52 protein-coding genes and 2 pseudogenes (1 of these 54 running past the window's edge) are annotated in these 56585 nt (G+C 60.7%); 34 read left to right on the top strand and 20 right to left on the bottom strand.

The annotated features are described in order from the left end of the window. Together lpdA and BLL38_RS11005 are read left to right on the top strand one after the other, a co-directional pair. On the top strand, positions 1 to 575 hold the final stretch of the coding sequence (gene lpdA, locus BLL38_RS11010) for a dihydrolipoyl dehydrogenase (RefSeq protein WP_076962602.1). 805 nt of this gene lie to the left of the window's left edge; 575 of the gene's 1380 nt are visible here — the last part of the coding sequence; its start codon lies off the left edge, out of view; it ends in the stop codon at positions 573 to 575. Between the two features lie 105 nt (positions 576 to 680). Next, a complete protein-coding gene (locus BLL38_RS11005) occupies positions 681 to 1700 on the top strand; it encodes a branched-chain amino acid aminotransferase (RefSeq protein ID WP_076962601.1) in 1020 nt (339 codons plus the stop codon). A gap of 134 nt (positions 1701 to 1834) precedes the next feature. Here BLL38_RS11005 and BLL38_RS31875 read toward each other — a convergent pair whose 3' ends face one another. Both BLL38_RS31875 and BLL38_RS11000 read right to left on the bottom strand, forming a co-directional pair. Then, entirely contained in the window at positions 1835 to 2002 is a 168-nt protein-coding gene (locus tag BLL38_RS31875; RefSeq protein WP_428839104.1) for a GNAT family N-acetyltransferase, read from the bottom strand. 14 nt (positions 2003 to 2016) lie between these two features. Further along, positions 2017 to 2481 (bottom strand): annotated as a pseudogene (locus BLL38_RS11000) (GNAT family N-acetyltransferase); the annotation flags it as partial. A gap of 314 nt (positions 2482 to 2795) precedes the next feature. Between BLL38_RS11000 and ctlX the strand changes: the two are divergent. The 7 genes from ctlX to BLL38_RS10960 all read left to right on the top strand — a co-directional run bounded on the left by ctlX (position 2796) and on the right by BLL38_RS10960 (position 8689). Beyond that, positions 2796 to 3722 carry a citrulline utilization hydrolase CtlX gene (gene ctlX / locus BLL38_RS10990; RefSeq protein ID WP_076962599.1) on the top strand — a complete coding sequence of 309 codons (927 nt, stop codon included), beginning with the start codon at positions 2796 to 2798 and terminating at the stop codon, positions 3720 to 3722. A gap of 11 nt (positions 3723 to 3733) precedes the next feature. Next, entirely contained in the window at positions 3734 to 4780 is a 1047-nt protein-coding gene (locus BLL38_RS10985; protein WP_076962598.1) for an ornithine cyclodeaminase, read from the top strand. Positions 4781 to 5037: 257 nt separating this feature from the next. Beyond that, positions 5038 to 5817 carry an ABC transporter substrate-binding protein gene (locus BLL38_RS10980; protein ID WP_057439422.1) on the top strand — a complete coding sequence of 260 codons (780 nt, stop codon included), beginning with the start codon at positions 5038 to 5040 and terminating at the stop codon, positions 5815 to 5817. A gap of 102 nt (positions 5818 to 5919) precedes the next feature. Then, positions 5920 to 6621 carry an ABC transporter permease gene (locus tag BLL38_RS10975; protein WP_076962597.1) on the top strand — a complete coding sequence of 234 codons (702 nt, stop codon included), beginning with the start codon at positions 5920 to 5922 and terminating at the stop codon, positions 6619 to 6621. After that, a complete protein-coding gene (locus BLL38_RS10970) occupies positions 6618 to 7331 on the top strand; it encodes an ABC transporter permease (RefSeq protein ID WP_076962596.1) in 714 nt (237 codons plus the stop codon). Before BLL38_RS10975 ends, BLL38_RS10970 begins: the two co-directional genes overlap by 4 nt. Before the next feature lie 3 nt (positions 7332 to 7334). After that, complete coding sequence (locus BLL38_RS10965) at positions 7335 to 8177, top strand: ABC transporter ATP-binding protein (protein ID WP_232243979.1); 843 nt, start codon at positions 7335 to 7337, stop codon at positions 8175 to 8177. Positions 8178 to 8191: 14 nt separating this feature from the next. Beyond that, on the top strand, positions 8192 to 8689 hold the full coding sequence (locus tag BLL38_RS10960; protein WP_029296543.1) for an Lrp/AsnC family transcriptional regulator: 498 nt from the start codon (positions 8192 to 8194) through the stop codon (positions 8687 to 8689). 120 nt (positions 8690 to 8809) lie between these two features. On the opposite strand, the gene BLL38_RS10955 is transcribed toward BLL38_RS10960, so the two are convergent. From BLL38_RS10955 to BLL38_RS10945, 3 genes are all read right to left on the bottom strand, one after another. Next, complete coding sequence (locus BLL38_RS10955; RefSeq protein ID WP_076962595.1) at positions 8810 to 9643, bottom strand: TIGR03915 family putative DNA repair protein; 834 nt, start codon at positions 9641 to 9643, stop codon at positions 8810 to 8812. Then, on the bottom strand, positions 9640 to 10860 hold the full coding sequence (locus BLL38_RS10950; RefSeq protein ID WP_076962594.1) for a putative DNA modification/repair radical SAM protein: 1221 nt from the start codon (positions 10858 to 10860) through the stop codon (positions 9640 to 9642). The genes BLL38_RS10955 and BLL38_RS10950 overlap by 4 nt, the downstream gene beginning before the upstream one ends. Before the next feature lie 195 nt (positions 10861 to 11055). Further along, positions 11056 to 11400 (bottom strand): FKBP-type peptidyl-prolyl cis-trans isomerase, encoded by a 345-nt coding sequence (locus BLL38_RS10945; protein ID WP_076962593.1) that lies wholly within the window; start codon positions 11398 to 11400, stop codon positions 11056 to 11058. A 239-nt stretch (positions 11401 to 11639) separates the two neighbouring features. Between BLL38_RS10945 and BLL38_RS10940 the strand changes: the two genes are divergently transcribed. The 3 genes from BLL38_RS10940 (at position 11640) to BLL38_RS10930 (ending at position 15803) form a co-directional block, all read left to right on the top strand. Further along, positions 11640 to 13589: a flavin monoamine oxidase family protein gene (locus tag BLL38_RS10940; protein ID WP_076962592.1), complete on the top strand. Its 1950-nt coding sequence runs from the start codon at positions 11640 to 11642 to the stop codon at positions 13587 to 13589. Positions 13590 to 13731: 142 nt separating this feature from the next. After that, on the top strand, positions 13732 to 14619 hold the full coding sequence (locus BLL38_RS10935; protein WP_076962591.1) for a nitrilase family protein: 888 nt from the start codon (positions 13732 to 13734) through the stop codon (positions 14617 to 14619). A 14-nt stretch (positions 14620 to 14633) separates the two neighbouring features. After that, positions 14634 to 15803 carry a hypothetical protein gene (locus BLL38_RS10930; RefSeq protein WP_090413012.1) on the top strand — a complete coding sequence of 390 codons (1170 nt, stop codon included), beginning with the start codon at positions 14634 to 14636 and terminating at the stop codon, positions 15801 to 15803. Between the two features lie 36 nt (positions 15804 to 15839). Here the strand turns inward: BLL38_RS10930 and BLL38_RS10925 are convergent, their stop codons facing one another. After that, on the bottom strand, positions 15840 to 16466 hold the full coding sequence (locus BLL38_RS10925) for a transglycosylase SLT domain-containing protein (RefSeq protein WP_076962590.1): 627 nt from the start codon (positions 16464 to 16466) through the stop codon (positions 15840 to 15842). An 80-nt stretch (positions 16467 to 16546) separates the two neighbouring features. Next, complete coding sequence (locus tag BLL38_RS10920; RefSeq protein WP_076962589.1) at positions 16547 to 17515, bottom strand: hypothetical protein; 969 nt, start codon at positions 17513 to 17515, stop codon at positions 16547 to 16549. A 221-nt stretch (positions 17516 to 17736) separates the two neighbouring features. Here BLL38_RS10920 and BLL38_RS10915 point away from each other — a divergent pair, with 221 nt between their 5' ends. The 3 genes from BLL38_RS10915 (at position 17737) to BLL38_RS10905 (ending at position 19876) form a co-directional block, all read left to right on the top strand. Continuing rightward, entirely contained in the window at positions 17737 to 19233 is a 1497-nt protein-coding gene (locus BLL38_RS10915; RefSeq protein ID WP_076962588.1) for a PAS domain S-box protein, read from the top strand. Positions 19234 to 19364: 131 nt separating this feature from the next. Then, complete coding sequence (locus BLL38_RS10910; RefSeq protein WP_076962587.1) at positions 19365 to 19616, top strand: CsbD family protein; 252 nt, start codon at positions 19365 to 19367, stop codon at positions 19614 to 19616. An 11-nt stretch (positions 19617 to 19627) separates the two neighbouring features. After that, positions 19628 to 19876 carry a DUF1652 domain-containing protein gene (locus BLL38_RS10905; protein WP_076962586.1) on the top strand — a complete coding sequence of 83 codons (249 nt, stop codon included), beginning with the start codon at positions 19628 to 19630 and terminating at the stop codon, positions 19874 to 19876. A 71-nt stretch (positions 19877 to 19947) separates the two neighbouring features. Here the strand turns inward: BLL38_RS10905 and BLL38_RS10900 are convergent, their stop codons facing one another. Then, positions 19948 to 21138 (bottom strand): MFS transporter, encoded by a 1191-nt coding sequence (locus tag BLL38_RS10900; RefSeq protein ID WP_076962585.1) that lies wholly within the window; start codon positions 21136 to 21138, stop codon positions 19948 to 19950. A gap of 177 nt (positions 21139 to 21315) precedes the next feature. Between BLL38_RS10900 and BLL38_RS10895 the strand changes: the two genes are divergently transcribed. The 5 genes from BLL38_RS10895 (at position 21316) to BLL38_RS10875 (ending at position 28801) form a co-directional block, all read left to right on the top strand. After that, the gene (locus BLL38_RS10895) at positions 21316 to 23481 is read left to right on the top strand and encodes a WG repeat-containing protein (RefSeq protein ID WP_076962584.1); all 2166 of its coding nucleotides are present in this window, start codon (positions 21316 to 21318) and stop codon (positions 23479 to 23481) included. Between the two features lie 163 nt (positions 23482 to 23644). Next, entirely contained in the window at positions 23645 to 24202 is a 558-nt protein-coding gene (locus BLL38_RS10890; protein ID WP_076962583.1) for a helix-turn-helix domain-containing protein, read from the top strand. A 22-nt stretch (positions 24203 to 24224) separates the two neighbouring features. Further along, positions 24225 to 25571, top strand: coding sequence for a glutamine synthetase family protein (locus BLL38_RS10885; RefSeq protein ID WP_076962582.1), 1347 nt, complete (start codon positions 24225 to 24227; stop codon positions 25569 to 25571). Between the two features lie 122 nt (positions 25572 to 25693). After that, positions 25694 to 26791, top strand: a complete 1098-nt coding sequence (locus BLL38_RS10880) for a DNA alkylation repair protein (protein WP_076962581.1) — start codon at positions 25694 to 25696, stop codon at positions 26789 to 26791. A 150-nt stretch (positions 26792 to 26941) separates the two neighbouring features. Next, a complete protein-coding gene (locus BLL38_RS10875) occupies positions 26942 to 28801 on the top strand; it encodes a DUF3857 domain-containing transglutaminase family protein (RefSeq protein WP_076962580.1) in 1860 nt (619 codons plus the stop codon). A gap of 131 nt (positions 28802 to 28932) precedes the next feature. On the opposite strand, the gene BLL38_RS10870 is transcribed toward BLL38_RS10875, so the two are convergent. Further along, complete coding sequence (locus tag BLL38_RS10870; RefSeq protein ID WP_076962579.1) at positions 28933 to 29820, bottom strand: LysR family transcriptional regulator; 888 nt, start codon at positions 29818 to 29820, stop codon at positions 28933 to 28935. A gap of 130 nt (positions 29821 to 29950) precedes the next feature. Between BLL38_RS10870 and BLL38_RS10865 the strand changes: the two genes are divergently transcribed. The 5 genes from BLL38_RS10865 (at position 29951) to BLL38_RS10845 (ending at position 37015) form a co-directional block, all read left to right on the top strand. Then, a complete protein-coding gene (locus BLL38_RS10865; RefSeq protein WP_076962578.1) occupies positions 29951 to 31597 on the top strand; it encodes a GMC family oxidoreductase in 1647 nt (548 codons plus the stop codon). A gap of 100 nt (positions 31598 to 31697) precedes the next feature. Further along, positions 31698 to 33323, top strand: a complete 1626-nt coding sequence (locus BLL38_RS10860) for an MFS transporter (RefSeq protein ID WP_076962577.1) — start codon at positions 31698 to 31700, stop codon at positions 33321 to 33323. A 229-nt stretch (positions 33324 to 33552) separates the two neighbouring features. Then, positions 33553 to 35502: a DNA topoisomerase III gene (locus tag BLL38_RS10855; protein WP_076962576.1), complete on the top strand. Its 1950-nt coding sequence runs from the start codon at positions 33553 to 33555 to the stop codon at positions 35500 to 35502. Between the two features lie 124 nt (positions 35503 to 35626). Continuing rightward, positions 35627 to 36067, top strand: coding sequence for a CBS domain-containing protein (locus BLL38_RS10850; RefSeq protein ID WP_076962658.1), 441 nt, complete (start codon positions 35627 to 35629; stop codon positions 36065 to 36067). 618 nt (positions 36068 to 36685) lie between these two features. Next, positions 36686 to 37015, top strand: a complete 330-nt coding sequence (locus BLL38_RS10845; RefSeq protein ID WP_029296579.1) for a hypothetical protein — start codon at positions 36686 to 36688, stop codon at positions 37013 to 37015. A gap of 120 nt (positions 37016 to 37135) precedes the next feature. Here BLL38_RS10845 and BLL38_RS10840 read toward each other — a convergent pair whose 3' ends face one another. Next, positions 37136 to 38038, bottom strand: a complete 903-nt coding sequence (locus BLL38_RS10840; RefSeq protein WP_076962575.1) for a LysR family transcriptional regulator — start codon at positions 38036 to 38038, stop codon at positions 37136 to 37138. Between the two features lie 132 nt (positions 38039 to 38170). On the opposite strand from BLL38_RS10840, the gene BLL38_RS10835 reads away from it, so the two are divergent. Genes BLL38_RS10835 through BLL38_RS10825 form a run of 3 tightly spaced genes read left to right on the top strand, consistent with a single transcriptional unit; the run spans position 38171 to position 40756 of the window. Further along, a complete protein-coding gene (locus tag BLL38_RS10835; RefSeq protein WP_010211319.1) occupies positions 38171 to 38869 on the top strand; it encodes a CoA transferase subunit A in 699 nt (232 codons plus the stop codon). 34 nt (positions 38870 to 38903) lie between these two features. Then, a complete protein-coding gene (locus BLL38_RS10830; RefSeq protein ID WP_027603173.1) occupies positions 38904 to 39563 on the top strand; it encodes a CoA transferase subunit B in 660 nt (219 codons plus the stop codon). An 11-nt stretch (positions 39564 to 39574) separates the two neighbouring features. Then, on the top strand, positions 39575 to 40756 hold the full coding sequence (locus BLL38_RS10825) for an acetyl-CoA C-acetyltransferase (RefSeq protein ID WP_076962574.1): 1182 nt from the start codon (positions 39575 to 39577) through the stop codon (positions 40754 to 40756). A gap of 186 nt (positions 40757 to 40942) precedes the next feature. Here BLL38_RS10825 and BLL38_RS10820 read toward each other — a convergent pair whose 3' ends face one another. After that, positions 40943 to 41353 (bottom strand): PaaI family thioesterase, encoded by a 411-nt coding sequence (locus BLL38_RS10820; protein ID WP_076962573.1) that lies wholly within the window; start codon positions 41351 to 41353, stop codon positions 40943 to 40945. Positions 41354 to 41522: 169 nt separating this feature from the next. On the opposite strand from BLL38_RS10820, the pseudogene BLL38_RS10815 reads away from it, so the two are divergent. Continuing rightward, positions 41523 to 42301 (top strand): annotated as a pseudogene (locus BLL38_RS10815) (DUF4349 domain-containing protein). Between the two features lie 2 nt (positions 42302 to 42303). Here BLL38_RS10815 and BLL38_RS10810 read toward each other — a convergent pair. The 3 genes from BLL38_RS10810 to BLL38_RS10800 all read right to left on the bottom strand — a co-directional run bounded on the left by BLL38_RS10810 (position 42304) and on the right by BLL38_RS10800 (position 45871). After that, the gene (locus BLL38_RS10810) at positions 42304 to 43389 is read right to left on the bottom strand and encodes a DUF1615 domain-containing protein (RefSeq protein WP_076962572.1); all 1086 of its coding nucleotides are present in this window, start codon (positions 43387 to 43389) and stop codon (positions 42304 to 42306) included. A 125-nt stretch (positions 43390 to 43514) separates the two neighbouring features. After that, positions 43515 to 44489 (bottom strand): porphobilinogen synthase, encoded by a 975-nt coding sequence (hemB, locus tag BLL38_RS10805; RefSeq protein WP_076962571.1) that lies wholly within the window; start codon positions 44487 to 44489, stop codon positions 43515 to 43517. A gap of 683 nt (positions 44490 to 45172) precedes the next feature. Further along, positions 45173 to 45871: a glutathione S-transferase N-terminal domain-containing protein gene (locus BLL38_RS10800; RefSeq protein ID WP_076962570.1), complete on the bottom strand. Its 699-nt coding sequence runs from the start codon at positions 45869 to 45871 to the stop codon at positions 45173 to 45175. A 251-nt stretch (positions 45872 to 46122) separates the two neighbouring features. On the opposite strand from BLL38_RS10800, the gene BLL38_RS10795 reads away from it, so the two are divergent. Both BLL38_RS10795 and BLL38_RS10790 read left to right on the top strand, forming a co-directional pair. Continuing rightward, positions 46123 to 46824: a histidine phosphatase family protein gene (locus BLL38_RS10795; RefSeq protein WP_076962569.1), complete on the top strand. Its 702-nt coding sequence runs from the start codon at positions 46123 to 46125 to the stop codon at positions 46822 to 46824. A gap of 52 nt (positions 46825 to 46876) precedes the next feature. Next, complete coding sequence (locus tag BLL38_RS10790; RefSeq protein WP_076962568.1) at positions 46877 to 47932, top strand: permease; 1056 nt, start codon at positions 46877 to 46879, stop codon at positions 47930 to 47932. A 117-nt stretch (positions 47933 to 48049) separates the two neighbouring features. Here the strand turns inward: BLL38_RS10790 and mnmH are convergent, their stop codons facing one another. The 4 genes from mnmH to BLL38_RS10770 all read right to left on the bottom strand — a co-directional run bounded on the left by mnmH (position 48050) and on the right by BLL38_RS10770 (position 51308). After that, the gene (mnmH, locus tag BLL38_RS10785) at positions 48050 to 49150 is read right to left on the bottom strand and encodes a tRNA 2-selenouridine(34) synthase MnmH (protein ID WP_076962567.1); all 1101 of its coding nucleotides are present in this window, start codon (positions 49148 to 49150) and stop codon (positions 48050 to 48052) included. Then, the gene (gene selD, locus BLL38_RS10780; RefSeq protein ID WP_076962566.1) at positions 49150 to 50184 is read right to left on the bottom strand and encodes a selenide, water dikinase SelD; all 1035 of its coding nucleotides are present in this window, start codon (positions 50182 to 50184) and stop codon (positions 49150 to 49152) included. Before selD ends, mnmH begins: the two co-directional genes overlap by 1 nt. Before the next feature lie 94 nt (positions 50185 to 50278). Next, complete coding sequence (locus BLL38_RS10775) at positions 50279 to 51028, bottom strand: TerC family protein (RefSeq protein ID WP_057726241.1); 750 nt, start codon at positions 51026 to 51028, stop codon at positions 50279 to 50281. A 28-nt stretch (positions 51029 to 51056) separates the two neighbouring features. Further along, entirely contained in the window at positions 51057 to 51308 is a 252-nt protein-coding gene (locus BLL38_RS10770) for a hypothetical protein (protein ID WP_032857417.1), read from the bottom strand. Between the two features lie 134 nt (positions 51309 to 51442). Between BLL38_RS10770 and nhaR the strand changes: the two genes are divergently transcribed. Continuing rightward, on the top strand, positions 51443 to 52348 hold the full coding sequence (nhaR, locus tag BLL38_RS10765) for a transcriptional activator NhaR (RefSeq protein ID WP_076962565.1): 906 nt from the start codon (positions 51443 to 51445) through the stop codon (positions 52346 to 52348). On the opposite strand, the gene BLL38_RS10760 is transcribed toward nhaR, so the two are convergent. Continuing rightward, the gene (locus BLL38_RS10760; protein WP_076962564.1) at positions 52345 to 53499 is read right to left on the bottom strand and encodes an MFS transporter; all 1155 of its coding nucleotides are present in this window, start codon (positions 53497 to 53499) and stop codon (positions 52345 to 52347) included. The genes nhaR and BLL38_RS10760 overlap by 4 nt on opposite strands. 192 nt (positions 53500 to 53691) lie before the next feature. Here BLL38_RS10760 and sstT point away from each other — a divergent pair, with 192 nt between their 5' ends. Beyond that, positions 53692 to 54915 (top strand): serine/threonine transporter SstT, encoded by a 1224-nt coding sequence (sstT, locus tag BLL38_RS10755; protein WP_076962563.1) that lies wholly within the window; start codon positions 53692 to 53694, stop codon positions 54913 to 54915. A gap of 64 nt (positions 54916 to 54979) precedes the next feature. Here the strand turns inward: sstT and BLL38_RS10750 are convergent, their stop codons facing one another. After that, positions 54980 to 55489, bottom strand: a complete 510-nt coding sequence (locus BLL38_RS10750) for a DUF1993 domain-containing protein (RefSeq protein WP_076962562.1) — start codon at positions 55487 to 55489, stop codon at positions 54980 to 54982. A gap of 115 nt (positions 55490 to 55604) precedes the next feature. On the opposite strand from BLL38_RS10750, the gene BLL38_RS10745 reads away from it, so the two are divergent. Next, entirely contained in the window at positions 55605 to 56255 is a 651-nt protein-coding gene (locus BLL38_RS10745; RefSeq protein WP_076962561.1) for a YceH family protein, read from the top strand. The last annotated feature ends 330 nt before the right edge of the window (positions 56256 to 56585 follow it).

Below are 56585 nucleotides of genomic sequence, written 5' to 3'. Positions count from 1 at the left end.
CCAACACCCAGGGCTGGAACCTGGAAGCCTTGAACCTGACGATGAACGGCGCGGCGATCCAGATCGACAACCGCTGCCAGACCAGCATGCGCAATGTCTGGGCGATCGGCGACCTGAGCGGCGAGCCGATGCTGGCGCACCGGGCCATGGCCCAGGGCGAGATGGTGGCGGAGCTGATCAGCGGCAAATCCCGGGAATTCAACCCGGCGGCGATCCCGGCGGTGTGCTTTACCGACCCGGAACTGGTGGTGGTCGGCAAGACCCCGGACGAAGCCAAGGCCGCGGGCCTGGACTGCATCGTTTCAAGCTTCCCGTTTGCCGCCAATGGTCGGGCCATGACCCTGGAGTCCAAGACCGGCTTCGTACGGGTGGTGGCACGCCGCGACAATCACCTGATTGTCGGCTGGCAGGCGGTGGGGGTTGGCGTGTCCGAGCTGTCCACGGCCTTTGGCCTGAGCCTGGAAATGGGCGCGCGGCTGGAAGATGTGGCGGGCACCATTCATGCCCACCCGACCCTCGGTGAAGCGGTGCAGGAAGCCGCGCTGCGGGCGTTGGGGCATGCCCTGCACCTCTGAGTCAATGCTCCCACACAGGCCAAGAATGAAGTATTGTTGCGCCCATCCAGAAATAAACCGAAAGCCTGCCTTCGACCAGGCGGTTGCGAAGAGATAGAGGGTGTCATGGGTAACGAAAGCATCAATTGGGACAAATTGGGTTTTGACTACATCAAGACCGACAAGCGTTTCCTCCAGACCTGGAAAGACGGCGCCTGGCAAGAAGGCACCCTGACCGAAGACAACGTGCTGCACATCAGCGAGGGCTCCACCGCCCTGCACTATGGCCAGCAGTGTTTTGAAGGCCTCAAGGCCTATCGCTGCAAGGACGGTTCGATCAACCTGTTCCGCCCGGACCAGAACGCCGCTCGCATGCAGCGCAGTTGCGGCCGCTTGCTGATGCCACAAGTGCCGACCGAAGCGTTTATCGAAGCCTGTAAGGCCGTGGTCCGCGCCAACGAGCGTTTCATCCCGCCGTACGGCACCGGCGGCGCGCTGTACCTGCGCCCGTTCGTGATCGGCACCGGTGACAACATCGGCGTGCGTACCGCGCCCGAGTTCATCTTCTCGATCTTCTGCATCCCGGTCGGCGCCTACTTCAAGGGCGGCCTGACCCCGCACAACTTCCTGATCTCTGGTTACGACCGCGCCGCGCCGAACGGCACCGGCGCGGCCAAGGTCGGTGGCAACTACGCCGCCAGCCTGATGCCCGGCTCCCTGGCGAAAAAAGCCAACTTCGCCGACTGCATCTACCTGGATCCGGCCACCCACTCGAAAATCGAAGAAGTCGGTTCGGCCAACTTCTTCGGGATCACCCACGACAACAAGTTCGTCACCCCGAACTCGCCGTCGGTGCTGCCAGGCATCACCCGCCTGTCGCTGATCGAACTGGCCAAGACCCGCCTGGGCCTGGAAGTGGTCGAAGGCGACGTGCTGATCGACAAACTGGCAGACTTCAAGGAAGCCGGCGCCTGCGGGACGGCGGCAGTGATCACGCCGATCGGCGGGATTGAGTACAAAGACAAGCTGCATGTGTTCTACAGCGAAAAAGACGTCGGCCCGGTGACCCAGAAGCTCTACAAAGAGCTGACCGGTGTGCAGTCCGGCGACGTTGAAGCGCCGGCGGGCTGGATCGTCAAGGTCTAAGCCGACCCTGATTGTAGGCGCTGGCTTGTGTGGGAGCTGGCTTGCCTGCGATAGCGATATGTCAGTCACCAATGCGTTGACTGACCGTCCGCTATCGCAGGCAAGCCAGCTCCCACATTTGTTTTGCGGTGGCCTCAGGATTTTGGCAGGTTCTGTGCAATCCTCTTGCCCATGCTGATCCTCGGCTCCACGCCATATCCCAGCGCCTCGTAGAACCCCACCACGTTCTCGTTGCCCAGATTGATCTGCAGGTTGATCTTCACACAGCCCAGGCCAATCAACACCTGTTCCCCATGGCGCACCAACGACACACTCAGATGGGGTGGCGAGACGACAATGCCTTCTCCATCACCAGGGTGCGCTCGTTGCCGTGGTACACATCCCGCACGGTGTGGAACCCCAGCTTGGTATAAAACGGCTCGGCGGTGAGGGACGACGGTACGCTCAATACCGTGACCCCAGCCTCACGGGCCCGCTGTTCGATATCGACCATCAGTTGGCGGCCGATGCCCTGCCCTTGCAGCGCCGGGTTGACGAACACCGAACGCACGACATTGGCGTCCAAGGCCGCCGTGGCGACGATCAGTTGCTCGCGGATTGCCACCAGCACCGTGCGCCGGGTGAGCAAGTGCAGCACCGCCTGCGGCGTGAAGTTGCTCGCCACCCGGGCAATCACGTCCGCCGGGTAGTCGCCGGCGTTGCTGCTGTGCAGGGCCGCCAGGATGACTTGGCTGATGCCTTCGGCATCGGTGGGTTGGGCGAGGCGGACGGCGGTAAACATGACTCCTCCTGACGGACGACGTTACGACAGCCACCACAATACCCATGTGTGGGCTTGTGTGGGAGCCGGGCTTGCCCGCGATGCAGGCACCTCGGTGTGTCCGCCACACCGCGGTGATGCTATCGCAGGCAAGCCAGCTCCCACACAAGCCGGCTCCTACAGATTTGAGCGCACTCCACCCCTGACAGCCGATTCGGCTGCCATACCCCTCTTTTCAGCTTTCCCGGCTGGGCCGCCCCCCTGTTTCAGCCGGGATTCTGCGGCCAGAGCGCACAAAATAGCCGCAATGCCCAACCCCATGGACCCGTGCCCCCATGCAAACCACCAATACCGTCCTGATGATCCGCCCGGCGCACTTTGCCTTTAACCCGGACACCGCGATCAACAACCGCTTCCAGCGCGCCCCCGTGGACCCGGTGGCCGCACAGCATAAAGCGCTGCAAGAGTTCGACGGTTACGTCGACACCCTGCGCCAGCATGGCGTGGAAGTGTTGGTGGTGCAGGACACGCCCGCGCCCCATACCCCGGATTCGATCTTCCCCAACAACTGGTGGAGCAGCCATGCCGACGGCAGCCTGGTGCTGTACCCGATGGAAGGCCAGAACCGCCGCCTGGAGCGCAACAAAGGTGTGCTGCAAGTGCTGGAGCAACGCTTCGCAATCAAAGACACCATCGACTTCAGCCACCTGGAACAACAGAACATGTTCCTCGAAGGCACCGGCAGCATGGTCCTCGACCGCCAGCACCGCATCAGCTACGCCTGCCACTCCGGGCGCACCCACCACGATGCCCTGCGCCAGTTTGCCGAACGCCTGGACTATCAGGTCTGTGCCTTCCACGCCGTCGACCGCCATCACGCCCCGATCTACCACAGCAACGTGATGATGAGCGTCGGCCGCGACCTGTCGGTGGTGTGCCTCGACGCGCTGCCCCAAGCCCACGAGCGCCAGGGCCTGGAACGCTCCCTGCGCGACACCGGCAAAGACATCCTGGCCCTGGACTTCGACCAGCTGGAAGCCTTCGCCGGCAACATGCTCGAACTTCACGACCGCGATGGCCAGCCGTTGCTGGTGATGTCTGCCAGCGCCTGGCACTCGCTCAAGCCGGCGCAGCGCCAGCATGTGGAACGCCACACCCACCCAGTGGTGGTGAATATCGACAACATCGAACGCATCGGCGGCGGCAGTGCCCGCTGCATGTTGGCCGAAGTGCATCTTCCGGCCCGCGCCTCATTCCAATAAGGAGTTATTCCATGACCCGTTATATCGACGTCAACGACCTCAGCTACCTGGTCTCGCAAAAAGGCCTGCAAACCTGCATCACCGAGATGGCCGAGTACATCCGCGCCGACTACCTGCGCTGGAATGACTTCGAGAAATGCGCGCGCCTGGCCAACCACTCGCCCGAGGGCGTGATCGAGCTGATGCCGGTCTCGGATGCCTCGTTGTATGCCTTCAAATACGTCAACGGCCACCCGAAAAATACCCAGAGCGGCATGCTCACGGTCATGGCGTTCGGCGCCCTGGGGGATGTGGACACCGGCAAGCCGGTGCTGCTCAGCGAAATGACCCTGACCACCGCGATCCGCACCGCCGCCACCTCGGCCCTGGTCGCACGCTACCTGGCGCGGGACAACAGCCGCAGCATGGCGCTGATCGGCAACGGTTCGCAAAGTGAGTTCCAGGCCCTGGCGTTCCATGCCTTGCTGGGCATCAATGAGATCCGCCTGTTCGATATCGATTCCAAGGCCATGCACAAGCTGGCGAACAACCTCAAGGCTTTCCCGGCGATCAAAGTGACCCTGGCCGCAAGCGTTGCCGAGGCGGTGAAAGGCGCCGATATCGTCACCACCGTCACTGCCGACAAGGCCTACGCCACCATCCTTACCGACGACATGATCGAGCCCGGCATGCACCTCAATGCCGTCGGCGGCGACTGCCCCGGCAAGACCGAGCTGGACCGGCGCATTGTCGAGCGCGCGCGGGTGATCGTCGAGTACGAACCACAAAGCCGTATCGAAGGCGAAATCCAGCATATGCCCGAGGACTCGCCGGTCACCGAGCTGTGGCAAGTGATCAACGGCCAGAAGCCGGGCCGGGAAAACGCGCGCCAGGTCACCCTGTTCGACTCGGTGGGTTTTGCCCTCGAAGACTACTCGGCCCTGCGTTATGTGCTGGATGTGGCCAAGGCCCTGGACGTGGGCAGCGAGCTGGAACTGGTGCCGGACCTGGCCGACCCCAAGGACCTGTTCGCACGCCTGGCCCAGCAACCGGTCGCACAGCACAAAAAGCGCGCCTGAAACCGCTCTGGCCTGCCGCTTTGCGCAAGCGGCAGGCCGTAAACGCCGGTTTGAAAAGCCGATATACAGGGTGTTGCAGCCGATTCCGCTGCCACCTGCGTTTTAACAGCGCATTCCGCGTGCCAAGGCCTAGGTAAACGACACAAAAAACGCACCACCATGAAGCATTCTGAGCGCGACCAAAGAGTCAGCACATGAATGTATGCCGCACCCTTTCTACTGCCCTGACATCAATTACAAAATATAGGGAAAACACCATGACTCCGCTCCGATCACTCGTCGCCGCGCTGCTCCTGCCTTTGTGCGCCACCGCCGTCCAGGCCCAGGAATGGAAAGAAATCCGTTTCGGCGTGTTCCCCGAGTACCCCCCCTTTGAATCCGTGGCCGCCGACGGCAGCCTGCAAGGTTTCGACATTGAGCTGGGCAACGCCATCTGCGCCAAGCTTGAAGTCAAGTGCACCTGGGTCCACAACGAATTCGACGGCATGATCCCGGCGCTGCGTGCGCGCAAGTTCGACGCCATCATGTCCTCCATGGCCGTGACCCCGGCCCGGCAAAAACAGATCGATTTCAGCGATCGCCTGTTCCTCAGCCCCACCTCGGTAATCACCCGCAAGGGCGCAGGTTTCGGCGACACCCCGGAATCCCTCAAGGGCAAACAGGTCGGCGTGCTCCAGGGCTCGCTGCAGGAAGCCTACGCCCGCGCCCACCTGGCCAAGCTCGGTGCCCAGGTCAAGGCGTACCAGTCCCAGGACCAGAACTACGCCGACCTGCAAAACGGCCGCCTCGACGCAACGCTGACCGACAAGCTCGAAGCCCAGCTCAACTTCCTGTCCAAGCCTGAAGGCGCCGACTACCAGTCCGGCCCGGCCTTCAAGGACCCGACCTTGCCGCTGGACATTGCCATGGGCCTGCGCAAGAACGACCAGGAACTGCTGGCGCTGATCAACAAGGGCATCGCGGCCATCCAGGCCGATGGCACTTACGCGCTGATCCAGAAGAAATACTTCGGTGACGAAGATATCTATCACGAGTAATCCCCCGCCCTATCCCCTGTAGGAGCCGGCTTGCCAGCGCTGGCGGTGCGATAAACACCGCCATTTGCGGCAGGTTCCTACCGGTTCTATCGAGACTTTCCCGTGAATGAACTCCTCAACCTGCAAGGCTTCGGCCCGCTGTTGGCCCAGGGTGCCTGGATGACCATCAAGCTGGCGTTCCTCGCGCTGGTTCTGAGCCTGAGCCTGGGCCTGATCGCCGCCGGTGCCAAGCTGTCCAGCCATAAACTGTTGCGCATCCCCGCCACTCTCTACACCACCTTGATCCGCAGCGTGCCGGACCTGGTGCTGATCCTGCTGATCTTCTACAGCCTGCAACTGTGGCTCAACGACCTGACCGAGATGCTCGGCTGGAATTACTTTGAAATCGATCCCTTCACCGCCGGGGTCGTCACCCTGGGGTTTATCTACGGTGCGTATTTCACCGAGAATTTTCGCGGTGCGATGCTCAGTGTGCCGGTGGGCCAACTGGAAGCGGCAACTGCCTACGGCTTGAGCCGCTGGCAGCGCTTTCGGCTGGTGATGTTCCCGCAGTTGATGCGCTTTGCCTTGCCGGGGCTGGGCAATAACTGGTTGGTGCTGCTCAAGTCCACCGCGCTGGTGTCGATCATTGGCCTGGCCGACTTGGTCAAGGCCGCGCAGAACGCCGGCAAGACCACCAATGATCCGCTGTACTTCCTGATCCTGGCGGGCCTGGTGTACCTGGTGATCACCACCCTCTCCAACCGCATCTTCAAACGCCTGGAACGGCGCTACAACGTCGGCATCAAAGGGGTGGCGCGATGATTGAACTGATCCAGCAATATGGCCTGGCGTATCTGTGGACCGATGGCTCGGGCTTTTCCGGGGTGGCCATGACCTTGTGGCTGTTTATCGTGTCGGTGATCCTCGGGTTTTTCCTGTCGATCCCGTTGGCAATTGCCCGCGTCAGCGAGCACTTCTGGCTACGCTGGCCGGTGGAGGTGTACACCTACCTGTTTCGCGGTACGCCGCTGTATATCCAGTTGCTGATTTGCTACACCGGCCTCTACAGCCTGGAAGTGGTGCAGGACAATACCCTGCTCAATCAGTTTTTCCGCAATGCGTTGAACTGCACCCTGCTGGCCTTTGTGCTCAACACCTGTGCCTACACCGTGGAAATCTTCGCCGGGGCCATTCGCAATATTCCCCACGGCGAAATTGAAGCAGCGCGGGCCTATGGTTTGCACGGCTGGCGGATGAACCTGTTCGTGGTGATCCCCGCCGCGCTGCGCCGCGCGTTGCCGGCCTACAGCAACGAAATGATCCTGATGCTGCACGCCACATCCCTGGCATTTACCGCCACCATCGCCGACATCCTCAAGGTGGCCCGCGACGCCAACGCCGAAACGTTCCTCACGTTCCAGGCCTTCGGTATTGCCGCACTGCTGTACATGCTGCTGTCCTTTGCATTGGTGGGCCTGTTCCGACTGGCCGAACGACGCTGGATGCGCTTTCTTGTCCCGACCCGAGGCTAACCCATGAATCAGTCCGCACAGGCCCTGGCCGCCCATCCCACCCACATTGCCGCGCCCCGCCCGAGCGTGGTGGCGGCCGGCGCCAACGTCAAACTCAAGGTCGAAGACCTGCATAAAAGCTACGGCGACCATGAGGTGCTCAAGGGTGTTTCGCTCAACGCCAGCAAGGGCGATGTGATCAGCCTGATCGGCGCCAGCGGCTCTGGCAAGAGCACCATGCTGCGCTGCATCAACTTCCTCGAACAACCCGACGCCGGGGTGATCACCCTGGACGGCATCAGCATTGAAATGCGCCAGGGCCGCGCAGGCGTGCAAGCGCCACACCAGGCGCAACTGCAGAACCTGCGCACGCGCCTGGCCATGGTGTTTCAGCACTTCAACCTGTGGAGCCACATGACCGTGCTGGAGAACATCTGCATGGCGCCACGCCGGGTGCTGGGTGTGAGTGGCGCCGAGGCAGAAAAACGCGCGCGCATGTACCTGGATAAAGTCGGCCTGCCGGGCCGGGTCGCCGATCAATACCCGGCGTTTCTCTCCGGTGGCCAGCAACAGCGCGTGGCCATCGCCCGGGCCCTGGCCATGGAGCCGGAGATTATCCTGTTCGACGAACCGACCTCGGCGCTGGATCCAGAGCTTGTAGGGGAAGTCCTAAAAGTCATACAGACGTTGGCCGAGGAAGGTCGTACCATGCTCATGGTCACCCACGAAATGGGCTTTGCCCGGCAAGTGTCCAGCCAGGTGCTGTTCCTGCACCAGGGCCGCGTCGAAGAACAAGGCAGCGCCGAGATCCTCGACCACCCCACCAGCGAACGCTTGCAGCAATTTCTCTCCAACCGCTTGAAGTGAACACAGAACCGACCATGGATACCAAGGCCAACGGACCCCATTCCTCCCCTGCGCTGGATCGCATTGATGAAGCCATCATCGATGTGCTGCGCCATCAGGGGCGCATCACCTACGAGAAGCTGTCTTCGCTGGTGCACCTGACGCCCAGGCCCTGCCTGGAGCGGGTGCGCAAGCTGGAGCGGCGCGGGGTGATCCGCGGTTATGGCGCAATCATCGATGTGCAGATGGTCTCGCCGGGGTTGTCCTTGCTGGTGCTGGTGGCCTTGTCTAACCAGAGCGGGCGCTCGGCACAAAAAGCTTTTGAAGCCTGCGTCAAAGCCTGCCCGCAGGTATTCGAGTGCCAACTGATCAGCGGGCCCTTCGACTACAGCCTGCGCATGCGCTGCCGGGACATGGAGCACTACCGCGTACTGACGGAAACCTGGTTGAACAATGATGAGCTGCACATCGACAAACTGGTGGCCCACCCGGAGTTGGCGGTGGTGAAAAATACGGCGACTGAGTTGGCCTGAAACGCTCTGCCAGAAACACAGAAAATCAAATGTGGGAGCGGGCTTGCTCGCGATGGCGGAGTGTCAGTTGATAATTGTTTGACTGATACACCGCCATCGCGAGCAAGCCCGCTCCCACATTTAACTGTGCCCGCTTGATATTTTCTTACCTCGCCGAGCCGCCACGAGGCTCGCCTGCCCATCCCGCTGCTTCCCCGTCCGCGCCTCACTGATCAACCCCGGTATCAACTTACCCTCCGGCAGATTCTTCCAGAATCGACTCGGCAAGTGCCCTTCCATGACCTTGGGATTCAACCGCGCCGGGTTGAAGATATGGCTGTAATAGGTCAGCCACATGGCACTGTGTGGGTCCTCGACATTCTGTGCCAACTGCTGCCATTGCTCCGGGCACTGGCGTTGGTGGATCAACTGCGCACCGTCGTAATACACCCCGTCCAGGGGCGTGGCGATCATCCAGCGATGACGGCCCATGCGCCCGACAAAGTGCTGGCTGGCGCTATGCAAAATATCGTGGGCCGGCTCGTGCCAGGCCACGTACTCCGGCAGCTCCGGGCCCGCCGCCGCCGGCAGGGCGATAAAACGCACAAACGCATGCAGGTGATGGGCCTCGCGCCGCACCTGCTTGATCCGCCGCTGCAACTCGCTGCCCAGTTGATCCCCCGCCATCATCGCCGTGCGGTCGCCATGGCTGACGCGCCACAGCACTTCATACAACAGGCTCCAGCGCTGCTCGCCGTGGTAGCAGGCTGCACTTTCCAGCAGCTCCAGCAGGGCCTTGGGAATGCGCGCCTGGAACGGGCCGTTGTGCGCCGGGTAGTGCTCGTCGGTGGCGAACAGGTCCGCTACTTCCACTTCGCCCCAACTGACATGGCTGGGGTCGACCTGATGGCTGAGCAGCCAGCGCGCCTGCTCGCGCCAGGTGCTGAACAGGTTGTCGCATTCCAGGCTGATCATCCCCACAACCCCATCTGTTGCGGTGGCGGGCGGTCGCGCAGTTGCTCGCGCAGCAACACACTGGTGCTTTCCGCTTGCTGGGGGTGGTAGTCGCTGGTGATGAAAAACGGCTTGGCCTTGCTCAGCACGCAGCGCATGCGCGCCAGGTCTTCAAAACGGATCTTGCGTTGCAGGCGCAGCGCCACCAGGCGTTCGGTGGTGCGCAGGCCAATCCCCGGGATACGTGCGATCAACGTTGCCTCGGCACGGTTCAGGTCCAGCGGGAACACCTCGCGATGCTCCAGGGCCCAGGCCAGCTTGGGGTCGATATCCAGCGCCAGATCCCCCGGCCCGGCGAACAGTTCATTGGCGCGGAAACCATAACTGCGCAGCAGGAAATCCGCCTGGTACAACCGGTGCTCGCGCATCAATGGCGGCGCCGCCAGGGGTACGCTTTTCGGGCTATTGGGAATCGGGCTGAAGGCCGAGTAATACACCCGGCGCAACTTGAAATTGCCATACAGCGCCTCGGCCCCGTGCAGGATAGTGCTGTCGTCCGTGTCATCGGCGCCGACAATCATCTGCGTACTTTGCCCGGCCGGGGCGAAACGCGGTGCCCGGGGCTCGTTGAGCACGGTTTGCTCGCCGGTAAAAATCGTCTGCATCGCCTGCTTGATCGAACCGATCTGCTTCTCGGGCGCGAGGAGCTGCAGGCTTTTATCGGTGGGCAATTCAATGTTCACGCTCAAGCGATCGGCATACCGCCCGGCCTCGGCAATCAACGCAGGATCGGCTTCGGGAATGGTCTTGAGGTGGATATAACCGCGAAAGTCATGCGCCTCGCGCAACAACTTGGCGACCCGCACCAGTTGCTCCATGGTGTAGTCCGCCGAGCGGATGATCCCCGAACTGAGAAACAGCCCGCTGACGCAATTGCGCCGGTAGAAGTCCAGGGTCAGGCTCACCACCTCCTCCGGGTTGAACCGGGCACGGGGCACATCGCTGGAACGGCGGTTGACGCAGTATTGGCAGTCGTAGAGGCAGAAATTGGTCAGCAGCACCTTGAGCAACGACACACAGCGCCCATCGGGGGTATAGCTGTGGCAGATGCCCATGCCATCGCTCGACCCCAGCCCGGCCTTGCCCTCGGAGCTGCGCCTGGGCGCCCCGCTGCTGGCGCAGGACGCGTCGTACTTGGCCGCATCGGCGAGGATGCTGAGTTTTTCGATCAACTGCATGGGGGGCTACCGAATACTGTATTTTTGTACAGTATCAGCAGCAATACCCGGCATTCAAGGAGAGATCGGCGAATGGTAGAACAAATAACTGTGGGAGCTGTCGAGCCCACAAGGGTTGCGCTTGCCAGTCAGGCCTTCATCCGCCTGCCGACGTTTTTTCAAACATATCGAGAACAGTTGACCGGCCCTGAGCCTTCAATCATCACGGGTCAACACTTCCAGCAACTCGATCTCGAAACACAGATTGCTGTTGGGCTGGATATGCGCCCCCATCGCCCGCTCGCCATACGCCAGATGCGCCGGCACAAACAGCTTGCGCACCCCACCGACCTTCATCCCCATCAGGCCCTGGTCCCAGCCTTTAATAACCCGACCGCTACCGATCACACACTGGAACGGCTTGCCCCGCGCCCAGGACGAATCAAACACCGTACCGTCTTCCAGGGTGCCGGTGTATTGAGTGGTGATCAGCGCCCCCTTGACCACGGTCTTGCCGTCGCCTGGGCGGATGTCGGTGATTTGCAGTTCTTCGTTGTTCATTCGCTACTCTCATTATTTCTGTATGGGATCGCCCAGATAGGTCTTTTCTCAGAACAAGGAGGGATTGGCAAGCACAATTCCAGTCTCAACTAATAGTTACTCATAAGGCCACACGAGACAATCTTACAAGTATCCACGAATATCCTCTTTAAAAAATTCCGCAACACTTATATTAAAACCTCAATAAAAAAAGGACGATGAAACCACAGAAACCTAACCAGCTTTTATGGAGAGTCAACGTGACCATCGGATCGAATTTTAACTACCCTGCCGACATTGCCGCGCAGCGGCAACGCTCGAAAAGATCTCCAAAAAGCAAATGGCGTGGGCGCTTCCCCAACCCTCCTGACTTATGCTTCGACTATAGAGCACTGGTGGAATTGGATGGGGGAATAGCAAGAGCCACTGAAAACGATCATAAAATTTGCATAATTGGTGCAGGAATAACTGGACTGACGGCCGCACGAGAGCTATATCGCTGCGGCTTTACTCATATTACATTACTAGAAAAATCAAAAAGGATAGGCGGCAGACATCTCACCGTTCTTGGAAACTACAACTCCAACAATATAGGTCGCCCACCATTTGAGATGGGGGCTATGCGAATGCCTTTTTTTAACAGATCGGATGAACACCCCAAAGAAGGCCGATCACTTATGGCTTACTACGCCAATGAATTCAATCTACTTTCCACTAACTTCCCTAATCCCGGAAGCCCATGGGTTAAATCAACTGGTATTTATTTGCGCGAAGGAAGGGTTGACAACGCAACTCAACCAACCATGTTGATTTGGAGGAATGAGAGTGGAACGACCTCACCACCTGGAGACGAGATAGGAAAAGTTTATGCCAAATGGAAGGCTTTTGCCGAGCGTCTCACACAAAAAGTTGAGCAATTTTATGGTAACGACCAATGGGAAAATCTTTGGAATTCTATAGTTGAACGATATGAGAGCATTTCATTTCGCGACTTAGTGAAAATGCCAGCAATTACTGATTGGAACATGGAAAGACCAGGAGACTTTGGAGGAATGGGAATGACCGCTCAAGAGTCTGCCATTTTTTATGCAATCGGTATCGGTGATGGTAGCTGGGGGGCATTTTACGACATCTGCTCACTTTACCCTCTACGTACCGCAATTTTCGGCTTTAGCAGTCATCTACAGTTAATACATGGCCGCATAAGGCCAGACAATAGTGTTCTAGATTCGCCGTATCTGCATAGCGCGGCTGTTTTCGACTCAAGGGGACTGCGATTTAACAAGCCAAACTATATCGGACTCGCAGCACTTGCAGAGTGCCTCCTATTCATGCAGCACACCGAAAACGAGAAATCATTGTATGACCACCTAAGAGAATCCGAAAACGGCTTACTTACCGACTCAACAGTTACAAAACTGACCAAACTACCCAACAACAAAATACGAGTTAGCTATGACTGGAAGTCAAGCTCAGAATCCGACATTGAAAAACACAACAAGGACTTCGACTCCGTAATAATGACGCTTCCCTCATGGCTTATAGAAACCCAAATAAGACTTGAAAATTTCGACCAAGACATGCTCCCTTTCGACACAATAAATGCCTACAAAACTGCTCACTGGGAAACCAGCTGTAAAATATACGCACCCTTAAAGAAATCTTTACTTTCAAAAGACACCAAAATCCCTCAAGTGATAATTTCTGATAGCTTTATTCATGATACATACATGTACCGCTACAATGAAAATACCACCTACGACTGCATTCTCCTTAGCTACACTTGGGAGGACGACGCCACAAAATTATCACTTTTTGACAATAAAGATCTAGTTAGGCGCTGCATTGATGAGTTAGATAGAATACTAATGAACTCAGAAAACATAAAAGAAAAAATCTCACCCTACATAGGCCATGAGCAGGCAGTTGTCCAACGATGGATCGCTGATAAAAACTCACTCGGCTGCGCCAAACTATATCGCCCTGGCACCTACTACGAAGCAGTCAGCCTAATGAAATACAACAGAGACTTCTCACACAAATCCGGCCTCTATCTTTGCGGCGAATCATTTTCGGTCGACGCGGGCTGGACAGAACCATGTTTCAGGGGAGCAGTAGATGCAGTCATCAATATCTGCAACAAAACCAAGGCAAATTTCAACGGGGGTTTTACCATGCAAGATTATCCAGAATATTCAACCAAGTATTAAAGCCTGAGCCCCCCTAGCAATATCCACCGTCAGAAAAAAACCACATTCCAACAGGATCCGTCCGACTTCCATTTAAACATGTAGTTGATTCTTATTAAACATTCAACCACCCCGGTTGCATAACAATAAGAGGTCACCCCCAATGAGCGAACCAACAAGCCCTGTCCGCGTCGCTGTCGTGCAGTTCGACCCCCAGGTCGGCCTGGATAACCGCGAAGACAACCTTCATCGCAGCCTGGCCTTGGCCGCAGAGGCGGTCAATGGTGGGGCTAACCTGATCGTGCTGCCCGAGTTATCGAACTGCGGCTACTTCTTCAACAGTCGCCAGGATGCATTCGAGCATGCCGAGGTTGTTCCTGGCGGGGCCAGTGTGCAGGCCTGGATGGCGTTTGCGGCCACGCACCAGGTGTATCTGGTGGCGGGCCTGAATGAGATCGATGGCCGGCAGTTGTTCAACACTGCACTGTTGCTGGGCCCGGATGGGTTGATCGGCAAGTACCGCAAGGCCCATTTGTGGAACCTGGAAAAACTCTGGTTCACTCCCGGCAACCTGGGCTTTCCGGTGTTTGAAACGCCTATTGGACGGATTGGCCTGTTGATCTGCTGGGACATCTGGTTCCCGGAAGTGCCACGGATCCTCAGCCAGCAAGGCGCCGATATTATTTGCAGCCTCAACAACTGGGTGTGGACACCGCCGCCACTGTTCGACGAGGCCGGTAAATGCATGGCGTCGTACCTGACCATGACCGCCGCCCACGTCAATAATGTGTTTATCGCCGCCGCCAGCCGGATCGGTGAGGAGCGCGATGCACGCTACCTGGGCTGTTCGTTGATTGCCGGGACCAATGGCTGGCCTATCGGCAATGTAGCGTCGGCCAACCGCCAGGAAATCCTGTTCGCCGATATCGACCTGACCAGCGCCCGCAGTGCGCCGATCTGGAACAGCCTCAACGACCTGCAACGTGACCGGCGCAATGATCTCTACGATCAGATGCTCGGGTATTGCCAACACCCCGCCCTGCCACGCTGAAGGGAGGGTGGGCCATGGAAAATCTATTCACGAAACCCGGGACCGAGCGATCTCAGGCCGATAAGGCAATCATCGCCTTGGGGCTCATCAGCGCCCTGCTGATCCTCTGGACGACCCTCACCCATCAAGGCTCCTGGCCCAGCTACGGCGATATGGTGGCGGGTTTTCCCGAGCCAATCGCCTGGCTACGCTGGGTACTGGGGGATATCAGCGAGGTAGCCTTCTACAAGCATGAACTGGCCTCCCTCGGGTTGCTGGCGGGCGCCTACCTGGCCTGGTGGGCCAGCCGCACCGGCAAGCGCTGGCAAGGCTTTGCGATTTGCTACGGCAGTGGGCTGTGGCCGTGGCTGGTGAGCAGCTCCCTGCTGGGCCTGCTGTTGAGCAACCTGTTGTGGGGGTGGACGGTCACTGCTGACACCTGGCAACCCACCTTCGCCGCGTTTGTTTCCCTGCCGGCGGCGATGGTGCTGATGTTTGGGGGTGGCTGGAAGGTCACCCTCAACGGTGCGCTGCTGGGCGCCCTACTGGTCACGCCCCTGTGCTTGCTGATCGTCAATTTTGTGTGCGTCCCCCTGGGTTTGCCCGTGGTGATTGGCAACGTACTGGGCATGGCGCTAGGCAGTGTGGTTGCCTTTGTAGTCTGTCGGCGCGTACCGGCGCTGGTGCGCTCCGGCTATATCGCCCCGACCAGGCCGGTGCCGGTCAAGCCACAGTCTTATGGCGTGGCCTGGAGCCTGCGCCGGGTCCTGGCAGACTTTACCGAAGCGCCGTTTTTTGGCAATGAATGGGCCAGCCTTGGCCTGCTGGCGGGTGTCCTGCTGGCCTATGCCTTGAACCCCATGAGCGCCGCCTATGGCTCGGGGCTGGTGCTGCAACTGATAGGCGCCCAGGCACTGACATCGGCATTGGGCGTAGTACTCTGGCGCAGCCAGTGGATCAAGCGCGGTTGGTATCCCACCTATGTGCCGCTGGTGTCGGTCGTACCGGCAGCGGTGCTGACCCATGGCGGGAGTTGGATGGTGATCGGCTCCAGTGCGTTGCTTGGCGCACTGCTGGCGCCGCCTCTGGCCTGTGCCATTGCAGGGCGACTGCCCCCCCACTTTCATCCGTATATCGGCAACGTGATCTCGATGGCGTTGAGCACCTTGTTGATTGTGCCCCTGGTGGGAAGACTGGTCGCGTAAACAAGCGGGTAAGGCTCATGTGCCTTACCCGTTCACTCACAACCACCGCCAAAACCGCCCCCAGAACCCCCGCTCCAGATCCGCCTTGCACCCTGCATACTGGCGCGCATACAGATCGGAGCGGGCCTTGACCTTGCCGGCAACCGGCAACAGCCACGCCTTGCTGGCGTAGGTGCGGTTACGGTAGCCGCCCCAGCCTTCGTGGTAGTTGAGGTACTGGCCATAGGCGTCGTATTTGTACACGCCGTTGATGCTGGCGGTCTTGTCCATGTACCAGCCGACAAAGTCGATGGCATCGTCGAAGTCCTGGCGGCTGGCCCAGTTGCGGCCGGTGCTTTTCTGGTAGTCGCCCCACACTTCATCCTTGGCCTGGGCGTAGCCGGCGGCGGTGCTGACGCGGCCCCAGGGGATGATCCACAGCAGGTATTTGCGCGGGGTCTTGGCGTTTTGCCGGAAGCCCGATTCCTGATACATGATGGCGAACGGCACCTGGATCGGCACGCCCCAGCGCTTCTGGGTGACTTTGGCGGCGTCGTACCAGTCGTCTTTTTCGCGGAAGATGCCGCAGATGTCGTCAGGGGTACGTGGCGGTGAGGTGCCGCACGCCGCCAGCAGGCTGGTGAGCAACAACAGGGTTGTGGTTTTTAGCGGGGTCAAAAGCATACCTTGGCGTGAGCGCGTAAAAAGCCGACAGTTTACGCGCTCACGCCAGGTGTTGGGGTCAAGACATCAACGGGCCTTGATCAAGCCACGGGTACTTTGCGGGTCGAAATGGCCAGGCGGCCGATGCCAAAGCTCAAGGCGGCCCCCAATACCAACATCAACAAGGTGCTCCACGCTGCGCGGGACAGTTGCTTGGCTGCGACTTCACCCGCTTCGCGAGCCTTTTGTTCGGCCTGGGCCTTGAGCTCTTCGACTTTCTGCACGGCCTGCTGATACGCCTGGGCATAGTTCTCGACGATCTGGCTGGCCTCGGCCTGGCTCTTGCCGGTTCGGGCGGCGACGATGTTGACCAGCGCCTCTTTGTCGGCGGCATTCAACGCCGGTTCACCGGAAGCCTTGACGCGCTCGAACCATTGCTTGAGCTCGGTCGCGGCCTGGGCCGGGTTGGTGGCGGCCTCAGTGGCCGCTTGCTGGCCGTCTGCGGCTGCCTGGTCGGCTTTTTGCTCGACCTTGGCCGGATCCAGTTCAGCCTTGCCGCTTTGCTTGAGCAAGGTGTCGAGTTCGCCCTGCAGGCTCTCCCAATCCAGGCGGATGCCCTTTTCGTCCATCTGCTGCTTGACGCTGTCGCTGATGCCGGGGGCCACGGCGGCAATGCCGCTACCGGCCGCCGACAGGCCTTTGCCCACCACATTGCCTGCGGCGCCGACCACGCTGGTGGCCAATGCCGCCAGCAGCCAGGTGGTGAGCAAGGTGGTGATGGTCCAGCTCAGGACGCCATGCAGGCCGCCACGATCCGGGGCGGTGCGGCCGGCGACGAAAGCACCCACGCCAATCGCCAACAGTGTGGAGACAAACAGCCAGATGCCAGCACCGGTGCCAAAACCGCTCAACGGGTTGCCAGCCGCCATGGGGTCGACCGCACTGGCGCCGATGGCGGTGCCCAGTACGCTGAGCACCAGGTAGGTCACCAGGGCAATTGCACTACCGGCCAGTACCGAGCCCCAGGACACACGAAAGGGCGAGCGGCTGGTTTCATATAAAGGGGTCATGATCTTTCCTTGGACAAATGAGTAGGCCGTCAGTGTGTCCAGGCCGACGTCTACGGTCTCGGCACAATTGCACTAGGCGCGCTGGTGCATTCGCACCCCGCCAAGCCAAATCGGTCTGCACTATGCTCAAGGCCAGTTGTCGTACTCCACACCAGCCAGACATGCCCCCCTACAGGAAGCAGGAGGCGCCGTTGTCGTTATGTAGCCATTTTGGAGAAACCATGAGCCAGGCCGTCCTCGCCCAAGAAACCAATCGCCGCCAATTGCAGCAGATCATTTCCGGCCTGTCCGACGGGGTGATTCTTGCCGAGATCGATCAGACAATCCTTTGGGCCAACGAGGCGGCGCTGACCATGCACGGCCTGGACGAGATTGCCGGGCTGGGGGCCAACACCGCCGAATACGCCGAGCGCTTTGGCCTGCGCTATCGCAACAATCACCCGCTGGCCCTGGAGGCCTATCCGCTGAGCCGGGTGGCCAACGGTGAAGAATTCAGTGACGTGGTGGTCGAAGTCACGCCCACCGCCGACACCGACCGCACCTGGGTCCATCGCCTGCGCAGCCTGGCGCTCACCGACAGCGCCGGCAAGCCGGAGTTGCTGGTGCTGATCTTGAGCGATGCCACCGAATGGGCCAGCGCCGAACAGCGCTTTGAAAAAACCTTCAACGCCAACCCGGCGCCGGCGGTGATCTGCCGCTTGAGTGATTTGCGCTATATCAAGGTCAACCAGGGTTTCCTGGAAATGACCGGCCACAACCGCGACCAGGTGATCGGCCGTTCGGTGTACGAACTGGACGTGCTGGAACAGGCCGAGCGCAAGGAGCTGGCCATCCAGCGCCTGAGCGAAGGGGCGACCATCCCGCAGATGCAAGCCGAACTGAAGCTGCCCGAAGGCGGCAGCAAACTGGTGATTGTCGCCGGCCAGCCGCTGGATATGAACGATGAGGAATGCATGTTGTTTTCCTTCACCGACCTTGAGCCCCGGCGCAAGGCCGAGACCGCCCTGCGCCAGAGCGAGGAACGCTTTGCCAAGTCCTTCCGCCTGACACCGGTGCCAACCCTGGTGTGCGATGCAGACAACTTGCAGGTGGTGGACGTCAACGATGCGTTCATGAGCATCACCGGCTATACCAGTGAAGAACTGATCGGCAAATCCATCAGCGAGATCAACTTTATCGACAGCCGCGACGCCTGCACGCAGCTGTTCGCCACCCTGGAAAAAGCCGGCAACCTCGACGGCCATGACCTGAAGATCCGCAAGAAAGGCCATGAGGTGATTGATTGCGTGGTGTCGGCTGACACCGTGTGCATCCAGGACACCGCCTGTTACCTGCTGGTGATGATGAATATCACCGAGCGCAAACGCTCGGAGCTGGAGTTGGTGTCGGCCATCGAGGAAGTGATGAAGGACGCATCCTGGTTCAGCCAGACCCTGATCGAAAAACTGGCCAACGCCAAGAGCGTCAACAGCCCCAACCTGCCAAACATCGCCTTCACCGACCTGACCGCCCGCGAACGGGATGTGCTGGGGTTGATCTGCGAAGGCCTGGCCGACAAGGAAATCGCCTCGCGCCTGAAGCTGGCGCCCAATACCGTGCGCAATCATGTGGCCACGGTGTATTCCAAGCTCAATGTGCACAGCCGCAGTGCCGCCATCGTCTGGGCCCGGGAACGCGGGCTGTTTGCCGGGGAGCGACGGGTAAAAACCGCAAAATAAGGTGCAAATGCACTAGGGCTACCAGTGCAAATTCGCCTTATTGCACGCCGATACGCTGCTTAACCTTGAAGGGTAGGCACAGGGTGTGAAGCCCTGGGTCAAGGTGATTTTTTGCCCTTGAAGGAGGCATCATGAAAAGTGAACAGGTCAAAGGCCGCGTTGAAAAAGCCGTGGGCAAGGCTCAGGATTTCCTCGGCGAGATGACCGATGACGAACAACTCCAGGCCCGGGGCGTAGCCCGCCAGGCAGCCGGCCAACTGCAACAGACCTATGGCGATGTGCTGGACAATGTTGGCGACTTTGCCCAACGCAAGCCCCTGGCCACCGTGGCAATCGTGGCTGGCGTGGGTCTGCTGCTGGGCCTGTTGTTGCGTCGTCGTTAATGGGGGCTGGCATGTTTACCCTGGCCCAACTGCGAAACTGCATCGAAGAAGCCCTGTTGCCGCTGACCTGCGAATTCACCCTGTGCCGCGACTCATCACTGACGCTGAAGGTATTTGATGCCGAAAGCGGCCGCGTGGACCTGGTCGTCACCGGGATCAGCGTGAACAAGCTCAAGACCCCGCAGGACGTCGCGACGATGGTCGAGGAACTGCGCTATGAGTTGCACAGCAACACCGTGGGCGGGGCGATCTCCATCTGACCCCACCCCTTTGTAGGCACTTATCCCCTGTGGGATAGGGGATACAGCTCCGCGCGTGAGTCTTGCCACGCCTACAAAGAGCGTGGCTTCAACGATGCACCGATAAAGTAGAACAACCCCCCGGCCACGATAAACCCCGCCAGCATGTAGAACATGTAGTGCGCCGGCAGGCTGGCCAGTACCAGCCCGCATAACACCGGCCCCAGCGCGGCGCCGAGGTTGGAGAGGTTTTGCGCGCCGTAGTACATGCCGCGCAGGTGGTCCGGGGCGATGCGGTCGATAAACATGTATTCGGCGGGGAACACGATGATTTCCCCCACGGTAAAGATCGCCATCGACACCACCCACCACCACACGCTGGTGGACAGCGCAAAGCCCATCACCCCCAGCATGAACATGCCCAGCCCCAGGAGCAGCCAGCGGCTCAGGTGACGGTGGCTGATCTGCCGGCCAATCACGTATTGCAGGGCGATCACCAGCAGGGCGTTGGTGGTCAGGATGGCGCTGATTACGCTGTAGGTGTATTCGGCGTCAGAAGTGGTCACCAGGTACTGCGACAGGTAGGCAGTGAACTGCCCGAACACCACCGCGCTCAGCAATCCGCCAAGGGTGAAGCACACCAGGCGATGATCGCGCAGCAGCACCCGGCCCACCGCGAGGAAGGGCACCGGCTTTTGCGCGGTGTCCACCGTAGCCAGGCTGCGGTCGCCCCAGCGCCAGTAGAGCAGGAAGAAACCGATCCCCAGCAGCACCGACAAGACAAACGGCAGGCTCATATCAACCTTGGCCACCATCGCCCCCAAAAACGGCCCTACCGCATAGCCGATATTGGTCAGGGTGTACTTGATGGAAAACACTTCACTGCGCGCATCGACGGGCAACAGGCTGGCAAACCCGGCCTTGACCGCGACATCGATCACCGCATACGCCAGGTTGATCAGGATCAGGCAACTGTAGAAAAGCCACAGCTCGCGGGCCAGCAGCGTGCCGACAAACCCCAGCACGAACAGCAGGCTCAGGCCCAGCAACAGCCGGTAGCTGTTGACCCGGTCCACGAGGAAACCGCCATACACACTCAGCAGGGAACCGACGATCAGCGAACTGCCGATCACCAGACCCACTTCGCTGATGCCCAGGGCAAAGTGGCTGGACAGGTAGATCACCATGTACGGAAAGGTGATCGCCTTGGCCAGGGTCAGAATCAGCGTGGCTGACAGCAGCAGGTTTACGCTGCGGGGGTAGTTTCTTATGGTTTTAAGCATCCTGCTCTCTTTGCCTGGCGGCATGCGTTGCGCGGGGAATAAGCCGCTACCTTAACGCAGGATGAGCGGCAGAAAAGGCTGTTTTATGCATTTATGCAAAATTTAAATCCACAATCCTGAATAACGTGTATACGGTACTACTCTCTTTGCGCCAGCCTACTGACGAGTCCAAGAACAATGAAAACAGCTCTGCCGCGCACCAAACTATTGGCCAGCGCCTTGATTGTGATCGCGGTGATCGGCGGCGCAACGTATTACCTGCTGGGCCGCAATGCTGACACCGACCTGCTTGAAGGCGCCGAGTACAGCGAGGCACAGCTCGATGAGGGCGGTGTGGATGGCATTCGGGACCTGCCCTTGGCGCAAGCGAAAAAACGCCTGAATTACCTGATCCTCGATATGCGCGACAACCTCAATCGCATCGCGATGATCGAAAGCATGCGCCTGGAAATCGGCCCGGCCACCCCCGCGTCCAACGAGCCCCAGGCCCAGAAAGAACTGAGCTACGAAAAGCCCTTCGCGCCCTTCCCCGATCAACAACTGAAGGCGGCGTTGACCACCCTCAAGCAAACACCGCTGCACTTCCAACAGGTGTTTTTCGACAATGGCTCCGGGCTCAACCTGGATGTCGAAACAATCCGCGACACCCTCAAGCTTGGCGCGCTGCCGGATCAGGAAAGCCAAGGCAGCTACCAGATCCAGACCGTGCATTTTCGCGATGGCACCCAACAGCCGTTCGCCGATGTGGTCCTTGAGGACGCCAATCGTGAAGCAGAGCCAAACCACACCAGCACCGAGCTGAAGGTCAACAAGCCGGTTGAACGCCTCCAGGTTGCCCTGCACTACCAGGCTTACCCAGGCTTCAGGAAAATCCTGCTGGACCCGGCCAACCCGAAAGCCACCGGTGAAAACGGCGAGGCTTACCAGCTGACAGCCCTGGGCGATTCACGCGCCGCCCTGCAACTGGCCACGCCAAAGCACAAGTCCTATGTGATCCAGGGCCTGACCGCCGACGGCAAGACCCTGTACAGCGGCGGCAGCAGCACCAACACCTCGCCCACGGCCGAACAAAAGGCCAACCTGCAGGCGTACTACAACGAACTGTTGCGCATGGCAGATAACTTCGCCGACTTCAAAAGTGCCGCGGCCGTGCAGGATCATCTGGAAAAATTCGCCAGCAGCCTGCCCAGCTCAGACAGCGAGCTGAGCAATGTCCAGGTGACTTACCAGTTTGAAGACACGCCTGCCAGTGTGGTCATCTACCTGCTGGAGCCGGCGCAACCGCAGACGATCGATCTGGAAATGAGCAACAGCCTGCCCCCCCGTGAACGCTACATTGCCTTCGACAGTGCCAGCGAAAAAAAGGGCTTTATCGATAACCAGGGAAAATGGGTGGTCAAGCCACGCTTCGAGCGTATCGAGTACACCGAGATGCCCGATGTCTACCAGATGATGGTCGGCGAAAAATCCTCGGGCGAGGGCTGGAGCCAGCTGTTGTTCAAGTACTTTGCCTTTGTGCCGGGGACCCACACCCTCAATGAACTGCCGTTCGAGAGCATCGAGAAGCAGATAAACGACCGGCTGGTGGTAGTCCAGCGCGAAACCAACGGCCCCTATGGCATCTACGACGTCAAGAAATTGCAGCTCGTGGTGCCGATGAAGTACATCAACCCCAATGTCATCGGCAATGTGTTCATCGCCCGTCCGGGCCAGAAAACCTATGGTTCCGACTCGCTGTACGGCGCCTGGAGCCTGAGTGGCCAGGAACTGCTGGCGCCGCGCTATTCCAGCGTTAACGCAGAAGGCGCGTTTATCTACGCCACCTCTGCCGACAAGCAGCAAACCGACGTCTACGACCTGGGCATGAAAAAACTCAACCCGGCCAGCGCGACGGTCTTCGGCCAGTTTATCCAGGGCCAGCCCTTGCTGATCCAGGACCGTGGCAGCCGCAAATACAGCTTTATCAACGAACAGGGCAAGGCGCTGCCTTTTAGCCTGCCCTTCGATGACGTCAACCCGTTCTCCAACGGCATGGCGGTGGTGCAAAAGGGCAGCCGCTATGGCGCCATCGATGTGCACGGCAAACTGCGCGTGCCGGTGACCTACAGCACACTCAACCCCTTCCAGAAAAACCTGGCCTCAGCGCAAATGGACGGGTTTGAAGGCCTGGTATTGATCGACAAAAACAACCGCGTGGTGAAAAAACTGGGTTCGTATACCAGCTACAGCTTCCCGTCCAACAGCAACGAAGCGACCTATAGCATCTGGGATACGCAGGTGCCGAACCGAATCAATGTGTTCGATGCCGATGGCAACCAGACCGATAGCTTCGAGCGCGAGTGAGTTGATACAGCTTGCCAGCGATAACCCAGCGCTATCAGGGAGCCTGTGGTGCCTGTGGGTTTTTCGCGAGCAAGCTCGCTCCTACAAGGGGGGGCTCTTGCGCCTGTGAAATTAATCCTGTAATTTTTCATGAAATTTTTAGAAAAGAATTTCACGAAGCGCCATGGACAAACAAGAAGAACTGGACGCCCTGGCGATCCTGATCCACGACCTGCGTAAATACAAAAAACTGACCCTGGCCCAGTTGGCGCAAAAGATCGAGCGCTCCGTGGGGTTCCTGTCCCAGGTCGAGCGCGGGTTGTCGCGCCCGACCGTGGCGGACCTGACGGCCATCAGCCATGCGCTGGACGTGCCCACCACCTACTTCTACAGCCTGTCCAAGCCCAAGACGGTGGCTTGGGTCACCCGCCCCAACGAGCGGCGCACGGTGTATTACGCCAATGGCATCACCGACATCCTCGTCTCGCCCAGCATGCAGGGGGCGTTTTCGATCCTCGACAGCCTGCTCGAACCCGGCGCCAACAGTGGCGAGCAAACCATGAGCGACCGCGCCGAACAGGCCGGCTTTGTGCTTGAAGGCCACCTGACGCTGTGGGTCGAAGGCGAGGCCGACGCGGTCACCCTCGGCCCCGGCGACAGCTTTCACCTGGCCAGTTTCGCCCACTGCCGCTACGGCAACCTGACCGACCTGCCGGCCCGCGTGCTGTGGGTCTATAACTGAGGCACACCAAGGAGCGTCACCCGTGAAAAGCCATTCCTCCACGTTACTGGCCGAAGTGCGGACCTTTCGCCAGAACCATCCCGAGGTACGTTACGTCGACCTGATTGCCCTGGACATCCCCGGGCGTTTCTACGGCAAGCGCTACCCGGTTGAAATGTTGGAAAAAGTCGCCGCCGGCAGCCCCCTGAAGCTGCCACAGAACGCGGTGTTGCTGGGCGCCCAGGGCGGTTTGTTCAAGATCGGCGACTACTGCTTCCACGACGGCGACCCCGACGCCAACCGCCGCCTGGTGCCCGGCACGCTCAAGCCGGTGAGCTGGGAAGCGCAACCCCTGGGGCAGATGCTGATCACCTCCGACGGCACCGAAGCCCCCATCGAATTTGAACCCCGCGAAGTGTTGGCCAAGGTCCTGGAGCGCTTGCACGGCAAGGGCATTCACCCGGTGGTGGCGTTCGAGCTGGAGTTCTACCTGTTCGACCGCAAACTCGCCGACGGCCTGCCGCAATTTGCCCGCGACCCGTTGAGCGACGACCCCGATGACCAACCGACCCTGCATATCGAGCGGCTGTCGCGTTTCGCCCCGGTGCTCAATGACATGGTGCAGACCGCCCAGGCCCAAGGGATCGACATTACGGTGATCACCGCCGAGCTGGGCCCCGGCCAGTTCGAGATCAATTTCGGCCACCTCGACGACGGCCTGCGCGCCGCCGACTGGGCCGCCCTGTTCTGCCGCAGCACCCGTGGCGTGGCGCTCAAGCATGGCTATCGCGCCAGCTTCATGGCCAAGCCCTACCTGCAACATCCGGGCAGTGGCATGCATGTGCATGTCAGCCTGTACGACGCCGCCGGTAACAACCTGCTGGCGGCGCACCAGCAACAGCCCTTGCGCCACGCGGTGGCGGGCTGCCTGGAACTGCTGCCGCACTGCATGCCGATTTTCTCGCCCAACCACAACGCCTTCCGCCGCCTGGGCGGTACGGTCAATGCCGCCACCCAGGCCAGTTGGGGTTATGAGGACCGGGATGCCTGCGTGCGCATTCCCGAGTCCGACCCGCGCAACCTGCGGATCGAACATCGGCTGGCCAGTGCCGACGCCAACCCGTACCTGGTGCTGGCGGCGATCCTGGTCGGGCTTGAACACGGCCTGGAGGCGGCGCGCGAACCTATCGCACCGCTGAACGAAGACCGCGCCAGCGGCCAGGCTTTCCCCCTGGAAATGCTTGAGGCCGTGCGCGCCATGCAGCAGCAACCGGCCCTGCGCGAAGGCTTGGGCGCGGAGTTTGTCGACGTCTATTGCGAAAACAAACGCCAGGATCACCTGGCCTTCCAGCAGGAGATCAATGCGCGGGAATATCGCTGGTATCTGTAGATACCGAGCACCCTGCACAGCCCTTGTGGGAGCTGGCCTGCTCCCACATTTTGAGCTTCGTGGCCTTGAGTAAGGTGTTATTTTGAAAAAGCCCGACCATCGCCCTCTCCTGCGGACTGCCCATGACCGACCAAAGCGCCCCTGCCCTCAAGGAAATCTTCAACCTCGAACGCCTGCAGCACATCGCCGATGAGATGAGCGCGGTGTACCCGCCATTCGATGCCAGGGGGTTTCTCAAGCACGCCAGCCGCGACCTCGCCGGTTTGTCGGTGATGCAGCGCATGGCCCGGGTCAGTGAAAGCCTGCATGCGGTGATGCCCCTGGACTACGCGCACACCCTCCCGCATCTGTATGCCCTGGCCCCGCGCCTGAACAGTGGTTTTGTCAGCCTGTTCCTCGGGCACTATGTGGCCAGCTATGGCCTGGATGACTTCCAGCGCTCGATGGCGGCGCTCAAGTACTTCACCACCTTTGGCTCTGCCGAGTTTGCCGTGCGGGCATTTCTGCTCAAGGATTTCGAGCGCACCCTGGCGGTGATGCAGCAGTGGTCACTGGATGACAATGAACATGTACGCCGCCTCGCCAGCGAGGGTTCGCGCCCGAGGTTGCCGTGGTCGTTTCGCCTGGCCCGGGTGCAGGCCGACCCGCGCCTGTGCGCGTCGATCCTGGATAACCTCAAGGCTGACACGAGCCTGTATGTGCGCAAGTCCGTGGCCAACCACCTCAACGACATCACCAAGGACCACCCCGACTGGGTGCTGGAGGTGATCGAGCGCTGGTCCCTGGACAACCCCCACACCGCCTGGATCGCCCGCCACGCCCTGCGCAGCCTGATCAAGCAGGGCAATACCCGCGCGTTGACGATCATGGGCGCAGGCGCGCGGGCCGAGGTGCAGATCCACCAGTTCAAGGTCGAGCCGGCGGTGATTCGCCTGGGTGAGCGCATCAACCTGTCGTTTACCCTGGAATCCATGGCCAGCGCCCCGCAAAAGCTGGTGGTGGACTACGCCATCGACTATGTAAAAAGCGCCGGCCATAGCGCCGCCAAGGTGTTCAAGCTCAAGGCCTTTACCCTCGGCGCGGGTGAACGGCATACCGTGCTGCGTGGCCAACACATCCGCGACATGAGCACGCGCAAGCACTACCCTGGCCAGCACACCGTGCATGTGCTGGTGAACGGCGAACGCCTGGCCAGCAGCGGATTCGAGCTACTCGGCTGACCCTTCCTACGAAGCTAAAGGCTCTATCCCGGGCCTTTCAGCGATATTTATTGTCCTACAATACTGGCCTTTGGTGTTGCGATCCATTATCATCTGAAATCTCTTGATACCTGCCAGGGTATCCGTGTCAACGTTCCACCCGAGGCGCCCATGCACCGTTTCTCGTTTTACCGCCCTTTGATTTGCGCCAGTCTGGGGCTTGTTTCGCACACCGCTCATGCGGCGTTGCAACCCATGGCCGAAGCGGCACTTGCCAATGAATCCGAGCTGCATTGCCACTTCAACCGCGATGCCAGCACCGATTGCACCACCACCTACCGCTACACCATCCTCCAGCCCAGCGGCCGGGAGATCTTGTCGCGAATCGACTTCAACTATGCCGAAGGCGATGGTTTTGAAGTGCTGCACGCCGAGTCCACCCAACCCGGCGGCAAGCCCCAGGCGCTGGACGCGGCGCAGATCGATACGCGCACCGCGCCCAACCCCGACCAGGGGTTTTCAAGGCTCAAGCAAACGTCATTGGCTTTTCCCAACCTGCGGGTCGGCACGCAGGTCCGCTATACCGTGCGCGAACATCACCCGGCCAAGCCGCTGATGACCGAATTCCACTACGCCCTGCAGTTCGGCCCCAGCAATGCCCGTCGCGACCGGCTCAAGGCACGCTTCACCGCGGAACGGCCCATCGAGTGGCGTGCCGAGTTGATGGACGGTTTCACCATCACCCCCTCGGTCAATCGCAAGACCCTGGATATCGAGCAAAAGGCGCCGACCTATCTCAACTACATCAACGAATCGGGCCACGCCTATATCCGCCTGATCCCACGTCTCGAAGTGGGCAGCAGCCTGGATGTGCAAAAGCACTTCGGCGGCTTTGCCCAGCGCTACAACCAGATCCTCGCCGCCAAGCTGCCGGCTGGCAGTGCCGCCGCCGTTGCCGCGGTGAAGGGCTTGGACCCGGCGCAGCAAGTGGCCGGCCTGATGCAGCACATCAACGACCACTACCGCTACCTGGGTGACTGGCGGGCCACCGATCGCGGCTATGTGCCGTTTAACCTGGCGGAGATCGAACAGCACGGTTATGGCGACTGCAAAGACCTGTCCATCCTCCTGGCGGCCATGCTCAAGGCCAGCGGGATCAAGGCCGAAACCGCCTGGGTCAGCCGTGGGGATGTGGTGGATTCACTGCTGGTGCCGGGCACTGGCGCGCCCAACCATGCCATCGTGCGTGCCGAAGTGGCCGGCCAGGTGTGGTGGCTGGACCCGACCAACCCGGTGTTCGCCCCGGGCCAGACCCTGCCCGATATCCAGGACCGCTGGGTGCTGGTCAACGATGCCCAGGGCCGGGTGCGCGAGGAACACATCCCCCTGGCGCGCCCTGACACCAGCATCCGCCTGGACAAGCAGGTGCACTATGACAAACAGGGCAACGGCACGACCCGCGCCAGCATCACCTTCAGCCGCCTGACGCTGATGCAGTTGAGCATCGCGGACCGCGAACAAGGGGCTACCGCCACCGATCAGAACATCTGCGACAACTTCGGCCGCGAGATCAGCGATTGCCAGGTCACCCGCCAGCCCACCGGGTTCGTGCAGCCCGACACCTATACAGTCAAGGCCAGCATGACCGACCTGGGCGCCCTGGAAAAACTCGACGAAGGCTATGTCTACACCGACCAGTCCCTGAAGGAGAAGTGGGACGAACTGCTCAACTACCGCCGCAACGGGCAACAGGGCGACCTGTACCTGGGCAATCCAGACACCATCGACTACACCGTTACCTTGACCGGCGGGCAGATGGACAAGCCGGTCCAGGGCTGCAAGGTCAGCTCGCCCTGGTATGACCTGGAACTCGATGGCGAACGGCTCAAGGATGGCTTGCGTTACCACTACCGGTTGACCCAGAAAGTGCGCTGGTTGAGCCATGATGAAATCGTCAGTGCACCGTTTGAAAAGATGATCAACGATGCCCGGGCGTGTGGTGAACAGGTGCATCAGACGGTAAAACTCTAATATGTGGGAGCTGTCTCGCCCTGCGAGGCTGCGATGACGGTGGGTCAGTGAACTTATCTGCTACTGATACACCGCCATCGCTGGCAAGCCAGCTCCCACATTTGATATCTGTAAAGCCCCCTTGCCCTTCGCTACTCGCCCAACAACAGCCCCTGTTCCTGGGCGCACAACTCCACCACGTAATCCCACAACACCCGCAACCGCACCGACTTGTGCAATTCGCGCCGGGAGCTGATCCAGTAGCTGCGCTGGATGCTTTCCTGCGGCAACAACGGCACCAGGTCCGGGTCGCCGGCAGCCATGAAGCACGGCAACACGGCAACCCCCAACCCCGAGCGCGCGGCCTGGTGCTGGGCAATCACGCTGGTGCTGTGGAATACCACCCGGGGGTTGCGGCAAAAGCTGCTGAGAAACTTCAACTCCTGGCTGAACAACAGGTCGTCAACGTAATCGATCCAGGCATGGGCGGCCAGGTCTTCGCGTTTCTCGATGGCCGGCATGCGCGCCAGGTAACTGCGGCTAGCGTAGAGGGCCAGGCGGTAGTCGGTGAGCTTGCGCGTGACCAGTTGATCGACACTGGGGCGCTCCAGGTGGATGCTGATCTCGGCCTCGCGGTTGAGGATGCTGACAAACCGCGGCACCGCCACCAATTCCACTTCCAGCCCTGGATAACGCTCGAACAGGCCGCCCATACGGCTAGCGAGGAACATCACCCCCAAGCCTTCGGCCACCCCCAGGCGAATCTTGCCCAGGGGCGCGGCGGAATGGGTCAGCTCCTCTTCGGCCAGCAGCGCCACGTTCTCCATGGCTTCGGCATGCTTGAGCAGCGCTTCACCCGACGGCGTCAGTTCATAACCCTGGGCGTGCTGCACAAACAGCGCCGTGCCGAGGCTTTTCTCGATGGCCTCGATATGCCGGGCCACGGTGGCATGTGTAGTTTTCAGGCGCTGGGCGGCGGTGAGCAGGCGCCCGCTGCGCTGCAACTCCAGGAAGTACCGCAGGTCATTCCAGTCGAACATGCCACCTCCCTTCTCGGCCATGGGCGCAGCGCTGTTTAAAAACGCACAGCAGCTGGGTAAAAACTAACATTTTTAAGACGAAAACTAACAACTAGGATGAAGCCAATAAGAAAAACAAGCGAGACCCCAGATGACTATTGCACCTGCGCAATACGATTACGTGGTGGTAGGCGCCGGCCCTGCGGGCTGCCTGCTGGCCAATCGACTGTCCGCCAACCCTGCCCATCGCGTGTTGCTGCTTGAAGCGGGCGGGCGCGACAACTATCCCTGGATCCATATCCCCGTCGGCTACCTGTTCTGCATCGGCAACCCGCGCACCGACTGGTGCTTCAAGACCGAGGCCCAGCCAGGCCTGCAAGGCCGTGCGCTGAGCTATCCACGGGGCAAGGTATTGGGCGGTTGCTCGTCGATCAACGGCATGATCTACATGCGCGGCCAGGCCGGCGACTACGACGGCTGGGCCGCCGAAGGCAATCCCGGCTGGGCTTGGGACGATGTATTGCCGCTGTTCAAACACAGCGAAAACCACTTTGCCGGCGCCTCGCCCCTGCACGGCGACAACGGCGAATGGCGCGTGGAACAACAGCGCCTGCACTGGCCGATCCTCGACGCCTTCCGCGAAGCCGCCAAGCAAAGCGGTATCGCCAGCATCGACGACTTCAACCAGGGCGATAACGAGGGGTGTGGCTACTTCCAGGTCAACCAGAAAAGCGGCGTGCGCTGGAATGCGGCCAAGGCGTTTCTCAAGCCCATCCGCCAGCGCGCCAACCTCACGGTACTCACGGGCGTAGAAGTCGACCGCGTGCTCCTGGAACACGGGCGCGCCAGTGCCGTGGTGGGCCGCCAGCAAGGGCAAGCGGTGACGTGGCAAGCCCACAAGGAAATCATCCTGTGCGCCGGGGCGGTGGGTTCGCCCGGCATCCTGCAGCGCTCCGGTATCGGTCCTGCCAGCGTGCTCAAGCCCTTGGGCATCGAGGTGCGGCACGAACTGCCAGGGGTCGGTGGCAACCTGCAGGATCACTTGCAACTGCGGCTGATCTACAAGCTGGAAAACGCCCGCACCCTGAACCAGATCGCCGGCTCCGTGTGGGGCAAGATGGGCATGGGCCTGCAATACCTGTATGACCGCAGCGGCCCGCTGTCCATGGCCCCCAGCCAACTCGGCGCCTTCGCCCGCTCGGGGCCGGAGCAGACTTCGGCCAACCTCCAATACCACGTGCAGCCACTGTCGCTGGAACGCTTTGGCGAGCCGCTGCACACATTCCCGGCGTTTACCGCGTCGGTCTGTGACTTGCGCCCACAGAGTCGCGGGCGCATCGATATCCGTTCGGCTGACCCGGCGGCCGCGCCGCTGATCCAGCCCAACTACCTGAGCCATCCAGAAGATTTACGCGTGGCCGCCGCGGCCATCCGCCTGACCCGGCGCATTGTCGGCGCCCAGGCCCTGCGCCCGTTCAACCCGGTGGAATACCTGCCCGGTGAGGCGTTGCAAAGCGACGAGCAATTGCAGGAAGCCGCGGCGCGGATCGGCACCACGATCTTTCATCCGGTCGGCACCTGCCGCATGGGCCATGGTCAAGACGCCGTGGTCGATGCCCAACTGCGCGTGCATGGCGTACCCGGCCTGCGCATCGCCGATGCCTCGATCATGCCGCGCATCACCTCCGGCAATACCTGCTCACCCACGTTGATGATCGCGGAAAAAGCCGCGCAACTGATCCTGTCCCCTCCCACAAGGAACTTCAGCCCCGAACCAGAACTGACAACACCGGCATGACCTGTCGGCGCGAGTTTGCTCGCGCCGGCCGGGCAAGAGCGGCGCTGAAGTTGGCGCCGACAGTGGGACAACAATAAATAATCACTGTGAGGACTACCCCATGTCAGAACGTGCTCAACCCCTGAACGCCCTACCGGGCGCCACTGTCACCAGCAAGGAGTCGCAAAAGGTCATCTTCGCCTCGTCCCTGGGGACGGTGTTCGAGTGGTATGACTTTTTCCTCTATGGCGCCCTCGCGGCGGTGATCAGCAAGCAATTTTTTGCCGGGGTCAACGACACCACGGCCTTTATCTTCGCCCTGATGGCCTTTGCCGCCGGCTTTGTGGTACGGCCGTTCGGCGCGCTGGTATTCGGCCGCCTGGGCGATATGATCGGGCGCAAGTACACCTTCCTCGCCACCATCGTCCTGATGGGCGTGGCGACCTTCTGTGTAGGCCTGTTGCCCACCTACGCCAGCATCGGCATCGCCGCGCCGATCATCCTGGTGGTGCTGCGCATGCTCCAGGGCCTGGCCCTGGGCGGCGAATACGGCGGCGCCGCGACCTATGTCGCCGAGCACGCCCCGGCCGGCAAGCGCGGGTTCCACACCAGCTGGATTCAATCCACCGCCACCCTTGGCCTGCTGCTGTCGTTGTTGGTGGTACTGGGTTGCCGTTACTTCACCGGCGATCAATTTGAAGTCTGGGGCTGGCGCCTGCCGTTCCTGCTGTCGATCGTGCTGCTGGGCATTTCCACCTGGATCCGCATGAGCCTGCACGAATCCCCCGCGTTCCTGAAAATGAAAGAGGAAGGCAAGGCCAGCAAGGCGCCGATCCGCGAGTCGTTCGGCAACTGGGAAAACCTCAAGGTGGTGCTGATTGCGCTGTTCAGCATCAACGCCGGCCAGGCCGTGACCTTCTACGCGGCACAGTTCTATGTGCTGTTCTTCCTGACCCAGTTCCTGAAGATGGACCCGGCCCTGGCCAATATGCTGCTGATCATCAGCGTGGTAATTGGCGCGCCGTTCTTTATCTTCTTCGGCTGGCTGTCGGACAAATGGGGGCGCAAGCCGGTGCTGATGGTCGGCCTGCTGCTGGCCACCGCGCTGTACTTCCCGATCTTCAAGGGCCTGGCCCACTACACCAACCCGGCCATGGACCAGGCCAGCCGCCAGGCCCCGATCACCGTACTGGCGGACCCGGCCACCTGCACCTTCCAGTTCGACCCGGTGGGCAAGGCGCGCTTTGACAGCCCATGCGACAAGGTCAAGACCTTCCTGGTCAAACAGGGCCTGCCCTACAGCAGCGAAGCCGCACCGGCCGGCAGCGCCGTGCAAGTGAGCATCGGCGATGTGCGCATCGACGGCTACGACGAAGACGCCCTGCGCGGCGCCGTGACCCTGGCCGGCTACCCGAAATCGGCGGACGTGGCCCAGGTCAACAAAACCATGGTGGTGGTGCTGATCGTCGCCCTGATCCTGATCGCCGCGATGTGCTATGGCCCGCTGGCTGCGCTGATGGTGGAACTGTTCCCGACGCGCATCCGCTACACGTCCATGTCGCTGCCCTACCACATCGGTAACGGCTGGTTTGGCGGGTTCCTGCCAACCGTGTCGTTTGCCCTGGTGGTGTACACCGGCGATATCTTCTACGGGCTGTGGTACCCGGTGGTGATTACCGGGGTGAGCCTGATCGTGGGGCTGCTATGCCTGAAGGAAACCAAGAACGTGGATCTGGATAAAAACTAATATCCCGCAAACCCTGTAAATCCCTTGTGGGAGCGGGCTTGCCCGCGATAGCGGTGGGTCAGTCAATGAATGTACTGACTGGCACACCCCCTATCGCGGGCAAGCCCGCTCCCACATTGGTTTCCCGCCGCCCACACAAATTGCTGTATATCCATCCAGATAAAGGTTGCTCAATTCCCTTCTTTTGCCCATCCTTCGCCTATTCAACGGTGTAACCAATGGGCTGAACATGCGGCTGTTCCTCTGTGAAAAACCCTCCCAGGCCAAGGATATCGCGGCCGTGCTTGGCGCCCGGCGCCGGGGCGATGGGTGCTGGCTGGGCACCGATGTCACCGTCACCTGGTGCATCGGCCACTTGCTGGAAACCGCCCCGCCCGACGCCTACGATGCCAAGTATAAGCGCTGGGTGCTGGCCGACCTGCCCATTGTCCCGGAAAAATGGAAGATGACGGTCAAGCCCAAGACCGCCAGCCAGTACAAGGCGGTCAAGCGCCTGCTGGGGGAAGCCCGGGAGCTGGTGATTGCCACCGATGCCGACCGCGAGGGCGAGATGATCGCCCGGGAGCTGGTGGAGCATTGCCGCTATCGCGGGCCGATCCAGCGCCTGTGGCTGTCGGCTCTGGATGATGCCTCGATCCGCAAGGCCCTGGCCTCGTTGAAGCCGGGCGCAGACACCTTCAGCCTCTACCATTCGGCCCTGGGCCGCTCCCGCGCCGACTGGCTGATCGGCATGAACATGAGCCGCCTGTTTACCCTGCTCGGCCGCCAGTCCGGCTATCAGGGCGTGTTGCCGGTGGGCCGGGTGCAAACCCCGACCCTGCGCCTGGTGGTGGACCGCGACCGCAGCATTGCCGACTTTGTCCCGGTGGCTTACTGGGCCATTGATGTCGAGTTGCTGCACCAACAGATGAGCTTTATCGCGCAATGGCGCGCCGCCGACGACCTGTGTGACGACCAGGGTCGCTGCCTCAACCCGGAGCGGGCACAGCAGGCGGCGATGGCAATGAGCAACGCGGCCAGCGCGCGCCTGGTGAAGTTGCGCACCGAACGTATGCGCGAAGTGGCACCCCTGCCCTTTGACCTGGGCACGCTGCAGGAGATCTGCTCGAAAAAACTCGGCCTCGGTGCCCAGGAAACCCTGGATATCGCCCAGTCCCTCTACGAAACCCACAAGGTCATCACCTACCCGCGCAGCGACTGCGGCTACCTGCCCGTAAGCCAGCACGGCGACGCGGCGACCATTCTTGCGGCACTCGGGCGTGCCGACCCAGCCGTGAGCGCGCTGATGCCGCACCTCGATGCACAACGCCGCTCCCGCGCCTGGAACGACGCCAAGGTCAGCGCCCACCACGGCATCATCCCCACCGGCGCCGGCAAGGACCTTGCGCAGTTGACCGGCAAGCACCGCGCCGTCTACACCCTGGTCCGCGCCCGTTACCTGGCGCAGTTCCTGCCCAACCACGAATATGACCGCACCCAGGCAGACTTCGACTGTGCCGGCCAAGCGTTGCGCGCCGTAGGCAAAGTGGTGGTGGAACCGGGCTGGAAACGCGCCTTGCCCGAAGCCCTGGCCCCGAGCAAGGGCCGCGAGGTGCCAGCGCCGCAGGCGTTGCCGGCGTTGGTGCAGGGCCAGGACTACGCGGTGGCGAAGGTCAACCTCAAGGACCTGTGGACCCAGCCGCCCAAGCCCTTCACCGAAGGCGACCTGATCAAGGCGATGAAGAACGTCGCCAAACTGGTACAAGACCCACTGCTCAAGCAAAAGCTCAAGGACACCACCGGCATCGGCACCGAGGCAACACGGGCCGGGATCATCCAGGGCCTGCTGGACCGGGGTTACCTGGTCAAAAATGGCAAGGCACTGTCGGCCACGCCGGCGGCCTTCAGCCTGATCGACGCGGTGCCCAGGGCGATTGCCGACCCCGGCACCACCGCCATCTGGGAGCAGGCCCTGGACATGGTGCAAAGCGGCGAGATGAGCCTAGAGGAGTTCGTGGCCAAACAGGCAGCCTGGATGAGCAGGCAAGTGGCGCGCTGCAACGGCATGCAAATGACCATCAGCGGCCCGGCCAGCCCGGCAGGCCGTGGTGCCACGCCCTGGAAAAACAAACGCAAGCCGGCCAAGCGCAAGACCGGCGCCAGCCCGAAACGGGCGGCAAAACCGGCAAACAAGGGCTGAAATAGCAAAAAAAGTCGGGTAGTGACGCTTTTCAAGCGGATATACGCCGCTTTGGGTCTTGCCCTGGCGCCAGCGGTCTAGGATTCTGTAGGCACTGCCGAATAACAAAACCGGGGTGGCCACCATGAAGACCGTCGCACAGTTGCTCAAGTCCAAGGACCAGAAGAATCAGGAAGTCCATACCATCCAGTGGAATCACACCGTGTTTGAAGCGTTGGTGGTGATGGCAGCGAAGAACGTCGGCGCCTTGCCGGTAGTCAAGGACGGCAAGGTCGTCGGCATCATCAGTGAGCGCGACTACGCGCGCAAACTGATTCTCCATGGGCTGTCCTCGACGAGCACACAGGTCCACCAGGTGATGAGTTCACCGGCAATCACCGTGGATACCCACAAAAGCGTCGAAGACTGCATGGGTATCATGACTGACGGCCACCTGCGCCACCTGCCCGTGGTGGAAGGCGGAGAACTGCTGGGCCTACTGTCCATCGGTGACCTGGTCAAGGAAGCCATCGCTGAACAGGCTGCCCTTATCCAGCAACTGGAACAATACATCCGCGGCGAATAGCATTGACCAAAACACCTTGAAGCCAATGTGAACACAGGCTTATGTGGGAGCGGGCTTGCTCGCGATAGCGGTGGATCAGTCAAAAAAATTACTGACTGATCCACCGCTATCGCGAGCAAGCCCGCTCCCACATTAGATCACTGGCAGGATCTTACCCCGACTCCCCGGCACAAAAAATGACGCCCAAGTCACCTTTCCCCAGACCACCCGCTCTTCTGCAAAAAAATATGTAGTGCTCAAAAATAATCACTACATAACCGTTGACGTAAGCATTTTGACCTTGCATGATTCAAGCGTCTCCCGGATCGGGAGCGTTGGTAACAAGCGTTTTGAACAAGCTCGTCTGACCGCCGGGCTGTTTTTCTGGATGTGCACTGCCCACAAGGCAGATTGATGAAGCTGACCGGCCCGAAAGGATCGGTACAAGAAGCTCAAATGCTGCTTGTCTTCGTTATGAAACCATTGCGTAGCAGTTCATCAGAAACACTACATGCATCAGGTTCAAGACCCTGCCCGTATCTGGCAGACCGTTTCTGACGCCCGGTTTTCGCAACCGGAGACAACTAACGTGGATTAACGAATCAACTGAAGATCGCCAACTGGTCAAGGGGCTTACACATGAATCTGAACAACCAACCAACTATCGATGAATTGGCTGAGATGTTCGCAGCGCAGAAAGACACACTCGACGACCATATCCTGTGGATTGGCAAATCGGGCGAAGTGCAAATTGACTGCCTGGCGCCCCATACCGAAGAAGCCGAGTTCGACCGCAATAACCGTGAACTGGCGGCGCGCCTGAAGATGTACCGCCGTGGCCAGGGTTATGTCGGTAAAAAGGCCGCTGCCGATCGCAACTTTATTGAGCAGGTCTTCGATACACTTAACAATGCCTGGGAGTCGTTCAAAGACAACTCGCAAGTTAAAGTGATTGACCGCTACTACTAAGAATAACTAGACCTTTGTGGGAGCTGGTTTGCCTGGGATAACCGTTTAACGATCAACCTAGTTGTTGAATGTTAAATAGCTATCGCTGGCAAGCCAGCTCCCACATTTGTTTGTGTTGACTTAAATCCCCGGGAATCGCCCCTTCTGCGCTTCGCCCCTGAAGATATCAAACAGTGCCTGCGCCGCCGCCGACAGCTCATATCCTGGCTTGGTCAGCACCCCAATCGGCCGCTCGATCACCGGACCGTTCAAGGTGAGGCAATGAGCCCCCGCCTCCTCCATTTGCTGTGCACATAAGGCTGGCACGGCGCTGACACCCAGGCCGCTGGCAACCATCTTGCCCACCGTCGCCAATTGATGGCTTTCCAATGCCACCGGCAGCTTCATCTGCAAGGCACCCAGGTGCTCTTCCAACATCACCCTTACCGTCGAAGGTCGCTGCAAGGTAATGAAGGGTTGTGCCAGCAGGGTTTTCCAGTCGATCTCGCTCATGTGCGCCAACGGCGAGTCACCGGGCACGACCGCGACAAAGCGGTCCAGGTACAGCGGGGTAAAGGCCAGCGACGACCCCGGTGAGGGCTCAAACGCCACACCCAGTTCGACCTGGCGATCGCGGACCATTTCCAGAACCTGCTCGTTGATCAAGTCATGCACCGTGACGTTGACCTGGGGAAACCGCGCACGAAAGATCTTCAGGATCGGCGGCAGCAGGTTGCCGGCAAACGACGGCATCGCCGCCACCGTCACGCGCCCGCGTTGCAGGGTAAAACGCTGACGCAATTCATCCTCGGCATTGTCCCAGTCGGCAATCAACCGACGGGCCAGGGGCAACAGGGATTCACCTTCCGGGGTCAGCGCGACGTTGCGCGTATTACGACTGAACAGCCGCCCGCCCAGGCCTTCCTCCAGGCCCTTGATGGTCAGGCTCAGGGCCGACTGGGACAAATGCAGGCGCTCACAGGCGGCGGCAAAACTTAAGGTCTGGGCCACGGCAAGAAAGGCCCGCATCTGTTTAACTGTCATGACGCTGCTCCAACGGCTTGGCGATTGTGCTGTTTTTTAAATCAATCAACCTTAAAAAACAACTTAACAAATCAATCCGTCAGCGCAACACTCGGTTTACTGGCTGGACCACAAACAATAAAAGAGGTGCATATGGCAGGTTTCGATAAACGCGTGGCGTCCTATGAAGAAGCGCTGGCAGGCCTGGAAGACGGCATGACCGTACTCTCCGGTGGCTTTGGCCTGTGCGGCATCCCGGAAAACCTCATCGCCGAAATCAAGCGCAAAGGCACCCGCGACCTCACGGTCGTCTCCAACAACTGCGGCGTCGATGGCTTTGGCCTGGGTGTGTTGCTCGAAGAAAAACAGATCAGCAAGGTCATCGCCTCCTATGTCGGTGAAAACGCCCTGTTCGAGAAACAACTGCTCAGCGGTGAAATCGAAGTGGTGCTCACGCCCCAGGGCACCCTCGCGGAGAAAATGCGCGCAGGCGGCGCCGGCATTCCAGCGTTCTTTACCGCCACCGGTGTTGGCACGCCCGTCGCCGAAGGCAAGGAAACCCGCGAATTCAACGGCCGCCCATACCTGATGGAAGAATCCATCACTGGCGACTTTGCCATCGTCAAAGGCTGGAAAGCCGACCATTTCGGCAACGTCATCTACCGCCACACCGCCCAGAACTTCAACCCGCTGGCCGCCACCGCCGGCAAGATCACCGTGGTCGAAGTCGAGGAAATCGTCGAACCGGGCGAGCTGGACCCGGCGCAGATCCACACCCCTGGCATCTACGTCGACCGGATTATCTGCGGCACCTTCGAGAAGCGCATCGAACAGCGCACTGTCCGTAAATAATCTGCCTCCAGCCCGAACAATAAGGACACCTAAAATGGCTCTTACCCGCGAACAAATGGCTCAACGCGTCGCCCGCGAAATGCAGGACGGCTTCTACGTCAACCTCGGCATCGGCATCCCGACCCTGGTGGCCAACTACATTCCCGAAGGCATGGAAGTGATGCTGCAATCGGAAAACGGCCTGTTGGGCATGGGACCGTTTCCTACCGAAGACACCATCGATGCCGACATGATCAACGCCGGCAAGCAGACCGTCACCGCACGCATCGGCGCCTCGATTTTCTCCTCGGCCGAGTCCTTTGCGATGATTCGCGGCGGCCACGTTGACCTCACGGTGCTCGGCGCCTTTGAAGTGGACGTACACGGCAACATCGCTTCGTGGATGATCCCCGGCAAGCTGGTCAAGGGCATGGGCGGCGCCATGGACCTGGTAGCCGGCGCAGAAAACATCATCGTGATCATGACCCACGCCTCCAAGGACGGTGAGTCCAAGTTGCTCAGCCAGTGCAGCCTGCCGCTGACCGGCGCCAACTGCATCAAGCGCGTGCTGACGGATTTGGCCTACCTGGAAATCGAAAATGGCGCTTTTGTCCTCAAGGAACGCGCACCTGGCGTCAGTGTTGAAGAGATTGTGAGCAAGACCGCCGGTAAACTGATCGTCCCGGACCACGTTCCAGAAATGCACTTCCAGTGAGGACAGATTCCATGCAAGACGTCGTGATTGTTGCTGCCACCCGCACCGCCGTGGGCAGCTTTCAAGGGGCCCTGGCCGGCATTCCGGCACCGGAACTGGGCGCCGCCGTGATCCGCCGCCTGCTGGAGCAAACCGGCCTGGACCCTGCACAAGTAGACGAAGTGATCCTTGGCCAGGTGCTGACCGCAGGCTCCGGCCAGAACCCGGCGCGCCAGGCGTCGATCCTCGCCGGCCTGCCCCACGCAGTGCCCAGCCTGACCTTGAACAAAGTCTGCGGCTCGGGCCTCAAGGCCCTGCACCTGGGTGCACAAGCCATCCGTTGCGGTGACGCCGAGGTGATCATCGCCGGCGGCATGGAAAACATGAGCCTGGCCCCCTACGTGCTGCCCGCCGCCCGCACCGGCCTGCGCATGGGGCACGCGAAGATGGTCGACAGCATGATCAGCGACGGCCTATGGGATGCGTTCAACGACTACCACATGGGCATCACCGCCGAGAACCTGGTGGACAAGTACGGCATCAGCCGTGAAGCCCAGGACGCCTTCGCCGCTGCCTCCCAGCAAAAAGCGGCCGCCGCCATTGAAGCCGGGCGTTTTGCCGATGAAATCACACCGATCCTGATCCCTCAGCGCAAGGGCGACCCGATTGCCTTTAGCGTGGACGAACAACCCCGCGCCGGCACCACCGCCGAGTCCCTGGGCAAGCTCAAGCCGGCTTTCAAGAAAGACGGCAGCGTCACCGCCGGCAACGCGTCGAGCCTCAACGACGGCGCCGCCGCGGTGTTGCTGATGAGTGCCGATAAAGCCAAGGCCCTCGGCCTGCCAGTGCTGGCGCGGATTGCCAGCTATGCCAACGCAGGTGTCGATCCGGCGATCATGGGCATTGGCCCGGTGTCCGCGACCCGTCGCTGCCTGGACAAGGCCGGCTGGCAGTTGGCCGACCTGGACCTGATCGAAGCCAACGAAGCCTTCGCCGCACAGGCGCTGGCAGTGGGCAAGGAACTGGAGTGGGACGCGGCCAAAGTCAACGTCAATGGCGGCGCGATTGCCATCGGCCACCCGATTGGCGCCTCAGGCTGCCGTGTGCTGGTGACCCTGCTGCATGAAATGCTCAAGCGCGATGCCAAGAAAGGCCTGGCGACCTTGTGCATCGGCGGCGGCCAGGGCGTGGCACTGGCCCTTGAGCGCGACTGATTCAACGAGCAACACGGAAAAGGCCCGGCTCCACGAAAAGCCGGGCCTTTTTTGCCTATTTTGATTGGCGAACACCGTCCAATGTGGGAGCTGGCTTGCCTGCGATAGCGGTGGGGCAGTCACCGGCAGCATTGACGGTTACACCGCTATCGCAGGCAAGCCAGCTCCTACATCAGATCTCTATCGCTAAGTAGATTGCGGCACGGCAAACACCGCATTGGCCCGCACCACCACCTTTTCCCCCACCTGCAGACTGACCGTGGCAAACGCCATCTGCCGCCCGCGCTTGTGGTGCTCCAACTGCACCTCGATCCACTCCCCCACCTGCACCGCCCCCAAATAATCGAGGGTCATGCTCGCGGTAATCAACGGCAACGGCGGGTCACTGGAAAACGCCATGGCATAGCCCATGCCGACATCCGCCAGGGTCGCCAGCACGCCGCCATGCACCGTGCCGCGCCCGTTGGCGTGGCGGTTGTCGGCGCGCAGGCCCAGTTGCAACCGCAGGCCTTCGCCACGGCAATACACCGGGCCCAGCAAATCCAGGAGCGGGCTGCTACGGGGTAAGGGAATAAAACCTTCAGGGATATCCGCCATGGTAGATCGTCCTTGTGGCCGGGCATGAGGTTTAACCCGTGTCGCTCATGGCAGCCAGCATGATCAACCGGGTAAATCAGTGTCGATAAGCCCACACCTGCTTTGCGTTCGCCGGGCAAATTCGCTTTAATCGCCGCGCACTGTATCCCGCACACTTGAAGGAACCGCCATGCGCCACCTGGAAGGCAGATCGACTGCATTGATGTTATTGACCGCCCTGCTGCTTGGCGGCTGTTCGCCCAAGGAATATTCCGAAGCCACGCTGATCAATGGCGAACAGGGCCGGGCCGGCGCGCAGTTGGCCTATGAACACGAGTTGAGCCTGGCGATGCCGCTGGCCCTGCTGGCCCCGCGCATGCAGGCTACCCGCCAGGCCTGTGAGTCGGCGCAGTTTGGCGCCTGCAATATCCTGCGGATCGAAGAGAACAGCGACGGCGGCATGATCGTGCTGCGCATTGCCCCAGCGGTGTCGAACCGCTGGTGAAGATGGCGGCCGAGGGCGGGCAACTGGGGCAACGCATCACCAGCGCCGAAGATCTGGCCGACGCGGTGGCCGATGTGCGTCGCCGCCAGGAGCGCTTGCAGACCCAGCAAAAACGCCTGGATGAACTGGCCGCACGCAAGGACATCACCGTGGGCGACCTGATCACCCTCACCAAAGAACAGGCCGCCATCGAAAACGAGCTGCAGGAGCTGGCGCAGATCGCCGCCGGCCAGCAGCGGCGCCTGGACACCAACCGTGTGACCCTGAATTTCCGCCCCTCCGATGGTGAGCATCAGCAATCACGCTTTGCCCGGATGTTCGGCAACCTGGGCGACAACCTGGTCGACGGCACCGCCGATGCCCTGGAACGTTCCAGCTATGTGCTGCCGTTTGTGATCCTCGCGTTCCCGGTGTTGTGGCTGTGGGTCTGGTTGTGGCGCAAGCTGGTCAAGCGCCGCCCTTGACCTCAGCGCTGCATGCAACGCTGGTAACGCTCATCCACGCGCTTGGCGAACCAGGCGGTGGTGAGGTTGCGGGTGATCTTCGGGCTCTTGAGCACAATCCCCGGCAGGATCGCCCGTGGCAGCGGCTTGCCTTCGGCTTTCTCGGCCAGGGCAAACACCCGCTGGTACAGGGTGGTCTGTTCAAAGTCCAGACGGTCACCCTGCTCCAACTGGCTGCGAATGCTCGGGTTGCGCATGTCCAGCTTCTTGCCCAGGGAACGCACCGCCAGCTCCGTGGTGCCGGGCATGATCGAGCCGTAGCGGATCAAATCGCCATCTAGCGCCAGGCGGGTCCCGGAAGCGCGGCTGACCGCAGCCTGGAACGCAGCATTGCGGCTGGCGTACCAGCCGGCGTTAAAGTCCGCAAAGCGATACAGCGGCTGCGCGTAGCTCACCGGATAACCCAGCAAATGGGCGATGCCGAAGTACATGCCGCCACGCCGGGTAAACACTTCGCGGCGAATGCTTCCGTCTACGGTGTAGGGATAATCCCGGGCCTGCTGCTCGGCGAAGGCAATGCTCACCTGCATCGGGCCTGCGGTATGCACCGGGTTGAAACTGCCGAACAAGGTACGGCCCAATGGCACGCTGCCGATAAAGTCATCAAAGATCCCACTCAGGTCCTTCTCGGTACGCGCAGCACTCAGACGCTCGGCGTAGGACTTACCCGTGGGCGAACGCAGTTGCAGCGCGGTGCGCACCAGCACGGCCGGCACATGCACCTTGGCTGCACGTTTGAGGATTTCATCCTGGGCGATCTTGCCCATGTTCGGCACCGGCGGGTCGACCTGGTAGGTGGACTCTTGCTCGGTCACCGCCAGGACCGCGCAGATATTCTCGGTGCTGGGGTAGATTTTCTGGCTGTCGAAGGCAGTGTAGATGTCCTGGGCCCAGCCGGCGCGATCGGCCACCTTGGCCGGCAGCAACCGCACGATCTGCGCCTTGACCTCGGTTTCACTGCGCTCTGGAAGCTGCTGGCCGCGTTGTGTCGAACAGCCGGCCAGCACCAGTAAGGCGGCCAGGCAGAGAGTCAGCCGGGATGAAAGCATGCGGGGAGTGTCCTGTGAGTCGCTGAAAGCGCCCACTATCTCACAAACCCACACCCACCCCCTGTAGGAGCGGGCTGGCCCGCGATGGCGTCCTCAAGCCGGCGCCCACAGTACATGCACCGGGATCAGATACCGGCGAGCGCCAGGTCCATCGCAAAGTAGGTAAAGATCAGGTCCGCACCGGCACGCTTGATCGACCCCAGGGTCTCGCGCACCACCCGCGCTTCGTCGATGGCCCCGGCCTGGGCGCCGAACTTGATCATCGCGTATTCGCCACTGACCTGGTACGCCGCCACCGGCAAGCGCGAGGCTTCGCGGATGTCGCGGATGATATCCAGGTAGGCACCGGCCGGCTTGACCATCAGCGAGTCGGCACCTTCCTGCTCGTCCAGCAGGGATTCGCGCACGGCTTCGCGGCGGTTCATCGGGTTCATCTGGTAGCTTTTGCGGTCGCCCTTCAGTGCACTGCCGCCTGCCTCGCGGAACGGGCCATACAGGGCCGAGGCGAATTTGGTGGAGTACGCCATGATCGGGATATGGCTGAACCCGGCCGCATCCAGGGCCCGGCGAATGGCCTGGACCTGGCCGTCCATCGCGGCCGACGGCGCGATCACATCGGCACCGGCACGGGCTGCCGCCACCGCCTGCTTGCCCAGGTTGGCCAGGGTGCGGTCGTTATCCACTTCATTGCCGTGCATCACGCCGCAATGGCCATGGTCGGTGTATTCGCAAAAGCAAGTGTCGGACATCACGATCATTTCCGGCACCGCGTCCTTGCAGATCGCCGACATGCGCGACACCAGCCCGCGCTCGTTCCAGGTGTCGCTGCCGCTGGCATCCAGGTGATGGGACACGCCGAATGTCATGACCGACTTGATCCCGGCGCGGGCAAAGCGCTCGATTTCACTGGCCAGTTTCGATTCGGGGATGCGCATCACGCCGGGCATGCTGGTAATCGGCACGAAATCGTCGATTTCTTCCTCGACGAAAATCGGCAACACCAGGTCATTGAGGGTGAATTCGGTCTCCTGGAACAGGCTGCGCAGCTCGGGGGAACGGCGTAGGCGGCGGGAACGGGTTTCGGGGAACTGACTGGACATGGGTTTTCCTACAATTTCCTACAAAAAAGGCCAAAGCATGTGGCAAGGCCGCTAGCTTAAGGGCCAAAGCTTATGCCTGGATTGACCGGGAGCACAAATACGGCGGCCATAACGGTGTTTTGCCATTTCCGCAACAATTGCGTTGGCAGACACCGTCGAAAGAAACACAAGAATGCAACCATCATCAACACATGGATATCTGCTTCAAAAAACACTTCTAACACAACAAGACTGTTTTAATACCCCCATGCAAAAACATGAGGGCACTTCAACAGAATTAACGCCAAGGACAACAAACAACTCACCCGACAATTAATCCCTGAGCACTCCTACGGATGGAACTTTATCATTAGCCTCGCTGCACGGTTGGCCTCTGCACTCTCTGAGGGGGCACCTTGAGATGACGCACTTACGGGCCCACCTCCGGCTCCACTGCCAACTACGCCTACACGACCTTCAGTTTTATTATTGATCTCTTCCTGGGCAATAGAGCCTAAAATACCTGCCGCAGGATTCATTACACCTAGTAGAGAGGTAAAATCGCTCATCCAAAACCCCCGATAATATAATTAAGCACAGCCTCCGACCCTATATAAAAACGGACCTGAAAGAAGCTGTACACCTGTATATGTGACGCCCCCCGCTAAAGCGTTCCCCCCACGACAAGTCGGTCAACGTTGAGGTTAATTCAAAATATTTAGACCACGGATCACCGCCGGCCGGGCGACAAAACCATCCAGCGCGCGCAGCACATTGGGGAAGTCGCTGATGCCCACCAGCTCGCCCGACTCATAGAAACCAATCAGGTTGCGGATCCAGGGAAAGGTGGCGATATCGGCGATGCTGTACTCATCGCCCATGATCCAGCTGCGGCCCAGCAGGCGCGTTTCCAGCACCGCCAGCAGGCGTCGGGCTTCAGCGGCATAGCGGTCGCGGGGGCGTTTGTCTTCGTAGGCTTTGCCGGCGAATTTATTGAAGAAACCGACCTGGCCGAACATCGGCCCGATCCCGCCCATCTGGAACATCAGCCATTGCAGGGTTTCGTAGCGCGCGGCGGGGGCCTGGGGCAGCAGTTGCGCGGTTTTTTCCGCCAGGTAGATCAGGATCGCCCCCGACTCGAACAACGCCAGCGGTTCACCGCCCGGGCCGTTGGGGTCGATGATCGCCGGGATCTTGTTGTTGGGGTTCAGGGACAGGAACTCGGGCGAGAGCTGGTCCTGGGTGTCGAAGCTGACCTTGTGCGCCTCATACGCCAGGCCCACTTCTTCGAGCATGATCGACACCTTGACGCCATTGGGGGTCGCCAGCGAGTACAACTGCAGGCGCTCGGGATGCTGGGCTGGCCATTTGGCAGTGATCGGGAAAGCAGAGAGCGAAGTCATCGAGAGGCCCCAAGGCGAAAAACCCCATGATAGTCGCCTGGTTGCCGGCCTGCATCAGACTTTAATCCGCAACATCCGCCGGTTAATCTCTGGCCGCCAGCGAACCAAAATGTCCTGGTGCACTCTTAGAGGCGCTTGAACGGGTGAATGGAAGCATACCGTCATACTCATGGAAAATCGCACGATGCTCGGAGCGTCGCTGTGGCTGGGCCTTGCGGTCTTGATCCGATGCACAGAAGACCGACCCCCAAATGAAAATCAAGCCTCCGGGCCTTGGCAAACGTTTTAAACAATATGCTTACTTGATGTTACCGACAGCCTTCGTAGGCGGTGCCTTGATGCTGGCCTTTGAAGCCCGCGAAAGCAGTGCCGAACCCAAGAACGGCGTGCAAACCCTGGTCTTTTTACGCCATGGCGAAAAGCCCGCTGGCGGCCTGGGCCAACTCAATTGCCAGGGCCTCAACCGCGCGATGAACCTGGCCACGGTCCTGCCGGAAAAATTCGGTGCCGCCGATTTTGTGTTCGCGGCCAACCCGACACGCAATGTCGAAGAAGGCGAGTTCGACAATTCCTACAGCTACATTCGCCCGTTGATGACCATCAGCCCCAGCGCGATCAAACTCGGGCTGCCGGTGAACATCGAGTTCTCCGCCAACGACACCAGCGACCTGGCGGATGAGTTGATGCATGACAAGTACCACAACGCCACCATCTACACCGCGTGGTCCCACGGCTATCTGCCGGAGTTGATCAACAAGGTGGCCAGCGAAGCAGTCGGTGAGAAGTACACCATCACCGACGACTGGTCCGGCGGCGACTTCGACAGCCTGTACGTGCTGACCCTCACCTGGCAGAACGGCAAGGCCAGCCTGCTCAGCCGCAATGACAAGCAAGGGCTGGATAACGGCTTGCACACGTGCCCGGATGCGACGCACATAGCCGCCGACACCTGACACCGGGACCGCGTATGATGCGTCGCTATCGACTTATCTGCGGATCTTGACCATGTCTAACCTCACCTCTGCCAGCCCTGTACGCGGCTGGTCTTTCTGGTGGAAACCGGCGCTGTTCCTGTTGGTGGCCTGCGTCGGCCTGTATTACGTGAAGTGGTCGCCCTACTACTTCAAGGCCTTCGTCGCGGCCGATAGCCATAGCATCGGCAACTCGATTCTCAATGACCAGCAAGGCTCGCCCTTGGCGGCGGCCCTGGCCTATGCCCAGGTGTATTTCCTGGCGATCTGGAAAGCTGCCGTGCTGGCGGTGATTCTCGGTTCGTTGTTGCAGGTATTGATTCCCCGGGACTGGCTGTTGCGCCTGTTTGGCCGCGCCGGGTTGGGCTCCACGGTACGCGGCGGGCTGTTCGCCCTGCCGGGCATGATGTGCAGTTGCTGCGCTGCGCCAGTGGCTGCCGGCATGCGCCGCCAGCAAGTGTCGGTGGGCGCCGCCCTGGCATTCTGGATGGCCAACCCGGTGCTCAACCCGGCGACCCTGGTGTTCATGGGCTTTGTCCTGGGCTGGGATTTTGCCGCCCTGCGGCTGGTGGCCGGCATCGTGCTGGTGATTGGCGTTGCGCTGGTCGCCCAACGCATCGCCCGGCCGGAGCAGGTGCCACAGGTGGCGCTGGAGGCCGTGGCCAACGTCAGCGGCGCCGAGACCCAACCGTTCCTCAGCCGCTGGCTGCGGACCCTGTGGCAGTTGTTCTGGAGCACCATCCCGGTGTACATCCTGGCGGTGCTATTGCTGGGCGCCGCGCGGGTGTGGCTGTTCCCCCATGTGGACGGGGCGATGGCCGACAGCCTGCTGTGGCTGGTGCCGCTGGCGATTGTCGGCACCCTGTTTGTGATTCCCACGGCCGCAGAAATTCCCATCGTGCAAACCATGATGGCCCTGGGCCTGGGCACCGGGCCGGCAGTGGCGCTCTTGATGACCCTGCCGAGTGTGAGCCTGCCGTCGCTGTTGATGCTGCGCAAGGATTTCGATACGCGGGTGCTGGTGACGGTGGCCGGGCTGACCATGCTGATGGGTGTGGTGTGTGGGTTGGTGGCGGTGGTCGTCCTGTAGGGAGGGATTGACTGTCAGGGCCTTATTGCAGGCAAGCCAGCTCCCACATTTGGAACTGTGAATACATTCAAAATGTGGGAGCTGGCTTGCCTGCGATAGGGCCCGAAAACCAGCCAATCACCCGCGCCGGGCAGCGCGCTCGCGCAAATACTCCAGCACCGCCGCCTGCTCCCCGGCAAACTCGATCCGCGCGCCCTTCTTCTCACGCTGGAACGCGTACATCGGGTCGTAGTACTCGCGCAGCCCGACAATCCACCCGCGATGCAAATCCACGTTCCCCGAGCGGGCCTGCTCGGCCAGGGCTTCCTGCATCAGCCCGTGCAAGCGCTGGTAGCGCTCCCCACCCAGACGCTTGTGGATATTGGCCAGGCTCTGCACCAGGCGCTCGGCAAACAGGGTGAACCCCGCTTCGCCAAACTCGGCGTTGAATTGCGCGCACAGGTCAATGACATAGTCGCGCAGGACCCGCTCGACGCGGTTTTCCAGGCTCTCTTCCAGCCATACCATCGGATACGCCTGCATGCCCCGGTGCAGGTTCAGCGGCAAGGCGCAGCTGCCGATCATGCGGCTTTCGTCCTCAAGCACAAACTGCTCGATACCCCGCGCGCGCTTTTTCAGCACGTCCACCGCCAGGCGGTTTTCAAAATCGATATTCGACGGCTGGCCCGTGGCACGCTTGCCAAAGCTGGAACCCCGGTGATTGGCATGGCCCTCCAGGTCCAGGCCATTGTGCAACTGATGGAGCACCTCGGTCTTGCCACTGCCGGTCAGGCCACCCAGCAACACAAAATCGCATTGCTCGACCGCCTGGTCCACGGTCTCCAGCAAGAAGGTACGCATGGCCTTGTAGCCACCGCCGACCCGCGGATAGTCGATGCCCGCCTCGTCCTTGAGCACCTTCTGCACCAAGTGCGAGCGCAAGCCGCCCCGGAAGCAATACAGGTAACCGTCAGGGTTGGCCCGGGCAAACGCGGCCCAGCGCGCCAGCCGCTCCTGCAACGTCGCGCCACTGACCAACTGATGCCCCAGCACAATCGCCGCCTGCTGCCCCTGCTGCTTATAGCAAGTGCCTACCCGCTGGCGTTCGTCGTCGTTCATCAAGGGCAGGTTGACCACGCCAGGGAACGCGCCCTTGACGAATTCGACCGGGGCACGGGTATCCATCATCGGCCGGTCATTGAGAAAGATGTCGCGGTAATCGGTGATGTCGATGGGCATCAAGACACCTCTACCGCGTTGCTCTGTCGCTCAACCAACTGGCCAATGGGCGCAAGGTTCAGCCCCAGTTCGGCGGCGGCCGCCAGAAACTCGGCTTCCCCCTGCGGCGTAACCGCCACCAACAGCCCGCCACTGGTTTGCGGGTCGCACAGCACGCGCTTGTGCAACTCGGTGAGACGGCCCAACTGGCTGGCATAGCTGTCGAAATTGCGCAACGTACCACCGGGCACGCAGCCCTGGTCCAGGTAGTACTCGACCCCTGGCAGGCGTGGGACTTTTTCGTATTCGATAAGCGCGGTCAACCCGCTGCCGTCCGCCATTTCCACCAGGTGCCCGAGCAGGCCGAAACCGGTCACGTCGGTCATGGCGGTAACGCCGGCCAGCTTGCCAAAACGGCTGCCGGGCGTGTTGAGGGTGCACATCCAGTCCCGCGCCAGGCCGATATCGGATTCGCGCAGTTTGCCCTTCTTCTCGGCCGTGGTGAGGATGCCGATGCCCAGGGGTTTAGTCAGGTACAGGCGGCAGCCGGCGGTGGCGGTGTCGTTGCGCTTCATATGGCGCTTGTGCACCAGCCCGGTGACGGCCAGGCCGAAGATCGGCTCCGGGGCGTCGATGGAATGACCGCCGGCCAGGGGAATGCCCGCCGCGTCGCACACCGAGCGGCCACCGCGAATCACTTCCCGGGCGATTTCCGGGGCCAGCACATTGACCGGCCAGCCGAGAATGGCGATGGCCATCAACGGATCGCCGCCCATGGCGTAGATATCGCTGATGGCGTTGGTGGCGGCAATGCGCCCGAAATCGAAGGGATCATCGACGATCGGCATGAAAAAGTCGGTGGTGGACACCACCCCGCGCTCGTCATCGATGGCGTACACCGCCGCGTCGTCCCGCGAGGCATTGCCCACCCAGAGCTTGGGGTCGAGGTTCTGCGCGCCGCTGCCGGCGAGGATCACTTCCAGCACCTGCGGCGAAATCTTGCAGCCGCAACCGGCACCGTGGCTGTACTGGGTCAGGCGAATCGGCTCGTTCATGGTGGACCTCAAGCTATCAAGTGCGGGGATTCTAACAGACAGCAAAAGGCCGGCTGGGCTCTTGTGAGCGCAGCCGGCCTTGGGGGCCTGGCGATTACTGGCGGGCAGCGAGCAAACGCTTGTGCCGATTGCGCCGTGCAATGTTCAGGCACTCGATGGCAGCCGAGAACGCCATGGCCGCGTACACGTAGCCTTTCGGCACATGGGCACCGAAGCCTTCGGCGATCAAAGTCATGCCGATCATGATCAAGAAGCCCAGGGCCAGCATGACCACGGTCGGGTTGTCGTTGATGAACTTGGCCAGGGGTTCAGCCGCCACCAGCATCACGATCACCGAGGTCACCACGGCAATGATCATGATCGGCAAGTGCTCGGTCATGCCCACGGCGGTGATGATGCTGTCGATGGAAAACACCAGGTCGAGCAACAGGATCTGCCCGATCGCGGCGGCGAAGCCGATCGCCACTGTATTGCCGACGCTGGCCTTCTCTTCGGGCTCCGGGTCCATGCTGTGGTGGATCTCGGTCGTCGCCTTCCACACCAGGAACAGGCCACCGGCGATCAGAATCATGTCCTTCCACGAAAACGCCTGGCCGAACACTTCAAACACCGGCGCCGTCAGTTGCACAATAAACGCGATGGTGCTCAACAGGCCCAGGCGCAGGATCAGCGCCATGCTGATGCCGATGCGCCGTGCCTTGGCCCGGTGCTGCTCCGGCAGCTTGTTGGTGAGGATCGAGATGAAGATCAGGTTGTCGATCCCCAGCACGATTTCCATGACGATCAGGGTTGCCAGCGCCACCCAGGCAGTGGGGCTGGCGGCCAGTTGTAAAAGGTAATCCATAGGTCAGTCCTGACGTTGTGCTGGGAGATTAAGTTTCTTTGGTGTTCGATTCAGACTCTTTAGTTTCCTGATCGTCCTTTTTTTCTGGGCTGATCAGGCCTTGTGTCGCTTCACTCAATGCCTGCTCGGCAGCCTTTTGGGTGTCGTCGATCGCTTGCTTGGCCGACTCACTGGCTTTGTCCAGGACTTGCTGCGTGCTTTTTTCGACCTGATCGCAGCCGCTGATCATCACTAATGAAAGCGCAAGCAACGATGCCGCACCGAAAGAATTGAGTTTCATGATGTATTCCTCGTTAGAACCATTGGGCACAAGTAGTGGCCCCGCGATAGCGAGGCATTCTATGCAGGTGAACACTTCAGTAAAATTCGTATTTTTATCGCGTATACTTCGGTTTTTACGAAGTAACGGTCGCCATGCTCAATTACCGACAACTGCACTACTTCTGGGTGGTCGCCAAGACCGGCAGCATCGTGCGTGCGTGCGAGCAACTGAACCTCACGCCGCAGACCATCAGCGGGCAAATCAGCCTGCTGGAGCAGACCTTTGGTATCGCCCTGTTTCAACGCGTCGGCCGCCAGCTGGAGCTGACCGAGGCCGGGCGCCAGGCCCTGCCCTATGCCGAGCAGATGTTCCAGACCGGCAACGAGCTGGAAGCCATGTTGCGCGCCCAGCCCCATGAACAACAGATTGTCTTTCGCGTCGGCGTGGCGGACGTGGTGCCCAAGTCCATCGTCTACCGCCTGATCGCGCCGACCATGGAGTTAAGCGAGCCACTGCGCATTACCTGCCGCGAAGACAAACTCGAACGGCTGCTGGCCGACCTGGCGATCCAGCGCCTGGACTTGGTGATTTCCGACAGCCCGATGCCGACGCACCTGGATATCAAGGGCTACAGCCAGAAGCTGGGGGAATGTGGCATCAGTTTCTTCGCCACCCAGGCTTTGGCGGACCTGCATGGCGGCGATTTCCCACAATGCCTGCACGGTGCGCCACTGTTGATTCCCGGTGCAGAAACCGTGGTGCGCAGCCGTTTGCAGCGCTGGTTCGCCGAGCAGCAGATCCGCCCGAAGATCATCGGCGAATTCGACGACAGCGCCTTGATGCAAGCCTTTGGCCAGTCCGGCAGCGGGATTTTCATTGCCCCCAGCGTGATTGCCGAAGAAGTGCTGCGCCAATACGGCGTGGCCTTGATTGGCCAGACGGACGCGGTCACCGAGTCGTTCTATGCCATCTCGGTAGAGCGCAAGGTCAAGCACCCCGGCATCGTTGCGATTACCGAAGGCGCCCGCCGCGAGCTGTTTACCGCGTTGCCGGCCTAGGCACAGGCGACCCGGGTCTTGGCGGTCATCAACCACAGGGCCAGGAGGATCGACAGCAGGATAAACCCCGACGCGGCGAACCCCAGGCTGCCCAGGCCCAGGGTGTCGATCACCCGCCCGCCGACCATGGCGCCCAGGCCGATGCCCAGGTTGGCCCCGGCAATGTTCAAGGACGCGGCAAATGCCGGCGCATGGGGCGCCGCCTTCATCAGCCGCACATGGCTGACCAGGAACAGCGCCGCCTGGGTCACGCCCCAGACAGCCATGGCTGCCGCCAGGCCGAGGGTGGAGTGGATCGCCGGGACCAGCGCCACCATGCCGGCGATCATAAAGCCGCAGAACACCATGGACGCGATCAGCGGATGCTTGTCGACCATGCGTCCGCCCAGGGAATTGCCAATCAGGCCGACGGCGCCAAAGCCCATCAGGCACCAGCCCACCAGGGTGCCATCGAAACCGGCCAGGCGCTCGAGAATGTCCGCCAGGTAGGTATAAGCGGTGAACATGCCGCTAAATACCAGGATCGACAGCAGTACGTGGCCCTGCATCAACGGGTTGCGCAGGATCTTGAACTGCGAGCGCAGGGTCACGGGGTCTTTCTTCAGCGTGGTCGCCGGCAGGTAAATCAACAGCAGCAACGCCTTGAGCAGCGCCACCCCGGCGAGAATGCCAAAGGCGCTGCGCCAGCCGAACATGTCGGAGATCAGGGTGCCCACCGGAATGCCGAACACGGTGGCACAGACAATGCCGAAACCGATCTTGGCAATTGCCCGGCCGGCGTAGTCCGGCCCGACGATATCCACCGCCGTTTCACTGGCCAGGGCCCAGAACACCGGCAGCCCCAGGGCGGGAATCAGGCGGGCCACGGCCATCACCCAGATAGTCGGCGCCAGGGCCGCCAGGGCATTGGCCGCGCCGAACATCAACAGAATGCTGATAAACAGGCGCTTGCGCTCGAAACGCGCGAAATATGCGGTAAGAAACGGCCCGAACGCCGCCACGGTGAAGGCAAACAGGGTCACCAGCAGCCCGGCCTGGGACACGCTGACTTCCAGGTCACGGGCAATGGAGGGCAACAGGCCGACGATGACAAATTCGGTGGTCAACACCGTAAAACCGGCTGCGGACAGCAGCAGGATGGGCAACAACATGCACAACTCCAGAAACGGCGACGCCAGCGCTGGCCCAAGGGCCCGCTGGCAGAGAGATAAGAAGAGGATGGCGAATCTTAACAGAATGTGACGGCGACTGAATGCCGCAACGAACAGGATAATTCCTACAGCATGTTAGACTTCGCGCCCTGCATAGCGCTGTACACATTAAAAAAACTAGAGACACTCTTTATGACTGCTGCCCCTTCGCTGTTTCAACGCCTGCTGCGCGTCAGCCTGGTGACCCAAATTGTCATCGGCCTGATCGCGGGCATTTTACTGGCCCTGCTGTCGCCCAGTGCTGCCTTGTCTACCGCGTTTATCGGCAAGGTCTTTGTCTCGGCGCTCAAGGCCGTGGCACCGATCCTGGTGTTTGTGCTGGTGATGGCCTCGATAGCCAACCACAAGCATGGCCAGGAAACCCATATCCGGCCGATCCTGTTCCTGTACCTGCTGGGCACCTTTTCGGCGGCGGTGGTCGCGGTGATTGCCAGCACCCTCTTCCCGTCGAACCTGGTGCTCAGCACCCATGACGTGGCCATCAGCGCCCCTGGCGGGATCGGCGAAGTGCTGCAGAGCCTGCTGCTCAGCGTGGTGGACAACCCCGTCAGCGCGCTGATGAACGCCAACTTCATCGGCATCCTGGCCTGGGCCATCGGCATGGGCATCGCGATCCGCCATGCCGGGCAAACCACCCGCACCGTATTGGACGACCTGTCCAACGGCGTCACGCTGATTGTGCGCGTGGTGATTCGCTTCGCACCGCTGGGGATTTTCGGCCTGGTGGCCTCGACCCTTGCCGCCTCTGGTTTCGATGCACTGCTGGGCTATGCGCACCTGTTGCTGGTGTTGATCGGCTGCATGCTGTTCGTGGCCCTGGTGGTCAACCCGGCGATCGTGTTCTGGAAATTGCGTCGCAACCCCTACCCGCTGGTGTTGTTGTGCCTGCGTGAAAGCGGGATCACGGCGTTTTTCACGCGCAGTTCGGCGGCCAATATCCCGGTCAACCTGGCCTTGAGTGAGCGCCTGGGCCTGCACGAAGACACCTATTCGGTATCGATCCCGTTGGGGGCGACCATCAACATGGCCGGCGCCGCCATCACCATCACTGTGCTGACCCTGGCGGCCGTGCATACCTTGGGCATTGCCGTCGACTTGCCGACCGCCGTGCTGCTCAGTGTGGTGGCGGCGATCTGTGCGTGTGGCGCGTCGGGTGTGGCCGGTGGCTCGTTGCTGCTGATTCCGTTGGCGTGCAGCCTGTTCGGCATTCCGAGTGAAATCGCCATGCAGGTGGTGGCCGTGGGCTTCATTATCGGGGTGTTGCAGGATTCGGCGGAAACCGCGCTGAACTCGTCTACCGACGTGTTGTTCACCGCAGCGGCGTGCCTGGGCCAGGAAGACAAGAACCCGGCCTGACACAACGCGGTAAGCAGGTGGGAGCTGGCCAGCTCCCACATTTTTTTGCAGTGTTACTCAGGGCTTAGAACGCGCCCATGTAGTCACGCTTGCCCACTTCCACACCGTTATGACGCAGCAAGGCGTAGGCAGTGGTGACGTGGAAGAAGAACTGCGGCAGGCCGTAGGTCAGCAGGTAGGACTGGCCGCTGAAGCGCTTCTCTTTAGGGGTGCCCGGACGGGTAACGATCTCGATGCCTTCCTTGCCGTCGACCTGTGCCGGGGCGATGGTGTCGATAAAGGCCAGGACCTTGGCGATCAGCGCTTGCAGGTCGGCGAAGGTGACTTCGGTGTCTTCGTATTTCGGCACTTCAATCTCGGCCAGGCGTGCGGAAACGCCCTTGGCAAAATCCACGGCAATCTGTACCTGGCGCACCAGCGGAAACATATCCGGGTACAGGCGTGCCTGCAGCAAGGCGTTCGGGTCGATATTCTTGGCGCTGGCGTGGGCCTCGGCCTTGTTCAGCACATCGCTCAGGGCGTTGAGCATTTGCTTGAAGACCGGGAGGGAAGCGGCGTACAGGGAAATAGTCATGGCAGTCTCGACAGTGGTGACAGGGTTTGAACAGCGGCGATTATAGCCATGCGCGCTGCTTGTCTTTTATTTTTTCGGGATTAGGCTAGTGGGCTCACTGCATAGGGAAAGCGCGATGACCACCGAGCACGACACCACTTCCTCCGAGCCGCGCCTCAACAGCACGGAAATCCGCGTCCTGGGCTGCCTGATCGAGAAGCAGGCCACCAACCCGGAAACCTACCCGCTGACCCTCAATGCCCTGGTGCTGGCCTGCAACCAGAAAACCAGCCGCGAACCGGTGATGAACCTCAGCCAGGGCCAGGTCGGCCAGAGTCTGCGCGCCCTGGAAGGCCGTGGTTTTACCAAGCTGGTGATGGGCAGTCGCGCCGACCGCTGGGAACACCGGGTGGACAAGGCCCTGGAACTGGTGCCGGCGCAGGTGATTCTGACCGGCCTGCTGTTTCTGCGTGGCCCGCAGACGGTCAATGAACTGCTGACCCGCAGCGGGCGCATGCATGATTTTGAAGATGCCGAGCAAGTGGTGCATCAACTCGAACGCCTGATCGCTCGCGATCTGGCGGTGCTGGTGCCCAAGCAGGCAGGCCAGCGCGAAGACCGCTACACCCACTCCCTGGGCGACCCGGCGGATATCGAGGCGATCCTGGCGGCCCGGGGTAGCCCGGTGGAGCGCAGCAGCGCTGGCAGCGGGGTTTCCCTGGAACGCATCGAGGAGCTGGAGGCGCGGATTGCGGCGCTGGAAGAGCGCCTGTCCCGTCTCGAATAAACACCTTGTCCCTTGTGGGAGCGGGCTTGTGTGGGAGCGGGCTTGCTCGCGATAGCGGTGGATCAGTTAATAAATAGTTGGCTGACACTCCGTCATCGCGGGCAAGCCCTAATGCCGATCAGTTAAGCGCAGATCCCCTGTGGGAGCGGGCTTGCCCGCGATAGCGGTGTGTCAGTCAGAGTTGCATTAACTGACCCACCGCTATCGCGGGCAAGCCCTAATGCCAGTCAGTTAAGAAATTGACTTCTCCGCCAAGCAATAATAGAAACGGGCTCTGTTTTTATGAGTTCGTTTCATGCCCCTCCAAAACGATCTTCAAGAAGTTACCAA

The sequence above is a fragment of the Pseudomonas gessardii genome (assembly GCF_001983165.1).
Taxonomy (GTDB): domain Bacteria; phylum Pseudomonadota; class Gammaproteobacteria; order Pseudomonadales; family Pseudomonadaceae; genus Aquipseudomonas; species Aquipseudomonas gessardii.
The sequence above is the reverse complement of the archived record's forward strand: the minus strand, read 5'-3'. Positions and strand labels throughout refer to the sequence as shown.

What these genes read in the sequence shown, in the direction of transcription:
- BLL38_RS11005 (WP_076962601.1), top strand. Translation starts at nt 681, where the DNA reads ATGGGTAACGAAAGCATCAATTGGGACAAATTGGGTTTTGACTACATC.
- ctlX (WP_076962599.1), top strand. Translation starts at nt 2,796, where the DNA reads ATGCAAACCACCAATACCGTCCTGATGATCCGCCCGGCGCACTTTGCC.
- BLL38_RS10985 (WP_076962598.1), top strand. Translation starts at nt 3,734, where the DNA reads ATGACCCGTTATATCGACGTCAACGACCTCAGCTACCTGGTCTCGCAA.
- BLL38_RS10980 (WP_057439422.1), top strand. Translation starts at nt 5,038, where the DNA reads ATGACTCCGCTCCGATCACTCGTCGCCGCGCTGCTCCTGCCTTTGTGC.
- BLL38_RS10970 (WP_076962596.1), top strand. Translation starts at nt 6,618, where the DNA reads ATGATTGAACTGATCCAGCAATATGGCCTGGCGTATCTGTGGACCGAT.
- BLL38_RS10965 (WP_232243979.1), top strand. Translation starts at nt 7,335, where the DNA reads ATGAATCAGTCCGCACAGGCCCTGGCCGCCCATCCCACCCACATTGCC.
- BLL38_RS10960 (WP_029296543.1), top strand. Translation starts at nt 8,192, where the DNA reads ATGGATACCAAGGCCAACGGACCCCATTCCTCCCCTGCGCTGGATCGC.
- BLL38_RS10955 (WP_076962595.1), bottom strand. Translation starts at nt 9,643, where the DNA reads ATGATCAGCCTGGAATGCGACAACCTGTTCAGCACCTGGCGCGAGCAG.
- BLL38_RS10950 (WP_076962594.1), bottom strand. Translation starts at nt 10,860, where the DNA reads ATGCAGTTGATCGAAAAACTCAGCATCCTCGCCGATGCGGCCAAGTAC.
- BLL38_RS10945 (WP_076962593.1), bottom strand. Translation starts at nt 11,400, where the DNA reads ATGAACAACGAAGAACTGCAAATCACCGACATCCGCCCAGGCGACGGC.
- BLL38_RS10935 (WP_076962591.1), top strand. Translation starts at nt 13,732, where the DNA reads ATGAGCGAACCAACAAGCCCTGTCCGCGTCGCTGTCGTGCAGTTCGAC.
- BLL38_RS10930 (WP_090413012.1), top strand. Translation starts at nt 14,634, where the DNA reads ATGGAAAATCTATTCACGAAACCCGGGACCGAGCGATCTCAGGCCGAT.
- BLL38_RS10925 (WP_076962590.1), bottom strand. Translation starts at nt 16,466, where the DNA reads ATGCTTTTGACCCCGCTAAAAACCACAACCCTGTTGTTGCTCACCAGC.
- BLL38_RS10920 (WP_076962589.1), bottom strand. Translation starts at nt 17,515, where the DNA reads ATGACCCCTTTATATGAAACCAGCCGCTCGCCCTTTCGTGTGTCCTGG.
- BLL38_RS10915 (WP_076962588.1), top strand. Translation starts at nt 17,737, where the DNA reads ATGAGCCAGGCCGTCCTCGCCCAAGAAACCAATCGCCGCCAATTGCAG.
- BLL38_RS10910 (WP_076962587.1), top strand. Translation starts at nt 19,365, where the DNA reads ATGAAAAGTGAACAGGTCAAAGGCCGCGTTGAAAAAGCCGTGGGCAAG.
- BLL38_RS10905 (WP_076962586.1), top strand. Translation starts at nt 19,628, where the DNA reads ATGTTTACCCTGGCCCAACTGCGAAACTGCATCGAAGAAGCCCTGTTG.
- BLL38_RS10900 (WP_076962585.1), bottom strand. Translation starts at nt 21,138, where the DNA reads ATGCTTAAAACCATAAGAAACTACCCCCGCAGCGTAAACCTGCTGCTG.
- BLL38_RS10895 (WP_076962584.1), top strand. Translation starts at nt 21,316, where the DNA reads ATGAAAACAGCTCTGCCGCGCACCAAACTATTGGCCAGCGCCTTGATT.
- BLL38_RS10890 (WP_076962583.1), top strand. Translation starts at nt 23,645, where the DNA reads ATGGACAAACAAGAAGAACTGGACGCCCTGGCGATCCTGATCCACGAC.
- BLL38_RS10880 (WP_076962581.1), top strand. Translation starts at nt 25,694, where the DNA reads ATGACCGACCAAAGCGCCCCTGCCCTCAAGGAAATCTTCAACCTCGAA.
- BLL38_RS10875 (WP_076962580.1), top strand. Translation starts at nt 26,942, where the DNA reads ATGCACCGTTTCTCGTTTTACCGCCCTTTGATTTGCGCCAGTCTGGGG.
- BLL38_RS10870 (WP_076962579.1), bottom strand. Translation starts at nt 29,820, where the DNA reads ATGTTCGACTGGAATGACCTGCGGTACTTCCTGGAGTTGCAGCGCAGC.
- BLL38_RS10865 (WP_076962578.1), top strand. Translation starts at nt 29,951, where the DNA reads ATGACTATTGCACCTGCGCAATACGATTACGTGGTGGTAGGCGCCGGC.
- BLL38_RS10860 (WP_076962577.1), top strand. Translation starts at nt 31,698, where the DNA reads ATGTCAGAACGTGCTCAACCCCTGAACGCCCTACCGGGCGCCACTGTC.
- BLL38_RS10855 (WP_076962576.1), top strand. Translation starts at nt 33,553, where the DNA reads ATGCGGCTGTTCCTCTGTGAAAAACCCTCCCAGGCCAAGGATATCGCG.
- BLL38_RS10850 (WP_076962658.1), top strand. Translation starts at nt 35,627, where the DNA reads ATGAAGACCGTCGCACAGTTGCTCAAGTCCAAGGACCAGAAGAATCAG.
- BLL38_RS10845 (WP_029296579.1), top strand. Translation starts at nt 36,686, where the DNA reads ATGAATCTGAACAACCAACCAACTATCGATGAATTGGCTGAGATGTTC.
- BLL38_RS10840 (WP_076962575.1), bottom strand. Translation starts at nt 38,038, where the DNA reads ATGACAGTTAAACAGATGCGGGCCTTTCTTGCCGTGGCCCAGACCTTA.
- BLL38_RS10835 (WP_010211319.1), top strand. Translation starts at nt 38,171, where the DNA reads ATGGCAGGTTTCGATAAACGCGTGGCGTCCTATGAAGAAGCGCTGGCA.
- BLL38_RS10830 (WP_027603173.1), top strand. Translation starts at nt 38,904, where the DNA reads ATGGCTCTTACCCGCGAACAAATGGCTCAACGCGTCGCCCGCGAAATG.
- BLL38_RS10825 (WP_076962574.1), top strand. Translation starts at nt 39,575, where the DNA reads ATGCAAGACGTCGTGATTGTTGCTGCCACCCGCACCGCCGTGGGCAGC.
- BLL38_RS10820 (WP_076962573.1), bottom strand. Translation starts at nt 41,353, where the DNA reads ATGGCGGATATCCCTGAAGGTTTTATTCCCTTACCCCGTAGCAGCCCG.
- BLL38_RS10810 (WP_076962572.1), bottom strand. Translation starts at nt 43,389, where the DNA reads ATGCTTTCATCCCGGCTGACTCTCTGCCTGGCCGCCTTACTGGTGCTG.
- hemB (WP_076962571.1), bottom strand. Translation starts at nt 44,489, where the DNA reads ATGTCCAGTCAGTTCCCCGAAACCCGTTCCCGCCGCCTACGCCGTTCC.
- BLL38_RS10800 (WP_076962570.1), bottom strand. Translation starts at nt 45,871, where the DNA reads ATGACTTCGCTCTCTGCTTTCCCGATCACTGCCAAATGGCCAGCCCAG.
- BLL38_RS10795 (WP_076962569.1), top strand. Translation starts at nt 46,123, where the DNA reads ATGAAAATCAAGCCTCCGGGCCTTGGCAAACGTTTTAAACAATATGCT.
- BLL38_RS10790 (WP_076962568.1), top strand. Translation starts at nt 46,877, where the DNA reads ATGTCTAACCTCACCTCTGCCAGCCCTGTACGCGGCTGGTCTTTCTGG.
- mnmH (WP_076962567.1), bottom strand. Translation starts at nt 49,150, where the DNA reads ATGCCCATCGACATCACCGATTACCGCGACATCTTTCTCAATGACCGG.
- selD (WP_076962566.1), bottom strand. Translation starts at nt 50,184, where the DNA reads ATGAACGAGCCGATTCGCCTGACCCAGTACAGCCACGGTGCCGGTTGC.
- BLL38_RS10775 (WP_057726241.1), bottom strand. Translation starts at nt 51,028, where the DNA reads ATGGATTACCTTTTACAACTGGCCGCCAGCCCCACTGCCTGGGTGGCG.
- BLL38_RS10770 (WP_032857417.1), bottom strand. Translation starts at nt 51,308, where the DNA reads ATGAAACTCAATTCTTTCGGTGCGGCATCGTTGCTTGCGCTTTCATTA.
- nhaR (WP_076962565.1), top strand. Translation starts at nt 51,443, where the DNA reads ATGCTCAATTACCGACAACTGCACTACTTCTGGGTGGTCGCCAAGACC.
- BLL38_RS10760 (WP_076962564.1), bottom strand. Translation starts at nt 53,499, where the DNA reads ATGTTGTTGCCCATCCTGCTGCTGTCCGCAGCCGGTTTTACGGTGTTG.
- sstT (WP_076962563.1), top strand. Translation starts at nt 53,692, where the DNA reads ATGACTGCTGCCCCTTCGCTGTTTCAACGCCTGCTGCGCGTCAGCCTG.
- BLL38_RS10750 (WP_076962562.1), bottom strand. Translation starts at nt 55,489, where the DNA reads ATGACTATTTCCCTGTACGCCGCTTCCCTCCCGGTCTTCAAGCAAATG.
- BLL38_RS10745 (WP_076962561.1), top strand. Translation starts at nt 55,605, where the DNA reads ATGACCACCGAGCACGACACCACTTCCTCCGAGCCGCGCCTCAACAGC.